This is a genomic window from Mucilaginibacter jinjuensis (assembly GCF_028596025.1).
Taxonomy (GTDB): domain Bacteria; phylum Bacteroidota; class Bacteroidia; order Sphingobacteriales; family Sphingobacteriaceae; genus Mucilaginibacter; species Mucilaginibacter jinjuensis.
Genome location: NZ_CP117167.1, coordinates 2,131,222 through 2,188,892, shown reverse-complemented (window position 1 = coordinate 2,188,892; position 57,671 = coordinate 2,131,222). Strand labels below are relative to the sequence as shown.

Below are 57,671 nucleotides of genomic sequence, written 5' to 3'. Positions count from 1 at the left end.
AACACATCAAAATAACGTAAACCCTCACCAGCCAGTTCAATTCGCCTTTCATGCCTGATAAAATTACGCAAATTGTCCTGCGTAAGTGCCAAACCATTGATCTGGAATGTTTTCGAGATGCCGGGCATTCCTGCTCTGGTGCGGATTTGGTCAAGTACCGCGATAACATCGGCCGATGGCCCTCCTACTTCATTTTGCGCCTCCGCGTAATTCAGCAGCACCTCGCCATACCGGAAAGCTTTCCAATTATTAGTACCTGAACGGACGTAATCATAGCGATCAACATTTTTGCACCACGAGTAGCCGGACCTTGATCCTAAGTCACCGCCTATGCGGTCGCCCTGGTTGTTGAACGGGTCATACTGATTGATATTGGCAAAATATGGATAGGCGTAAATATCGCCGGGGCATAATACGGTTTGCCTCAAACGCGGATCACGGTTACTGTAAGGGTCAGTAGCAACATAAGCCGGATCTTTCGTATAAGGATAATACCCGTTTTTACTTTCGTAATCATTTACAAGCTCAGATGTAGGATCAAGTATATTTCTTCCGTTCATCAATGCCTGCGAGCCCAATATATCCCGCAGACCGTTCTGATGAACGGTAAGCGTATATCCAAACGACCAGATGTCCTCGGAAGAATAATCGCCGTCCTTTTGGAAGAAATCGAAGTAATTCGGATAAAGCGTATAAACGCCAAGATCCATAACAGATTTCGCGGTTGCCGCAGCATTCGTGTAATCCCCGGTATATAAATAAATCCGCGTTTTCAGGGCTAGTGCTGCGCCTTTGGTTGCACGACCCAGGTCGGCCCCGGTGTAGCTGAGGGGTAAATCCGCCGCCGCTTCATCAAGCCATTGAAGTTCATCCTTTACAATAGCTGCTTTGGCTGTTTTAGGGATATCGGCCGCGTTGGGATCCGTAATTAAAGAGTTCACCAGCGGTACGTCACCGTAAAGGGTTGTCATGATAAAATACCGGTATGCAAGTACAAATTTGACTTCGGCGATCAAACGTTTTTTAAGGGCAGGGTCCATGTTGGGCACCTTATCCACGTTAGCAAAAAAACTGTAAGCCTGTCGCATAGGTGCATAGCTCCATTCCTTATCGCTGATCGTCGCGTCCTGTGTACTATTGCCAAACCGGCGGGTGTTAGGGTCATTACTGATGCCGTTATCACTCATGCCTTCATAATAAACGAAGTTATCCTGGGGCATATAAGTATACATACGGGTAGCAAACATAGTGGCGTCATCGGCGGATTGCCAATACGTTTCGTCAGTAATCTGGTTGAGTGGGTGCTGATCAAGCAGATCTTTCTTGCAGCTGCCAAGCGTAAGCGCGGCAACCATAAAACCCACAATAGCCAATATCTTATGTGTATGTTTTTTCATCATCATTATCGCATTAATCGTGGTCATTAAAAAGTGACATTTAAGCCTACACTAAGGTTACGAACCTGCGGGTAGTTGGATCCATCGCCGTAGTTGGCAATTTCCGGGTCAAGGCTTTTAGGGAAATTCTTGCTGGTGATCAGGAAAAGGTTATCTCCGGCAACAAAAAATCTCGCTGCGCTGATTCCAAGTGACTTAACAAGAGAATTGGAAAAGGTATAACCAAGCTGCGCATTTTTGAAACGCATATAAGCGGCTTTGAATAACCACCAGCTGTTAAACTGGGCATTGTTAATTGACTGATCCGTTCGTAGCACCGGATATCTGGCATTCGGATTTGCAGGCGACCAGTAGTCGAGTTGTGACTGCAGGATATTGCCGTCGCCGTTAAAGAAGAATGGCACCTGCGCTCCCCCTGAAACCCGTAGTAAATTGCTCATCACGCCTTGCATTAAAATTGAGACATCAAAATTGTGGTAAGATGCTCCCAAATTAATACCATAGCGATAATGCGGCGTTGCCTGTCCTAATAAGACGCGGTCATCAGGCGTGATTTTGCCGTCACCGTTTACGTCCTTAAATTTAATATCACCGGGAATATTTCTGGGATCCTGTGTTGCATGGCTATTAATATCAGCCTGGGACTGGAACAAGCCTTCGGCCTGCAAACCGTACCAAACCCATCTGGATTGCCCTACGATAAGCGGGTTATCGCCATAGCTCGGTCCTGTACCAAGATCGAGAATTTTGTTTCTGGCGTCAGAAAAGTTAATCGCAGCATGGTAAGATAGCTTACCAATATTGTTCTTATAAGCAACATTGATCTCAAAACCCTGGTTCTGCAGTTTGCCCACGTTTTGTTCCGGCGCGTCTATACCAAATGTAGTGGCTACACTGGGTGAACGCAAAATGCCTGTAGTTCTGTCTCGGAATAAGTCAACATTAACATCCAGATGTTTTAGGAGCGTAATATCCAAGCCAAGGTTAACTGTCGTTTTTACTTCCCAAGTCAGATTTGGATTTGGCGAATTATTATAATAGGTAGTTGTAGAAGCAGCCTTATTAAGGACATATTTGTCCTGACCAATAGTATTGGACCCGGGATAAAGCCCTGACGCAGTCTGATCGCTGAAATCCTGAAAATTTTGGCTACCGGCGTTCTGGTTACCCACCTGCCCTATTGAGCCCCTGAATTTTAAAAAGTTGATTACATTAGATGATTTCAAAAATGATTCTTCTGACGCCACCCACCCTAACGAGACCGATGGGAAAAACCCGTATTTTTTATTGGTAAAAATTGACGTGCCATCATACCTGGCATTTGCTTCTAACAGGTATTTGCCATTATAAGCATAATTGATACGTCCAAAAAATGATCGTAAGCCATATTCTTTGGCAAATCCCGTCGCGTTAGTAAGCGTAGGGTCGCTGGAACCCGCATTGATCTGATCGAGGTCATTGTTTAAAAACCCGTACCTAATAATGCTGTTATAATCGAGCCTTTCGTATTCCTGTGAAAATCCTAATAGTGCTTTAATCTTATGCTGATGAATTGTCGTATTGTAATTCAGGGTAATCAGGCTGGTTGGATGTACGTCTGAATAATTGGTCTTAACGGCCGAGTTCGGATCGTTGTTGTAGACCACGATCTGCTCGTCGTCATTATACAACGGATATTTATTATTGAAGGCCGAAGTAAAGCTGTTAGTGTAGTTATAGCCATAAGTTCCATTTAGTATTAAATTATTTAATATCTTAAATTCAGCCAGGAAATTAGTGTTAATCGTATTCAGGGTTTCATTTTGTACGCCTCCCTTGGTCATTATATCGTTGGGCTGCGAACCGCCGCGATAGCTACGGTCATGCCCCGCTGCAGTATATGGATACTCAGTTACCGGTACAATATAAGACCATTGTAACGCATTACCTATCCCATACGCAGGCTGCTCTTTATCTTCTTTTGTGAGCACCGAATTAATTCCGAGTTTAAGTCGCTTGTTAACCTGCACATTTACATTCGCGCGGGCACTATAACGTTTGTAATCCACATTTTTGATCAAACCACCCTGGTCCAAATAACCGCCTGACACATAATAATCAGTGTTGTTTGATCCACCTGCTATGCTAAGGTTTTGTTGGTTTTGCATAGCTTGGTTATCCAGTATATAAGGAAGCCAGTTTGTGCTGGGTATAGCGCCAGATTTGTACTTCTGAACAAGGTCCGGAGTAAACTTAACTTGTGCGCCTGGATTATCATTTAGCTGCGCCTGGTTATAGAGGTCGACAAACTGAGGTGCGTCAACAAATTTAGGCAGCCTTGCAGGACGTTGAAATCCGAACATGCTGCTATACTGTATAATGGATTTACTATTCAGTTTACCTTTTTTAGTGGTTACCAGCAATACCCCACCTGATGCCCTTGCACCATAAATAGCCGTTGCCGAGGCATCCTTCAAAACACTTATGGATTCAATATCATTCGGGTTCAGGTAGTCGATCCCATTAACAGCCATACCATCTACGATGTACAGTACGGGATTATTGGATAACGTACTATTACCTCTTATATCAACTTGGGTTGATCCATAGCCTGGGTTGCCGTCGGTCTGCTGAATATTAAGACCTGCAGCTTCACCCTGTAATATGTTTAGCACGGAAGGAACTGCCCTGTTTTCGATTTGCTTTGAAGAAACTGTTTCCACTGAGCTGGTGAGGGTTGCCTTTTGTTGCGTGCCATAACCTACAATGACTACTTCACTCAGGCTTGCAGAAAGCGTGTTTAGCACAATAGAAAGGTTTTGATTTTCTGAATTTATGCTGATTGTTTTTTCGAAACGGGAAAAACCAACGCTGGTAGCTACGATGTTGTAACTACCTTCAGGCACACGTTCAATTTTACTTTCTCCATTTTGATCTGTAATAGTGCCCTTCTCATAATTAACTCCTTTAATGCCTATTGTCACACCAAGTACAGATTGTCCCTTCTCATCTTTAACCGTAACATGAAGGTCTACGGTGGATAAGGCAGATTTGATACGATCTAAAAGCGTCACTTCCTTTTTTTGGATCACGATACTTCTTTTCGAAATAATGTAAGTAAGAGGCAGACCCTCAAAAAGTTGCCCTAATGCCGCGTCCAGTGTCGCATTTTTAATATTGACTGACAAATTTATCTCTGACACATCTTTGTCTTCCCAAAAGAAACGATACCCGGTTTCTTTTTGAATTTGCTTAAACATATCTGTTAAAGGCTTATTCCTGGCGCTAATGGAAACAAGTTGCCCGTAACTTTTAGCGGAAACCTGAAGGCAAGCGATGGTTACCAGGATGAAAATAAGTTTCATTACCATCAAAAATTTAAGTACAGCACGCCGTTCTCCAAAGATGCGTGCCGCACACAAGTTTAAATTCATACTTTTGTACGTTTGGGTTAATAGTGAAATACATTGTTGTCTTTAGTGGCTGTTTTTACAGCTGTTAAAGGGATAATCCAGACGGCGTCGGGGATGGGTTCCAAGCACTCCCCGGCGTTTTTTTTATCCCATGTCAATTGAATGATAATTATTTCCTCATAGGCATCACGTTATTTGTTTATATATTGGTTATTGCATAATAATAAGCCGCTTCTGACCTTTTCCGGTTTCAGGCTTTTCTATCCTGAAATGCACACTCCCTAATTCCAGCACCCTCAGGGCCTCCACCAGCGTGTAGCCTCTTTCGATTTCACCAGAAAAATTTCGTGGTTTAAAGTCTCCCTGGTAGACGGCTTCAATGTTATACCATCTGGCGAACTGGCGCATCAAGTCATGAAGTTCTGTATGATTGAAAACGAAAATGCCATTCTTCCAACCCACTGCATCCTCCGGATTAACAGTCCTGATTTTTAGAAACTGGTCATCAAGTTCGGACTGCTGCCCGGGTTTGATGATGACCGTCTTAGCGGTTTCATCGATGGTGGTGACCTGAACCGATCCCTCCAGTAAGGTGGTTTTTTGAACGGTTTCATTAGCGTAGGCGTTTACGTCAAAATGTGTTCCAAGTACCCTGACACTTTGCTTGGCCGTATTCACAAAAAAAGGCTTGTCTTTATTTTTGGCGACCTCAAAGTAAGCCTCGCCGCTAAGGTTCACAGGGCGCACTTTGTCTTTGAACATAACCGGGTAGGTCAACCTGGACATAGCGTTCATCCAGATTTTAGTACCGTCTGCGAGCATGACACGAAATTGTCCACCTGCCGGTACTATGAGTGTATTGATGAATGAATCGGCCTGCGCCGGTTTGCCTTTGGTATGATAAGAGATCAGCCCCGCTGAATCTTTGTTGATGACAAGACCGGGTTGAGTGTATATTGCCCCTACCCTGGCTTTTTGGAGATCTATGACAGATCCGTTGGACAACACTAGACGGGCGATGTTATTACCAGCCTGAACATCATTTTGAATGCCGCTTACTTTTTCAACATGAAATGATCTAACCAGGATAAATATAAAAACTGGTAAGATCGCAGCGCAGAGTGCGTACAAATAATGATTTGATTTCTGCACCCGGGAAATCCCGGTAATCTTTTGCGAGATATCGCGCTCAATGTTTGCAAACATTTTGCGACGGATTTGTGCTGACTCATTTTCAGATAAGCCATCTGTTAAGTTGCGTGAATTTTCGAACGACTGGTACCAGGTATCCAGTTCCGCCAGTTCCTGTGGAGTGGCCGTATTTTTTTGATATCGGTCGAGCAGATAGAGGATCCTGTTTTCTTCGTAATTCATCTACGCCATTTATAGGAAGTCACTTCAAAAGACCGGAGGTGCTATTCAAAAAAAATTATTTTTTATCTTTTTAAAGGAAAAAAGTCAAAATCTTGACCGTGGATATCGTCAAATGCAGAAAAAGGCAAAAAATAACAGCAGATCGTGAAAAAAAATCCGCACACGAAGCAAATTTCCGACACGATATACAGAATAATGGTTATACAAACCGCTAAATAATTTAATTACTTTAGAAAAGGAACTGCCAGAATAATAAAAAGCACAAAAGTTTCCCAATGATCCTCATTGAACTCTGACCTTAAAGCCGCTATAGCTTTGGTCAGGTGTTTTTTTACCGTACTTAATGAAATGCCCATAAGTTCGGCGATCTCCTGCTGACTTAAGTGTTCGAAACGGCTTAGCAAAAACACCTGCCTGCATTTATCCGGAAGCTTGTCGACAGCGATCTTGATCCTGAGTTTAATTTCTTTAAGATTAACTACTTCATCCGGCATCAGGGGTGAGATTTCATTTTGCCGGATGATCTTGCTGAGATGAAGGAGGTGAACCTGTTGAGAACGGTAGATGTTAAAAACTTTATATTTCAACGCCGTTTTCAGCCATGCTTCGAGGCTTGTGGTTATTTCTACTTCCTTCCTTTTGATAAACAGGGTCACAAAAACTTCCTGAACAATTTCCTCCGCGGCTTCCCGGGACTTCAGTCGCTGGTAAGCCGTATTTAATAAGACCTCCCAGTATCTGGAATAAATTTCGGTGAACGCATCGTAATCATCCCGAATTCTGAGAAGGGAAAGCAATTTTTTATCAGTAAAAATAGGGAGCTGATATTTACGCATTGATGATCACCGTAAGAGCAAATCTAAGGTTATTACCATTTATTTTAAATAGAAGTTAAATAAATGTTATCATCAAAATTCGGTGGCAATGAACATCTGTAAGAACCAATAAGAATCATGTTGCCCAAACGGACTTTCTATGGCAGGCTTCGCCGGAAGATTATTAAAACGCTAGGCGCTTAGGCCATATTTAGAATCCGTCACTCCTTTTTAGTTGTTTATCCAGTTCCAACGCTGCACTAATAAGTGCAAGATGCGTGAATGCTTGCGAAAAGTCACCCAAGTGCTGGCCTTTCTTTCCAAGTTCTTCACTGAATACCCCCAGGTGATTGGCATAACCGATCATCTTTTCGAAGCTTTCCACTGCCAGGTCCAGCTCCCCGCTTTTGGCCAATGCCTCAATATACCAGAAAGAACACATATTAAACATTCTTTCTTCCCCGGCGAGCCCATCGGTATTTTCCAATGTATTCCGATAACGATAAATTAGCACATCCAATCCGGGGAATTTTGAAAATAAGGGGGGATTGCTCCCCCTTTTAGAATTAGTTATAAATCAATACATCGCTTACCTGTAATGCAAAATCACGGCAAAGGTTGAATACGGTTTGCGCCCGTTGTTTGGCTGTACCGTCCATAATAGATTTAAAATTTGCTTCATCACTTTTGAAACTGCGCACATTCTGAAAATAACCTGTTACGCTGTTATAAGCACCAACACCGTTCCTTACGGTAATCGTACTTTTTAACAGGTAAAGGAGGTCCTTAACAGTAGAAAGCCTATTCCCGAGCCCTGGTTATTGAACCTGTCTTTTGCTTTTAAGGTGAAATTATTACAAAAATTTGCTCCAGAAACTCCTCCCGGATACCTTTTCCATTATCCGCTATCTCCAGATAATACCCGTCGTCTTCGGAAAATCTATTGTTATGATGCACTCCGTTTTGTAATTGTACCGGATGGCATTGCTGATTAAGTTCATCAGAATCTGTTCAAAGGCAATTATGCAATAATGAATCGTATACCTGCTTTCTGGACCTATAAGTTTCACATCGTCAGGAACCACCAAAAGCCCCAGCACCTTATTTATTAATGTATTCAGATCAAAGTCCCGCTTTTTTTCGAGCAATAAAGTTGGGTTTTTAGAATAAGCCATCATTTCGTCAACGAGCACCAGGAGGTTATCGGTGGCGGTAATATTTAAATTGACCAGTCGTAAACAACTTTCATGTTCGCGGATCTCCGGTCGCATGCGTAAAGCCTGTGAAGTGAGTTTGATACTGCTGAGCGGGTTTTTAATGTCGTGCGCTGCCATAGAAGCAAACTTCTGGATCAGCACATTTGCACTGATCAGTTCCTGATTTGTTTGCTGCAATGTTGACACCTTACGGCGCAGTTCTATCTTGTCAACCACCTGCTTAGCCAGCGCTTTCAGTGCATCAGCCTGTTCGGCGCTAAACTCATGCGATTTTTGGTCAAGGACACCTAGCGTACCTAATGCCAATCCGTCTTCATTGATTAGTGGAACGCATGCATAAAAAGTCACATTGGCTTCAGTTACCACCGGATTCCCGGCAACCCTGTCTCTCCTGCGCAATCAAGTCATCCTTAAATAAAAAACTAACTTGCTGATATAAGGCCATTAGCTCAGGCTCTATAGAAATATCGCCTGCTCGAGAATAGTATCGTGATGCAATTCAAGTTTTGTAAGGTCGAATGGGACGACAAAGTCTGGTTTGAAACCAATGCCTTCATATATTTTTCCGTCAACATATTTAAACTCAGCCGAGGATTCAGTAACATTCATAAAATTCGATACGGCGAACGGCCCACCGTAATATAAATAGCCCGACGCAACCGGTCCCGTAGCTCCCCATGTTTGTTCTCCTATAAAATGCCCATCAGGCAGCTCATGAATAGCCATTACAATAGCTTCAGCCAAAGAAATTGTAAAACTATCTCCTAAAACTATTATAGGGATTGACAATTTGTTTATATTGGACGAAGGTTGAATAATTGCTTCATTCCAAGGTGTATAACCAAGTTTACTCAAACCAGTCTTATATCGGGTATATCCTAATTTTAATGGCTTAGATATCAAATGCCCGATCAAGAAATTCAGATCCTCAATATTACCGCCAGGATTGTTTCTGACATCAATTATGACCTTGCTTACTGACTCGGAATGGTTAGTCAATTGATCGAAAAAGAAATCTATACATGATTTTGCACGATTACCTTTCGATAAATAGGCTTCTTCCAACCCAAATCGGTCGCAATTAAAGTAAAGTATATTTTTATGAATAAATGCGCAGGCCGTAGTCATTCGTAAAGAATCGGATGTAATGTATGTGCCTGTTAGATAACCTGCGTCAAAGTAACTACTATCAATTTTCAAGTAAGGAAATGGACTATGAAAGTCTGACCGCTTGGATTTTCGCACAAGGGCTGGATAAAAATCCGATTGAGAAATTAATGGCGAGTCAAAATGAAGAACAAAATGTGAATCTATCAGCGAGGCTGACATTTCAGCAAAATACTCCTGTGATTTTATAATGTCAGCATCTTTGCTAATATCTAATGCTTTGAACAGCGGCTTATATTTGACATATGTATTGTCCCAATTGGTCGTATCAATATCCCAGTACATATATTTTGTATTCATCTGGCTCCAATAGCTTTCAAAAATTTGCTCAAAATCAGTTGCAGGACCTGCAGCATCCTCTTTGTTTTTTTTGCAGGATGCTAAAAGTATTATTAGGAAAGTAATAAGCATCTTATTTTTCATGAAATTGCTTTTGAAAAGAAAATGATTTGATGATTCCAGATGTGAAATATATCGTTTCATTGACGGACAGATTTTTACCGGCCGCGTCCGATTTTACCTGATTTGTTAAATCCCTGGAAAGCAGAGTCTTAAAAAAGATATTAAACCCAGAATATATCGGATAAGTGCATCCAATTGCACTGATAATTCCGAACTGAAAACGATTTATATTCCGGGTATTCAACGCGATTTTCCCGTCGTACCGGGTTAGTGAGTTATCAGATCCCAAATCATAAATGTCAGGTATTACCCCTTTTATATCAGCAGTCACCCAGTAACCGCCATAAAATCCACCCTCCATTAAACATTTAAGCTTAGAACCAATCCTGTACCCAAGTTTAATGGGTACTTGTATATAATTGTTGTTAAACGATTCGTATAAACCGCTAAACTGGCCGGTTTTATCAAGTGTATAGCTTTTAACGGCGAACTCGGGTTCCGTTAGTAAATACAAATGTTGGTTGAGCTTAACTTCAAGAGGAATGCCAAGTAAGACACCCACATTTGGCCTTATCCGGGCATTATCCGGCAAAATAGTATGGAATTTATTCAATGAACTACCCCCTTCAAAACCAATAGATGTTTGCGCATAGGTTTTGACTATGCTGAAAAAAAATATAAATAAATATGTAAGTCTATACATTAATAATGAGCAGGCTGATTTTATGGCTTAATTTTCGAGTTCGGGACGCAAAATTCATGATAAGTACATGATTATCAATTATTATTACACCAATATTAAAAGTTATATTAATAAGTTTGTCAAACTTAAACACTCATCATGATGAAAAAGCACCTTATGTTGATCGCCACTAGCCTGTTGTTATTGGCCAAAACTGGACAATGTCAAACTAAAGTTGAACGATTCTGCGTTATTCATGCAGAGGATTGGACACCAAATTTTGCCACGCTTAAAAAAGTGACGGTCGATTACGGACAGATTGAAAGTATTCGCCAATTTAAAGACACGACGGAGACAGCCAAACTGGAAACTGTAAAGAAATGTAAAACCGAATCGGGTGTGCTTAATTACATGAACACCATTGGATGGACTTGGGTTAGTACACGCGAACCGGATCATTTGAGCATGATTATTATGGTATTTAAAAAAACCTTTAATGTGGATGAATTGATAGATAGTCATATAAAATAGCCTAAAATTACCTGATAATTGTTACGGAACCTGTTAAAGTAGTGGATTGGTCAGAAGGGTTTAATTCTATTACATAATAGTATGTCCCTACCGGCAATAATGATCCCTTACAGGTTCCGTTCCAATCTGAATAATAACCAGTTGAGAAAAATACTGACTGGCCGTATCTGTTATATATCGTGATTCTACAATTCGGATAAAATAATATTCCTGGTATATGCCAGGTGTCGTTAACACCGTCACTATTGGGGGTAAAGGTATTGGGTATCACAAGTAACGGAGAGGTAACGTTAACTGTCACAGATGCTACTGCTGCACAGCCATCGAGAGACACTACTGTTAATGTATAGACTGTTGTTTTATCGGGACTTGCTAAAGGAGCTTTAACATATGCATTATCTAATCCACTATTAGGTGACCATTGGTAAGTGCTAACGTTGCCGGTTATTACTGGGCTTATAATTACATTTTTTCCTGCTGCTATGCTGAACGAATTAGGGAGACTTATGATGGGTAATTCTGCTACCGTTGCCGTAATTTGATTAGATAGAACTGCGGGAGAGCAACTCTGCGGACTGTCCAGAATACAGTCGACCTTGTCGCCATTTTTTAAAATGGCTGAAAAAGTCTTACCATGGTTACCCGTTTCTGATCCGTTAATTCTCCAGGTTAAAGTCGGCTTTAGCGCATTGTTAAGTACTGCATCGAAACTAATAGGACTTCCTGTACAGACCTGACTGTTAACAGAACTGATTACGATAGACGGAGAAATAACAGAATTTATTTTTACAATATAGTTATTTGAATCGTATGCAAATGGTCCTAAGCAGGGAGAACTACCAAAAATTTTACAAGTTAATATATCGCCATTTTTCAGGCTCGCGCTTTGAAAAACAGAATCTGTAATCGTAGTAATTTTACCGTTTAAAATCCATTTATACGTTACACCCTGGATATTGACAGATAACACCGGTTTATAGCGAAGCAAAATTCCGGGACAGGAAACAGTGTCTATGCTTAAAATTTTAACATCAGGTATTTTATCTGGATATACTTTAATATTGATAATATTAGAACTTACATTTCCCGAGCATGATGTAGGAATAATGTAACTGATCTTATCCCCGTCTTTTAAATCAGAAAGTGTTATATTTTGCTGATATGCATTTTTTATGTCGTTACCGTTCAGTTGCCAGTTTCCATAGGCGTAATCTAAACCCGTTATTGTTTTCGTAAATGTAGCCGTGTTGCCTGAACAAATGGCGGTATCCGTGCTGCTTACTGAAATGATTGGTAACGGTACCGTTTTATCACCTAACGCCTTTACTAATACTGAGTCCTGATTGCCATGTTGATCTTGAGCTCGCAGCATCACAAATATAGTATCGTTTAAATATAAGGTCACTTCAGTTCCAGGGGGTAATGATTGGGTGACAGTTACTTGATCGCCACAACTTGTGTTAACTTTTGCAAATCTTGAAAAATCAGGTAAAAGCCCTACACAATTTCCATAGGTAGGAATTTTAAGTAATCCAACAGGATAAAGTATTTTGAGTTGCTCTTTAACTTTTACCATGATGCTAGTTTCCGCCGAATTTACACCGTCCTGAACCCTAATATCAATTTGTTGAAGCCCTATTTGAGCACAACTTACTGAAGATGGAGTCATTGTGATCGTTGCACTGCCACTTATTCCTGAAATGTGTGCTAAGTCTCCAATTGCTAATACTTTGTTTCCGGTAGAATCCAACGTTATTTCTACATCATTTGAAATAGGCGCAATCACAATTTGGGCTTGCGCATAGCTGATGCAGAACAAACCGCTTATCCAGATGAAAATGATAAATAGATTATAGCATAATTTGGAAATCATTGTCTTTTGAAAAACAGCCTGGGGCTTATATATTGTGCCCCAGGCTACAATTGTTATGGATTGGAAAGTGTTGCTAAAAATGTTTTGACTATTGTAACGGGGGGCGTTGTGGTATTATTCGGTGTAACAGCAACTGTCACCCTAACCAATGCCGTTGCGGCTGTCGCGGCCATTTTACCACCGTCTATGGTTGTATTTTTCACCAAAGTCAGGTTTGATACTGCTTCAGTTGATTCAGTATAATTGTAAAACGAACTGCTTGCATCAAAATTCTCCAACAAGATTTCAGCGTTCTGCACTGTAATGGTTGCTGCGGGAACGGTCGAACTTCCTGCAATAACTGCGGGATTTTTCTGTATGGAACTTAAAAATGTCGGATCTATTGTGAGCCTGTTGACGTAATAAGCATTAGATGGTCCATCCCATGAGCTAGGCGCTGTTGTTTTTGTGCTTGTAATATGTACTACAGGCTTACTTGGAAAATTGAAAACTCCTAATGGAGATTGATATATCGGTGTAGGCGCGCCAACAGTATTGGCAATTGTCTGTCCCGGTACTACGAGATTATTAGGTGTAAGTGGTTGACTGCCGGTTATTGTTCCATTCAATGAAATCGCGGAATTCATTTTAAGGTCAACTTCTTGTGTATTTCCGCTGTTTCCTCCAAATATACCGCTTAACAGCCCAGTTATATTTCCAGCCAATCCCCCTGTGGCGGCGCTGGTCATATTTGCCGACATTGTTCCAAGTAGGCTAAGCCCCGCAGTACCATAAATTTCTGCGGCTCCAATAATTCCATTTACTATGGCGCCAGCCCAATTAAATCCAGACGATTTTTGAGTAATGTTTCCAGATATAGTCCCCTGCTGGGTGCCATTTAAGTTAATTTGAGAAATGCTTACTGTTTTGGAGTGCCAGGTGAAACCGAGACCGGGATATGAAGTTGAAGCAAAATTAGGATCATAGGCAATTTCATACTGCATAGCATACCAGCCGCCCCCGTAGGCAACAGGATTATTGTTGGTTTTTACAAAATCACTAATATTACCGGATGGATCGACGATATCTCCCCCTTCGAAATTCAGCATTTTAGATGTTGTATTAGTATTGGAAGATATGGCCAACCCATGTTCTATATCACTATTATTGGAAATATAAGAAGGCGGAATGTATAAGTAAAAACGAAGCAATCCTCTGTATACATTATAAAGCGCAAAATAAAGACCTCCTGCAGGTTGACCGGAAGCTGTCGGTATCACAGTGGTGTTAAATGTGTCATAAACCAGTTGCCATCCATCACTTTGCTGATAGTCACTAACGATTGAGGCATCAATCGGCGATCCGGATTGACTTTGCCATGGCATTGAAACTGGTGTTGCACTGGCAGAAACGGGCATTGTCGACGCGCTATACCAAGGAAAATTGTAGTTTGGGCTGTCCTTAACTTTAACAATGTTAGGCGCGATTTGTAATTTTTCTTCTTTTTTACATCCTGTGAAAAGGGCTGTGCAAGTCAGAATACTCAAAAATGGTTTTTTGAAATTTTTCATGAATAAGGATTTAGTATAATTAATTATGTGATTTGCTGGATAACCTGGCCATTAGGCCATAACGGTTTTATACGAGCCCAAAGGCTAGTTATATATGCTAAAACTTAGAAGCTTTTTGTTCCCTTTTTAGTATAAAAAATCAGGAAGCAATCCCGTTGAGGAGTGAAAATTAAACGGGGTTCGAAAAAATGTTGTGATCGGGTTCATAGGGGTATTAGGTCTAAAAATGTTTCTGTGATAACTTTTAATTAAACACAATTTAGGATTAATCAATTTAAATTAAAATATTTAATTATTTTTTTTAAAAAAAAGTGAAAATTACTAAAAAAATTATCAGTTTTAAACTAAAACGGAATATTTTAACCTGAAATTTCTGTTATTCTCAAAAGTATGACCTGAAAAAAATAGCTCAACAGACAATTGGACACTAACAGAACAACTTATAAGGCCTGAATAAGCGATAAAGTGTCAGGTTAAATCACAAACAATGTTCTAAAAACTACTGAATTTATTGGCAGGATATTTAACTCAAAACTCAAGCTATCTGAATTACTAAATGAATCTCGACTTTAGGGATCGTTTGCTCGTTATTGACATTGGGTGTTTTGCCGTAGGATGCCAGCGTAGCGGCGATCTGCCCTGGCGTAAATCTCGGAAGGTCCCGGTTGATCGACATCCGTTGCGTGACTTTGCCGCGTGTAAAATAAATATGATCGGTGCGCCATAATACAAGCTGTTCGGTTGCTGCGGAGCCAGCGGGTAAGCTAACCAGTTCTTCTACCAGCAAGGTATCTGCTTTGATATGGATCTGACAAAGCTGGTCGGCGCCCCAGCGGTTAAGGGGTTGCGCTGCGCCGCATAACGAAAGCGAAAATTCAGAAAAAACGGTTCGGCCTTTGAAGGTGGTTGCGTCTTTGGAGCCACAGACCACGAATATATGCTGATGCCCGATACCGAACGTGCCGGCGATGTTTCCATCAGGACAAGAACAAGCCGGTTTTTTGCTTTGCGCTGAAGCGTATACGGCTGCCAACAACAGCGCGCCTGTGAGAAAACGATGTGGTTTCATATTTAAGATAACAGCTGTGCAAGCCTTTGTGTTTTATATTGCGGCGGCGCTATTTTTGGATCAGCGCGCAGTACATATTACCGGACCCGTAGGCGGAGCGGCGTTCACTGACCCTGCTCACACGTTGGTAGCCCAGCAACGCGAAAAGCAATTTCAGTTTGTCAAAAGGGATGGGATAAGGTACCCAGGGATTACGCCGGTCCGTGTCGTATTCGATGATAATAAAACAAGGCTGAGCGCTAAACTGGGGTTCAAGCCGGGTGATCAAAGCGGCTTTATCCGCCACATAATGCAAGGCATTGGCGATCAAAATGCCGTCGAGTTCCTCGAGCTGAAGATTGTCCTTTACAAAGTCCGCCCGGACAAAATTAACTCTGTCGATATCCAGGCGCTGTCTTTCCCGGTCAACCGCGGTGATAGGGCTCCCCTCCGGCAATAATTCCGCTAAGGCCCGCGTAAAAGTGCCGTTGCCGCAGCCCAGGTCGGCCCAGTATTGCAGCTGGTTGCCTTTAACAGCATTTTTGATGAATGAAACAGCTTCCTCGTGGGTCATTGAACCGAAGATACCGAATACTTTTCTTTTGCCTTTACAAAATATCCAGGTCGCGCGCCACGTAATAACTGGGCACCAATAACCGGAAACCTGTCCCGCGTAATTTAGAAATATCAGTAATACCTTCAAAGGGGTCAGCCAGCGGCGCTTCCGGGACCTCAAAAGTATCCGCAGCCTTCCCCACGGAATCGGCCAGTTCATACAAGGTGATCGGCGCATCATCTGCGATATTGAAGATCTCCCCGTTCAAACCGTCGCGTTCCAGCAGCATGATCAAAGCCTGGGCCACATCCAAATGGTGCACCATGTGCATGCGCGAGCCGGAGTGGCGTTTCATCTTTTTGAGCAGCGGAATGATCTCTTCGATATGCGGGTCTTTATCCCCATAAACAAAGCCTAAACGCAGGACGCGCACATCCATTGCTGCCTTTAACAGCTCCTGCTCGGCCGCGATCTTGCTGGAAGCGTACGGCCTCGGGTCATTGCTATTCACCGGATCGTCCTCCCTTGCCGGGTGCCCGTAGCCGGAACCATACACATTGCTGGTACTGACAAACACAAAACGTTTGACACCCGCGGCCACTGCCGCATCGCCCAGCGCGATGGATCCTTCATGGTTGGTCCTGATAATCCCTTCGTTATCGGTAAACGTGCGGAACAATGCCGCCAAATGGATTACCGCGTCTACGTCTGCTAAAGCGGGCGTTAAACTGGCTGCATCAAAAAGGTCTCCGGTCACGACCTCGGCGCCAATTTCCGCTAATGCAACTGCCTTAGACGCGTCACGAACCAAAATACGCACGTCATAACCTTTGGCTAATAAACGCGGAACGAAGCGACTGCCGACCTTGCCGGTAGCCCCGGTAACTAAAATCTTCATAACCCAAAGATCGGGTTAATGCAGGCGCTGTTTAAACGATAATCAAACCAAATATTATGATTATCAAACCTTGCGCAGGGATTTAGGCGTAAGGCCCGTTAGCCGCTTGAAAAAGTTGTTGAAGTAAGTAGGGTAAGCAAAACCCAGCGCATAAGCAATATCCGCAACGCTCCAGTCGGTATGCTGTAAAAGCGCCTTAGCCTCGGCCACGATGCGCTCCGCGATATGTATCGAGGTGGGTTTGCCGGTAACCGTTTTCACAGCCCGGTTGAGGTAATTGATATGCACCGCCAGCTTTGCCGCAAAGTCCTGGGCCGTCCGCAGCCGGAGCGGTTCGGCGGTATGCTCGATGGGGAACTGTCTTTCCAGCAAGTCCATAAATAAATGCGTCATCCGCGCAGCACCGTTGAACGGTTGCTGCACAGGGGGCTGTATCGACAAAGCCTCATGAATGATCAGTTCGATACAGCTTTTGATCAAGTCGCCCTTATAGGCATAGTCGCCGTCCCGCGCGGCCAGCATCTTTTGGAAAATGCCCGTCATAAAAGCAGCCTGTTCGCTATTTAACCGGATAAGCGGGTTCTGCCCGGCGTTAAACAAGGGCGACTTCTTGACGATGGCCGGCATAAAAGCATCGGTGAAAATACAGGCGTAGCCTGCGGTTGACCGAGAACGGCGCAGCAGCGAACGGGGCACACGGGGGTTAACAAAAAATAATACGGTATCCCGCAGTTCTAATACTTCATCGCCATAACCGATGGTCATTTCGCCGGTGATCAGGCCCATTTTATAAAAATCCCGGCGGCCATGCACTGCCGGTACATCGACGTAAGCTGGTAGTGTATGTACTTTGAAGCCCTGCAGCCGAAGATCGGCCATATTGACGCCCGGTATTTCATCTATCATCCGCCAAAGTTACGCAAATCAAACTTTATTGATGGAATCAGCTCACACGCCGCTTTCCTTGCGCATCATGCTTAAGAACGCCGGCGTGATGCCCAAATAACAGGCGATCTGTTTTTGGGCGATGCGTTGCTCCAAGTCCGGGTAACGCTTACGGAACTCAAGGTAGCGTTCCTCGGCGGTTTTGTAGAGTTGAGAGGTAATGCGACGCTCGTACAGCTCGAAGCCATTTTGGCTGAGGATACGGAAAAAGCGCTCGAACTTCGGGATGGTTTCGAATAATTCTTCCAGGCTGGGAAGCGAGATATAGTACACCTCGCTGTCTTCCAGCGCCTGAATGGCGTTTGCTGAGGGTCTTGCATTAAAAAAGCTCACAATATCGCAGACCCACCAGTTTTCCGGGTAAAACCGATGATGTGGCCTTCACCGCTCTTATCTGTATAAAACATGCGCAGGCAGCCGCGCTTTACAAAGTAGATGTAGCGGTCGGTTTCTCCCGCCTGCAGCAGCCAGCTGCGCTTTTTCACTTCTTTGAGTTGAAAGAAGGCAAGCGCCTGCTCCTGTTCTTCAAGGGCAAGCGCTATGTGCATGGCAAAATTGTTCAGGATCAGCTGGTGCATAGGCTAAAGTAAGAAATTACAAGTCAAACCGCCGCGTCATGTACAGTTTGAGCTTGGCGGTAGCAGCCAACCGCAGCGGTTCGGCTATTTCATGGTAAGCCTCGCTTCGCGCCACGGTCAGAAATGTTTCGGCGCTGGCATACTCTACGATGGCAATGGCGTCCCATTCCTCACCTTCATCCGCTACGACGCTGGCTAATGCGTTGGTCGCGAGGTTTACTTTGGCTTCCAGCCCCAACGTTTTCACCACTTGGTTAAATGCCGGGAGGTATTCTTCCAGGTACAAGCGACGGTCCGCAAATTTAAGCATGTTCACCATCAGTACCGGTCCTGTGCCTGGCACGGTTTCCGGGATCTTTACCACTGTCTTTCTATTTTCCATAACACAAAGGTCGCCCCGCCGGGTAACAAAAAAGTTCAACTAGTTGAAGGTTTTAAAAAAGTATTTCCAAACGAATGACGTATATCTTTCGATCAGTGAGGTACGTTTCCTGACCAACAGGGACGCGATTTGGCAGGCCGGCTTAATTAAACGAATGGCGGAATTCCAACGGTGAGACGCTGGTCTTGGTCTTGAACAGTTTACTGAAAGATTGCAGGTGCTCAAAACCCAGCTCATAGGCGATCTCGCTGACCGACAGGTTCGTTGTCGAGAGTTTTTCCTTGGCCAGTTCGATCAGTTTATCATGCAAGTGCTGCTGGGTGCTTTGACCGGTCAGTGATTTGAGTAAGCCGCTTAAATACCCCGGCGAGATATGTAATGTTTCGGCAATATAGGTAACACTGGGTAAACCCTGTTTAGCTAAAGCACCGCTGTTGAAGTAGCCGGTTAATACATCCTCCAGGCGCGTCAAAAGTTCATGACTGGCGATCTTCCGGGTAATGAACTGGCGCTGGTAAAAACGCTCCGAATACGTCAGCAGGAGTTCCAGCTGCGCGATGATCACGCTGCCGCTGAACCGATCGATATTGGCCTGGTATTCCTGCTCGATGTTTTGCGCAATACTGTTCAGCATGCCTTCCTCCTTATCGGCTAAGAAAAGCGCTTCGTGGACCGAATAGGAAAAAAACTCGTATTGCCGGATGGTTTTGGCCAGTGGCGTATTCCATAAGAAGTCCGGGTGGATCAGGATCATCCAGCCTTCGGGCCGGTGAACCGCGCCCTTTTCCAGCTCAACGCCAAAAACCTGGCCGGGGGCCATAAAGAACAAAACACCTTCATCGAAATCGCTGGCCTGCTGGCCGTATTTGAACTTTACGCCCGGCATTCTTTTCATCGCGATCGAATAGAAATCATAAATGATGCTATAAGGCCCTTCGATGAGCGGCTTCTTCATGTCCTCCATATGAACGACACTGATCAGCGGGTGCGCCGGCTTGGGCAGGCCCGCAGCCCGGTGGTATTCCGTGATCGTTTTAAACTTGAAAAGCTGCGGGTTGCTCATAACGCTAAATTTACGTTTATTTTTTATTGGGTATACATGCCGTTCTCAATATCAGCCAGCAAGGTCGGATGCGTTGGTTGCCAGTTCAGGGTTTGCCGGGTCCACTCACTTGATGAAGGGCAGTCGATGCCCGCCATATGCGCGAACCAGCCAAAATGCTCGGCGGCTGCTTCCGGGTTAATCGACCTTACCGGCAGGCCCAGTTGTTTACCGATGGCTTCGGCAATAGCTTTCACCGTGATCGCCTCTTCCGCCGAAGCATGATAACGCATGCCGGGTTCCGCATTCTCTAAAGCCAAACGAAATAGCCTGGCCGCATCTAAACGGTGCACCGCATTCCAGCGGTTTTGGCCTTCGCCGATATAAGCCGAAAAGCCTTTCTCGCGGGCGGTCTTCACCAGGATCGGCACGAAGCCATGATGATCCCCCTCACCATGCACCGAAGGCGACAAGCGTACCGAGGCTGCACCAACAGCATCACCTGTTTGCTCCGAAGCCCGCGGCCAGGCCGGGTTGACCGGCGGTTTGATATCCTCCGTCGCCAGTTGTCCCGGGCTGACCAATGCCGTACCTGAAGTAACGATAAAGGGGCGGCCCGAACCTGCCAATACCGCGCCAATGGTTTGGATGGCTACCTTGTCTACTTCGCAGACTTCCGCGAAACGGTTAAAATCATGGATAAAACCGGCATGGATCACGCCGTCTGCCTGTGCGGCGCCGGTACGTAAACTTTCCAGGTCTTCCAGGTCGCCGCGCAGCACTTCTGCACCTGCATCAATTAGTTTTTGGGCTGATGCTTCCGAGCGCGCCAGCCCAAGCACCTCGTGCCCTGCACTTAATAATTCCTGCACGATGGCAGTTCCGATGAAGCCAGTGGCTCCGGTAACAAATACTTTCATAAGTCTTCTGTTTTGATGAACAAAGATGACCCGTTTTGGCTTGCGGGATTTAGCCAAATCTGCTTTTGATTTAGCCGGATCCGTATAAAAGATCCCCGCGTAACTGATCAATTATCCTAATGAATAGCAATTAAGATCAATGGTACCTGTGGGATTACCCTTATCCTCACGTGTGTATTTGAAAACAACTAAACTCATAACGGAAATATGGTCGGTTACTTGCGGGCACCTTCGTGCTGAACAAATAATCATAAAACGATGAAAACGATTTTTATATCAGGCTAAAGGCTGGAAGGCCAATGCTACCGTGCGTGATCTGGATAACGCCCCCGGCTAAACCGCCGATGATATTTTTTGAAGAGTTTCATAGTGCTTATTTAAAGACGGTTTGTGCTTTTTTGAGTGTTTTTTCCAGATCGATGCCTTCGCCTAGTACGCCGTGGAACAAGTCTCCCGTCTCTTTGAGGCGGCCAAGGGCGTTGTGAATGTTGAAATGCTGGGTGGTTAAACCAGGCTTCACTTCGTCCCAACTCAGCGGCATGGACACGGTCGCGCCGGGTTTGGGGCGCAGCGAATATGGCCCGGCAATCGTGGCACCGGGGCGGTTCTGTAGAAAGTCCAGGTACATTTTACCATTTCGAGCGGCAATGCTGCGCTCCAGGCTGGTATAGTCGGGTATTTGTCTGTGCACCAGCTTGACAATGATATTGGCAAAGAGCTGTGATTGCTGGTAAGTATATTTTGCTTCCAGCGGAATGTAAATGTGCATGCCCGTAGAGCCGGAAGTTTTGGGATAGCTGGGGACATCAATGGCGTCCAGTATATCTTTGGTTATCCTTGCGGCTTCGACGACCTGATCATAAGTGTGTTTATCCGGGTCAAGATCGATCACGCAGTAATCGGGATTATCCGGTGTTTCAGCCCGGCTGAACCAGGGATTGATCTCGATGCAGCCTAATGAATTCATCCAGAGCAGGCTGGCCTCATCTGTACCTACTAAATATTTGGTCACTTTGCCTTCATCGGTCACATGATCACATCTCCTATGATATAATTTATCACACAATTCAAATTACTTACAGCGCTTTCGGTTTGAAATACGCATGTTTCAAACAATTACTAATTGATTTTAAAGTAATTAAAATCCATCCTACTCTTGAAATAAAAAAGTTCATTATCAATTCCAGGTATAAGAAACTCTTTGATAAGACGATATTACCTGAAATAAAAAAAAGGAAAATAGGCGTTGAAGAATTAAAAACTTCGTTAGAGCAACAGCAACTATTTGGTGAGGAGGCGGAAAGATTTGTTTTGAAATTTGAACATGAACGATTAAATGGTAATAAACCAATAGATTGGTAGCAGAATATTCAGTAGCAGAGGGTTATGATATCGCGTCCTTTAACACAGAGGAATCAATAAGTAATGATCGATTCATAGAAGTTAAATCTTTCAATGGTCAACCATATTTTTTTTGGTCAAGAAATGAAATTGATATTGCGCGAATTAAAAAGCACGATTATTACCTGTATTTAGTTGATCGTTTAAAAATCAATGATATAGATTATATTCCCACGATAATTCAAAATCCCCATTCTGAAGTTCTTATGAAAGAAGAAGTATGGGATCAAAGAATTGAAAAGATTAGGTTTAGTTTAAAGTGATTTTTTTTAACTGTGGTTCCAAGAAAGAATAATTTGCTCTAAGTCTTCAGCCACTACTTTTAAATCCCCTTTGGCGATAGCAATTTGGGGAGTAAATTGCGGAGCGTTACTGTTGCGTTGTAAATCTTTGAGGTTAACCACATAGATACTGTCTTCCAGATCGTACAATTTTGGATCTTCCGAAATTATGTAAACGTCTTCTGCGTTCTCATCGTCCAAAGGCATTATTATCTTACATATTTGTCCAACGTTGGTTGGAGTTATGATTACTTCTTGCATATTCAAATTTATTTATTTTTTCAGTTCTATTCCGTTGACTATAAGTGTCAATGCTTTCATTTTTTTAAGGTAAAAGATATTAACCGCTAAATGATTTAACTTCATTTAGCGGTCTTTATCAGTACAAAGTAGATTAATGTCCTAACCGTTCTTGAAGGTTTCGCATATCTTCTTTTAATTTCCTTTCTACAACTCTCGCATATATTTGAGTAGTTGTAATTTTAGTATGGCCCAAAATCTTACTCACGGTTTCAATCGGTACACCATTTGAAAGTGTAACAGTAGTTGCAAACGTGTGCCTGGCAATATGAAAGGTCACCTTTTTGGTGATATTGCATAAGTCGGCTATCTCCTTTAAATAACTATTGACCTTTTGATTAGATACTGTAGGAAATACCCGGCCATCCGAAAGTGATCTTATGTTATCCTCGTATTTATCCAAAATATTTAGTGCTGGTGGAAGTAGCGGTACATTAACAGGTATTAGTGTCTTTTCACGGCAAGTCCTAATCCATCGTTCGCCGTCGCTACCGGCAATGATGTGAGCCGGCGTTAAGTTGATCATATCTACATAGGACAAACCCGTATAGCAACAAAAGACAAACATATCCCGTACCATATCCAGCCTGGCAATTGACAGCTTTTTCTTTTCCATGTCCGCCAATTCCTTTTCAGATAATTGTTCACGGTTAACTTTTAAAATCTTCAATTTGTATGTGGCAAAGGGATCGTTGTTAATCCATTGTAAGTTCAATGCCAGATTAGTCATTTTCTTGAGCCTGATTATATGCTTCATTACACCATTATTATTTAGTGGCTGCTGGTGGTCTTTAGGTTTATGGGTGCGGAGAAACACCTCAAAATCTTTTACAAACTTATAGTCTAACTGATGTAAGTAAATATCCGTAGCATTAAATTGAGCTTCCAGAAACTTCACCAAATACCGTTGGGTGACATAATAATGTTTAAGTGTGCTCCACTTTAAGTCTTCAGTAGAAGTTTCGTTATGGTACGTTATAAGACGGCTCAAAGAATAAACCTGGGCTTCTTCCCCAAGGTATAGGTCTTTTACTGCCTTTGCTGATAACATTTTCCTTTTGATCTGAAGTTCTTTGTAGCTATTGCCAATGGCAAGCCTTACTTCCTCCAGGTAATTGTTAATGGATTTGACTTCCTCCTTATTCCCTTTGGCGGCACCTTTACCGCCATCCCAATTTTTAGGGTCAACATTTTGCTTCAAAGCGATGTAAGCGCGTTGACGGTTTACCGTCACGCAGGCATAAATTGGTTCTTTTCCGTCTTTGGCTTTGTCTGGACGGGTGGTAAAATGAATGCCGAACGACTGTGATGTTTGCATAAAATTTAATTTTTAAGTTTTAAATGTTTCATACTTCATCCCGTTTTTAGGTAACACAATAGGTAACACAAATGCAACATAAGCCATTTAGAAAAGCAACTTTTATCGCTGTAACAAACTGTAATTCAATTTATTGAATGGGTTTGTGTTACCTAAGTTAAAAACAAAAAACAGGTAGTCGGATAGGTAACGAGAACTTAGGCTTTACAAAGGGTTGGTAAGGGGATAATTAATGAAAAAACCCCTTAAATCAATGATTTAAGGGGTTCTACCGCCTCGCCAGAGTCGGATTTGTGCGCCCACCTGGGCTCGAACCAGGGACCAAAAGATTATGAGTCTTCTACTCTAACCGACTGAGCTATAGGCGCCGGAATTTTGTTGTGTTTTTCCGGGTGCAATTTTACATATTTGCGCTCAATTAGCCAAATCAAATATGCAAAACATCAAAAATATCATCTTCGACTACGGTAACGTTATATTTAGTATTGATTTTAAACGTGTACAAGCTTCATTCAAAACATTGGGTATTAATAACGTAGATGAGTTTTTCGGTCACCTGCAGCAAGACCCTATTTTTGATCTTTTCGACCGCGGGCAGATCACTTCAGCAGAGTTCAGGGATCGTGTTCGTGAAAAAATCGGCAACCCTAACCTTACCGATCAGCAGATTGATGATGCATGGAACAGTATTTTGGTTGGCGTTGCCGATGGTAATCACGATTTATTATTGAAGCTGAAAGACAAATACCGCACTTTCCTGCTCAGTAATATTAACGATATCCACTACAATTTTATCATGAAATACCTGAAACGTGATTTCGGGTTCGATAATAACAATCACTTATTTGAGAAAGCGTATTACTCACACTTAACAGGCAAACGCAAACCTGAATTAGCGATATTTAAACAAGTACTCGAAGAGAACAACCTGAAGCCCGAGGAAACGCTATTTATTGATGATAGTCCGCAGCATTTGGCAGCTGCACAACAGTTAGGTATCAATACCTTTTTAATGACTGCACCTGATACCATCCAGGCTTATTTTAAACGAAACGGGTTATTAGATTAATCCTAAAATAAAAAAGCCGGTTAAATCAATGATCTAACCGGCTTTTTCATATCGTTCTGCAATTATTTCGCCTCTGTGTAGGTATCTACCATTTGTATAGAACCGTCTGCGTTGTGATGCAACTCGGTAACCTTCACATTCCGTAAATGGGTTTTGCCGGATAGTTCGGTATCATGGTAAAATATATACCATTTACCTTTAAATTCTACTATCGAGTGGTGAGTTGTCCAGCCTTGTACGGGTTTCATAAACACACCTTTATAAACAAACGGCCCCCAGGGGTTATTGCCTATAGCGTATGCCAACAAATGTGTGTCACCAGTTGAATAGGTGAAATAATATTTGCCTTTATACTTATGCATCCATGATCCTTCAAAGAAACGGCGATCATGGTCTTTAGTTAATAGAGGTTTGCCTGCGGCATCAACAATTACCACATCTTTTACCTTGCCGTCAAACTCCAGCATGTTGCCTTTTAATTTGGCTACCTTGCAGGTTAGGGCAGGTTCATCATCGTGCATTAAATCTGTTTTAGAGCCGTTGGCATCATATTTACCGGTAGCCCATCTCTGTAGCTGGCCGCCCCAGATCCCACCAAAGTACATATAGGTGCTGCCATCTGTATCAGTAAATACAGCAGGGTCAATACTAAAGCTACCCGGAATTGGCTTGGGTTGTGCTTTAAACGGGCCAGCAGGATTCTTAGACGTAGCTACCCCTATCCTGAAAATGTCATTCTTATCCTTTACAGGGAAGTACAGATAATAGGTACCGTTTTTATAAGCAGCATCGGGCGCCCAAAGCTGACGACCGGCCCAGGGAATATCCTTAATATCCAACGCTACACCATGATCGGTAACAGGCCCACCTATCCTATCGAGCGACAAAATATGGTAATCACGCATGGCGAAGTGGTCACCGTTATCATTTTCGGCTATACCTGCATCAATATCATGCGATGGATAAATGTAAATCTTTCCGTTAAAAACATGTGCCGATGGGTCGGCTGTATAAATAGATTTGATTAGGGGTTCCGAAAGGTATTTTACTTTCGGCTTGTTTTGCGCCTGCAATTTACCTGCACCTAAGGCAAATACAGCGCAGAGCAATACTGCTGATGATCTTCTTTTCATAATTAGGAATAATATCGGTTTATTAATAATTGAGGCTATGCAATCGATTGTAAATATAGAAATATTTATTGCCTGTCAAATGCATTTTATATCAATGATCTTTTAATCCCCATCTCCAATCCGCGTAACTCTGCCAGGCCTTTTAAACGGCCAATTACCGAATAACCGGGATAAGTATCATAATTATAATCGTCCAATATTTTATGGCCGTGATCAGGGCGCATAGGGATGGCAATATCACTTCTACCCTGTTCTTTCCTTTTCAATTGTTCAGTTACAATCGCCTTCATCACGGCGTACATATCGGTACTTCCATTTAAGTGATCAGCTTCATAGAAACTACCTGAAACCTCCCTTTTCACATTACGGAGATGTAAAAAGTGGATATGCTCGCCTAAACGGGAAATGATGCCAGGAATATCATTGTCACCCCTGGCACCCAGTGAGCCTGTACAAAGCGTAATACCATTACTTGTTGACGGGCAGGCTTCTACAATAGCTTTTAAATCCGTCTCTGTTGATGCCACTCTCGGCAAACCCAGAATCGGAAATGGTGGGTCGTCTGGGTGGATGCACATCTTAATACCCAATTTCTCGGCATGCGGAATAATGGCTCTTAAAAAATAAAACAGATTTTGTTGCAAGGCAGCGCTATCTGTTTCGCTGTATTTTTTCAGATATTCTTTAAATTCCGGAATGGTAAACACCTCATCTGTACCGGGCAAGCCTGCTAAAATAGTATTGGTTAACAGTTCTTTTTCTTCTGCTGTTAAGCCATCCAGATAACTTTTGGCTTCTAATTGTTGTTGCGGGGTAAACTCGTTGAAAGCTTCCGGTCGTTCTAATATATATAGGTCGAATGCAACTACAGCAGCAGCTTCATATCGCAAGGCTGATGCATTATTAGGCAGTCTGTAATCGAGATGGGTACGCGTCCAATCCAGCACGGGCATAAAATTGTAGCAAACAGTGTCTATACCAGCTTCTGCCAGGTTTTGTAAGGTAACAATGTAGTTCTCAATATACTGTTCGCGCTCTGCACGGCCGAGTTTTATACTTTCATGTATATTAACGCTTTCAACCACTCTCCATCTAAAGCCTGCATTTTCAATTATGGCTTTACGGGTGTTAATTTCTTCTATCGTCCACACATCACCGCATGGAATATGGTGTAAGGCTGATACTATGCCGGTTGCACCGGTTTGCCTAATAGCCTGTAAACTAACCGGATCTGAAGGCCCGAACCAGCGGAAAGTTTGCTCTAAATCTGGGATTATCATCAATTTATAATATTGGTTTAAACAAATGTATAAATTTGCGCAATCGATTGTATTATTTTATAAATTAGTAGCACAATTATATCCCTTTTCAGCAAGGCCAAATTAAATGAAAGTAAGCATCTCTTCTATCCTGCTATTTTGTACTTTGTTTTGTAATGCACAAAGCAAAATAGTGAATCCTATACTGGCAGGTTTTTATCCCGATCCCAGCATTTGCTTTGATGGTAAAAGTTATTACCTCATTAATTCAACCTTCGCTTTCTTCCCCGGCATTCCTGTTTTTAAAAGTGATGATCTGGTCAACTGGAAACAAATAGGAAACGTAATCAGTAAGCCATCGCAAATGGATTTTATGGACGAGCGTTTAACACGCGGCCTGTTTGCCCCTGCCATTAATTACCATAACGGGCTTTATTATGTTACCTGTACCGATATTGATCATCTTGGCAACTTTGTAGTTACGGCTAAAAATCCCGCAGGACCCTGGAGTAATCCCGTTGCGTTGCCCGATGCAAAAGGTATTGATCCATCTTTATTTTTTGATGATAACAAAGCTTATATCGTTTACAACAGCGATGCACCCGACAATAAACCCTTATATGAGGGCCACCGTACTATCAGGATGTATGAATTTGATCCTGTAAATCTTAAAACTTTAGGTGCTGAAATCCAACTGGTAAACGGCGGGGTTGATATTACTAAGAAACCTGTTTGGATTGAAGGCCCGCATATCTATAAACACAATGGGTATTATTATTTGATGGCTGCCGAAGGCGGCACATCAGTTAACCATTCTGAAGTTATTTTCAGAAGCAAATCGGTTACAGGGCCTTATATACCTTACGAGCATAACCCCATTTTAACCCAACGCGATTTAGACCCCAACAGGAAAAATCCGGTCACATCAACCGGGCATGCAGATTTAGTACAAGGCCCCGATGGCAATACCTATGCTATATTTTTAGGTGTACGCCCTTATGAAGGCGATTATTACAATACCGGCCGCGAAACCTTTATGGCACCTGTAAAATGGCAGAACGACTGGCCAATTATTAATCCCGGCTTTGCCGAAGTGCAGCATACTTACGCAGTGCCATTTGCGGGCAAAAAACCATTAGGCAATGGCCCTTTTTTACATGGCAATTTTGCAGAAAGAATAGATTTCAAAACAGGTATCCCACAATCGCTATTATTTCTGCGGACGCTTGATACTACCTGGTACAAAACAGGAAAGGATGGTTTAACTATCAATCTTAAACCTGAGACTTGCATGGAAAACGGTAACCCTGCTTTCATCGGTCGCAGGCAGCAACATTTAATCTGTTCGGCCAGTACCGAGATAGCATTTAACGCCACGGCCGAAAATGAGAAAGCCGGCCTAATTATTTTGGCTAATGAATTTCACTTCTATTATATCTGCAAATCTGTCAATAGTAAGCATGAGCCGGTTATCCAGCTCTTTAAAGGAGATCAGCAGAATAAGAATATGGTATTGGTTACAGAAGAACGCACATTAGTTAGCAACAAACCTGTTTCGTTCCGCATTAATGCCAAAAACGATCAGTACACTTTCGAATATGCTATCGAGCAAAATCAATGGAAAGCATTGGGTACACAGATGGATGGTAAATTTTTAAGCACTAAGGAAGCAGGTGGCTTTACAGGCTCCTTATTTGGCTTGTACACTACGTCATCTGGTAAGATCTCAACCAACAAAGCATTATTTAAATGGCTCGATTATAAGGGGAATGATACAGTATACAAACAATAACAGGATTCAACAATCGATTATTAACGTTTAAATTTAGCTCTTAATTAATTTTATATTTATCTGATACACCAAAAACAGATCATGATGGGTGGAGAAAAAGAAACAACGATTTATGACATAGCCGACAAGCTGAATATTTCTGCAGCTACGGTGAGCCGCGCCCTGAAAGATCATCCACGGGTTAATAAAAACACCAAAAAGTTGATCATTAAAACGGCTGCCGAAATGGGCTACCGCTCCAACTCGTTCGCCAGTAATTTGCGTAAAAAAAGTAGCAATATCATCGGGCTTATTGTGCCGAGACTGAACAGTAATTTCATGTCTGATGTTATTGCCGGTATCGAGAAGGTTTTGAATAATAACGGCTACAATCTCTTCATCAGCCAATCGCTCGAAACCATGACCAAGGAAATATCAAATGCTAATGCGATGCTGGTTAACCGGGTTGATGGGTTGATGGTTTCGCTGGCTTATGATACCACCAATATCGATCACTTCGAACCTTTTATTAAACGCAATATCCCGATCATATTTTTCGACCGGGTTTTTGAACAGGATGCTTGTCCGCAAATCTATATTGATAATTATAAGGCAGGTTACGAAATAACCTCGCACCTTATTAAACAGGGATCTAAGCGCATTGTACATATTACGGCCAGCCAGTTACGTAAGGTTTATGCCGATCGTTTAGCAGGTTACAGAAAGGCACTGGAAGATAACGGCATTGAGTTTAACGACGACCTGGTGATCATTAACAACCTGAGCAGCGAGGCCGGGCACGAGGCAGCCAACCATATCTTACAAATGGATCCCCTACCCGATGGCGTATTTTCTGCCAATGATATTTGTGCTGTAAGCTGTATGCAAACACTAAAAAAGAACGGCATTAGCTTACCTGCTGATATGGCTTTCGCAGGTTTTAACAACGACCCGCTTACCTGTGTAATAGAACCCAACTTGACTACCATTAATTACAAGGGCTACGAAATGGGCGAAGTGGCCGCCAAACAAATGATTAGTCGCTTGATGAGCAAAGATGAGCTTGAGCCTGCCCATAGCTTAATACTTAAATACGAACTGATTGTGCGCGAATCATCGCTCCGCGGCAATCATAATTCCCCTAATAATACTTTAAATGAACCTCAAAGCTAAAACAGCAATAATAACCGGTGGCGCCTCTGGCTTAGGCCTGGCAACCACCAAAAAATTCACTGAAGCAGGTATTAAAACCATTATAGTTGGCCGCGATGAAAGCAAGTTACAGGCAGCTGCCAAAGCCTTCGGCGAACTTTGTGTTTATAAAGTCTGCGACCTGAGCCAGATCGAATCTATACCGAACCTTGTTAATGAAATTATTGCCGAACATGGCGTGCCTGATATACTGGTAAACAACGCGGGCATCAACATGAAAAAACCTTTTGCTGAGGTAAGTAACGACGATTTTCAAGGCATTATACAAACCAATCTTACTTCGGTGTTTGTGTTAAGCCGCGAAATTGTAAAGCAAATGACCATTGTTGGCAGCGGTTCTATCGTCAATATCAGCTCCATGGCATCGCAATACGGCATCCCTTATGTAATTGCTTACACGGCCACTAAATCGGCCATTGAGGGGATGACACGCGCTATGGCTACCGAACTTTCACCGCAGGGCATCCGGGTTAACTGTGTAGCACCCGGTTTTATTGCTACAGATATGTCGGCCAAGGCATTGGATAATGATCCTGCACGCAAACAAAAAGTATTATCACGCACCCCAATGGGTAAACTGGGTGTGCCCGAAGATATTGCCGATGCGGTGTTATTCCTGGCATCAGACGCGGCCAAATACATTACTGGTGTGGTGTTACCGGTAGATGGTGGAAACTCGGTGGGGTTTTAATTCGGCAATTTGTTAATAAATGGCTTGTCACACTGAGCTCCGTCGAAGTGTCGCGCGCAGAGGCCTGCCCACCATGCTTCGACGGAGCTCAGCATGACACCCATTTTCTTATAAATTAAAAAGGCGTCCATTAGGACGCCTTTTTAATTTAGTACTCTCTTCATTGACGGCAAATCAACAAATAAACTCATCAACAAATCGATTCTTCTCATTAGCTAATTGACAAATCGACAAATTAACTAATTGACCCTCTACCAAAAGATAGAGTATAATGCCACAATAATTCCGCATAAAATTAAAGCTCCGGCGGTAAATGCCCTGTTAGTTTTAAACATGCTGCTATCTATTTCTAAGCCATTGGCTTTAACGCCGCGGGCATTTTCTATCATCGAAATGATATACATACCCACAACGCAGATCAGGAATACAAAACCCATACGGTCAAGGAATGGGATTTCATAAATACCTGCGTCACTCTTTTTAGAGAAACCCGTTGGTGCCAGGAAAGCAAGATTAGCAAACGTTGGTAAAAACTTAAAGAATACCGACAGGATGAAACCACCAACCGCGCTGAACACTGCAGCAGATGATGTAGTTTTTTTCCAGAAGAAGCCCAGGATAAACATGGCAAATATACCCGGCGATACAAAACCTGTATACTCTTGTATGTACTGGAAACCACCTTTTTTATCGATACCTAAAAAAGGCGAAATGATGATACCCAGTACCATGGCAACAACCACGGCAATTTTACCTGTTGTTACCAAACTTTTATCGGTAGCGGCAGGGTTAATTGCTTTCTTATAAACATCAAGCGTAAAAATGGTAGCAATACTATTGGCTTTACCCGCTAATGAAGCTACTACCGCTGCTGTTAAAGCTGCAAATGATAAACCTTTTAAACCGGCAGGTAACAGGTTTAATAATACAGGATACGCCCTATCCGGGTTAACCTCGCCGCCTTGGATCAAGTCTGCGTGGAACAAATCTTGCTTGTAAAGCACATAAGCCGCAATACCCGGCAATACCACAATAACAGGCATCAGTAATTTTAAACAGGCAGCAAAGAGGATACCTCCACGTGCAGTTTTTAAGTTAGCGCCCAATGCACGTTGGGTAATGTACTGGTTACAACCCCAATAGTTAAGGTTCACAATCCACATACCGCCTAACAGTACAGTGAGGCCCGGCAAGTCCATATAACTTGGGTTATCCTTCTTCAATATCATGTGGAAGTGATCGTTCGCCTTATTCATCATCAAACTAAAGCCGTTAAGCACACCGGTTTGGCCAAAGTGTGTAGCTACCTGGTTCAAAGCGATATAGGTAGTTACCAAACCACCCAGTATCAGGAAGAAAACCTGGATAACATCGGTAAAACCGATCACTTTCATACCGCCCAGTGTAATGATGATAGCGAAAATGGCCAGTCCCCATAAACAAACCTGGAAATTAATACCGGATATAGAATTTACGGCCAAAGCACCTAAGTATAAAATTGAGGTAAGGTTAACAACAATATACAACAGCAGCCAAAAGATAGCCATAATCATAGCAACGGTGCCATTATACCTTTGCGAAAGGAATTGCGGCATGGTAAAAATTTTATTCTTGAGGTAAACAGGAATAAAAAATACGGCTACGATAATGAGGGTAATAGCGGCCATCCACTCATAAGTTGCTATGGCCAAGCCCATCTTAAAACCAGAACCACTCATACCGATCATTTGCTCGGCCGAAATATTGGAGGCAATAAGCGAAGCGCCGATAGCCCACCAGGTGAGTGACCCTTCGGCCAAAAAGTAATCCTTAGAGGTGGCATCGGCATTGTGTTTGCGCTTGTACACCCAAAAACCGTAGCTGGCTACGATAATAAAATACACGAAAAATACGACGTAATCGCTGTTGGATAGTCTATTCATTTTTTATACTTAGGTTTAATTGTCTGGTTAGGACTTGGTTTAAATTTGTCTGGTTGACAATTATAATTATATAAACCGATTAATCAAATTTTCAAGGTATTCTTGTTTTCCACTAATTGTGGCAGGTTCACCATTTTCTGCTGCGAAGTTGCGCAGGTCTTCCAATGTCAGTTTACCTTCTTCAAATTCTTTACCTTTTCCACCATCAAATGAAGCGTATCTTTCGGTACGGATCTTTTTGTAATCAGATTTTTGCAGGATGTTATCGGCAATAGTCAGTGCACGTGCAAAAATGTCGATACCACCAATGTGTGCATAAAATAAATCCTGAGGATCGGTTGAGTTACGACGGATCTTGGCATCGAAATTAATACCACCACCTTGTAAACCACCGGCTTCCAGAATAATCAGCATTGATTCTGTGATCTCGTTAATGTCATTAGGGAACTGATCTGTATCCCAGCCATTCTGGTTATCGCCGCGGTTAGCATCGATAGAACCCAATAAACCGGCATCAGCAGCAACCTGTAACTCGTGCTGGAAAGTATGGCCTGCCAGTGTAGCGTGGTTAACTTCCAGGTTCAGTTTAAAGTCGTTCAACAGATCATATTTCTGCAGGAAACCCAGTACGGTAGCCGCATCATAATCATATTGGTGTTTAGTTGGCTCGCAAGGTTTTGGTTCGATAAAGAAAGTACCTTTAAAGCCTTGTTTGCGGGCATAGTCTTTAGCTGTGTGCAAAAATTTAGCAAAATGCTCCTGCTCGCGTTTCATGTTGGTATTTAGCAACGACATATAACCTTCACGGCCACCCCAGAATACGTAGTTTTCGCCACCCAGAGCAATTGTAGCATCCAATGCAGCTTTAACCTGTGCACCACCATGAGCCAATACATGAAAATCTGGATTGGTTGAAGCACCATTCATATAACGGCGGTGAGAGAACAGGTTGGCAGTACCCCAAAGTAATTTAACACCACTGGCGGCTTGTTTTTCTTTAGCATACTCAACCAGCGCGTTTAAACGACGCTCGTTTTCTTTAATATCATTGGTATAATCAACCACATCTACATCATGGAAACAGTAGTATTTAAGGCCCAGTTTGGTAATAAATTCAAACGCTGCATCCATTTTATCTTTAGCGCGTTCAACCGCATCAGCTTTAGCATCCCAAGGGTGGATGTGTGTTGGCTCGCCAAACGGATCACCGCCGTTACCTACAAACGAGTGCCAGTAAGCCACTGCAAAACGCAGGTGATCTTGCATGGTTTTGCCTGCAATAACCTTGTTGGCATCGTACCATCTAAAGGCAAATGGGTTATCACTTTGTGGCCCCTCGTAAGCTATCGCGCCTATACCTTTAAAAAATTCTTTTTCTCCTGTAATAATATTTGACATGTTGTAAAAAAATTGGATTCGTTGTAAATAATATGTTTTTTATAAGATCTCGAGTTGTCGTTCTAGCAGCGTTTTCCACTCCTGGTAAATGGTTTCCATGTTTTCGCCGTTAGGTTGTATCAGCTGAATTGGCTTCATATTGGCAAAAGCTTCAGCCTCTGTTTTATAAGTTCTGGCCCCTATGCCTGCACCTAATGCCGCCCCAACGCTGCCATCGTTTTTATAAAGTTCTACAGGTACGCCCGTAACATTTACAAAGCTTTGGGCGAAAACATCGCTTAAAAATAGGTTGGCTTTACCCGCCCTGATGATAGATGGCGACATGCCGTTCTCACGCATAATGTCCAACCCGTAACGGAAAGCAAAAGCTATCCCCTCCTGCACCGCACGGAAAATATGTGCCTGTGTATGCAGATTAAGATCGATGTTATGAAAATGCACACCTACCAGTTTGTTATTGAGCATCCGCTCTGCACCATTACCAAAAGGCAAAATGCGCAGTCCATCGCTGCCAACCGGGATACTTTGTGCCAGATCATTCATTTCCTTGTAGCTGATGGCCGAGCCAAACAAGTTTTTAGCCCAGCGGTTTAAGCTGCCCGTACCGTTGATGCAAAGCAGTACGCCTAAACGTTTCTGCTCTTCGGCATAATTAACGTGGGCGAAGGTGTTTACACGCGATTGCTGATCGTAAGTCAGTTCATCACTCACACCATAAATAACACCGGATGTACCTGCTGTAGCAGCCACCTCGCCAGGTTGCAATACATTTAACGATAAGGCATTATTAGGCTGATCGCCTGCTTTATAAGTAAGCGGAATGCCTGCTTTTAAACCCAATAATTGTGCAACTTTTTCCGTAACATAGCCATGTTCTGAAAACACAGGTAGTATCTCAGGGAACAGATCTTTACTGAACCCGAAATAATTGATGATATCTTCGGAAAGCGTTCCGTTTACAAAATCGTAGAAAACGCCTTCTGATAGTGATGATACCGAACTGGTGATACTACCGGTTAATTTCATACCGATAAAATCGCCGGGCAGCATAAACTTGGCTATTTGTGCATAAACCTCAGGCTCATTTTCTTTAACCCAGGCCAGTTTTGATGCTGTGAAGTTTCCTGGCGAATTAAGCAGGTGTGCGAGGCAATGCTCCTCACCTATGGTTTCAAATGCTTTATTGCCTATCTCAACCGCGCGACTATCGCACCAGATAATACTGTCGCGCAAAACATTTTGATCTTTATCAACCAGTACCAAACCATGCATTTGGTAGGCAATACCAATAGCGCCAATATCCTGCGGATTATAGCTGCCGCTTTGATTGGCAATTTGGATGGCTTTTTGAGTTTGATCCCACCACATCGACGGCGATTGCTCTGCCCAGCCCGACTGCAGCGACTTTATCGGCGATTCTGTATCGGGGTATTGTGCCGTAGCCACTGCTTGCTGCGTAGCTGCGTCAACAACAGAAACCTTAACAGACGAAGTTCCGATATCGATTCCTAACAATAACATATTTTTGGTTTATAACAGGTTTAAAACTGCATTAGTAATCAACGAAATTAAATTAATTTTTGAATATGCAATCGATTGTTGAAATTTATTTTTTGCATTTTTACTTTTTGATATATGAAACCTAAAAAGAGAACAACAATTTATGACATTGCCCAAAAACTCAATGTCACCCCATCATCTGTATCGCGTGCGCTTAACAACAGCAACTATGTTAATGAAGCCACCAAGAAGCTGATCTTAAAAACAGCAGAAGAGCTTAATTATAAGCGCAATACGATGGCATCTAACCTGCGCAAGGGTCAATCTAAAACCATTGGTGTTGTTGTTCCGCGTATAAATCAGAACTACTTTGCCAACATTATCGCCGGCATTGAGGATGCAACTTATAAGCAAGGTTATAACCTGATTATCTGCCAGTCGAACGAATCGTATGAAAAAGAAGTGCAATCAATCAATACATTGATCAATCAGCATGTGGATTGTATCGTGATCTCGGTTTCTATCGAGAGCAATAACCACAAACATTTACAAAATGTGTTGGATCAAAATATTCAGCTCATCCAGTTCGACCGTGTGGCCGATGAACTGGAAACCCTTAAAGTAATTAACGATAACGAACAAGCCTCTTTTGAAGCAGTAGACCACATGATTGAGCAGGGTTACAAACGCATTGCCTTGCTGGAAGGCCCGCAGAACGTTGATATATTCCGCCAGCGTAAGAAGGGGTATCTGCAGGCACTGGCCAAGCACAACATACCGGTAATTGACGAGTTAATTGTAGAAAACACCTGGACTAAAGAGCTCGGTGCCAAAGGAACCCGCCAACTACTAAGTTTACCAGAACCACCTGATGCCATATTCGCCTCAGTTTCCGATTTCTCGGCACTTGGTGTATTGGAAGTTGCTACAGATATGAACTTTAAAGTACCGTCACAACTGGGCATTTGCGGCTATTCTAATGAGGATTTTACGGAGATTACCAGTCCATCTATTACCACCATAGATCAGTTTAGCTTTTATATGGGTAAAACGATAGCTAACCTTTACTTCCAGGAGATGGAGAATAACGATACTGTTGTGGTGCCGAAAATTATCAGCATTAAGCCTAAGTTGATTATCAGGTCTTCGACGATGAAGAAGAAAGGGAAATAAAAATGCTCGTCATTGCGAGGAACGAAGCAATCCCCGACCTATTAGCAGTAACCTTAATAGCTTAGAAACTACGATGCAAGTGTTGTGCTTTAATGAATGTCAGTCCCGCTCAATCGCCGCGGGTTGGGCTGTTACTTTTGGCTTGATCCAAAAGTAACCAAAAGATCAAGACGCAAAAAAGCTCCACCGCACATTCCACTACACGGCCACGCTTTTGCGTCTAGGCCACCGCTCGCATGGTTAGATTTGCACGACGTTGCTGTCGCAAGTTATGCTCTCATAAGTGAAACCTTACTGAAGTATTATCGCAAGTCTTCAACTTGCGGTAGCGAGTATTTTTTTAATTCCTTAAAAAAATATTAATTTCAACTCGTTAATTTATAAGCCGATACATTCATGGATAATCAACCAACACTAAACACCCCACTTCAGAATCACCACAAAAAGGAGTGGAAAAAGCCAACAATAGAAATCATCAACGAATATAATATCGAAAGCGGAAACATCAATTTTGGACCAGAAGGTGTACAATTTCCAGGTACAACCAATACACACTTTAGATGGCAGCAGAGCCACAGCTAATTATCTATTACTATTTCCTCAGCAACATATTCATATTCTCCGGCGGGCCCAGGTAACTTGGTTTAAGGCCTCCAGTATCTATTACCAAACGTTGTAAAACCACTGCGGGGTCAACCATCCAATATTTAAGGGTATGTACGCCAGCTTTGCTGATATGATGTTTGGTAGTCAATTTTCTAATATTATCGCTTACGGCCATCCCCCACTCCGGGCTGTCTACTTTGGTAGCGATATTCACTATTTGCGGTTCTTCGTTATCTATAGAAACAGCGTAGTACAAGCCATCTTTATTTCTAAAATCTAAAGAGGGCGAGATATAAGCAGTAACGACTATAGTATCTGTATCTTTTAAACTGATGTTGTATTCGAGGTGTGGACTATTTCCCGTCGGTTTTACCCTTGCTGCTGTTACAGGCCACGGCGTAATGCCGGATAAGGTATTACCGTAATGAGGTATTATTTTCCATGTAATACCCTGCCCCGGTATTGCTTTATTATAATGTTCGCCTTCGACTGCTATAAAGCCATTGTATTGTGAGGTAGAAAGTACAGGATCGGGCTGGTTAGTTTTAGCACTATCCGGGTTAATCTCCGCAACCTCGGGCATTTTATCAACGTTGGGCTGCTGCCAATAGGTATAGCCAATATGCGTTTGATCCATCATGTGGCTCCATTTACCGTTGGCGAGGGTATCATTGTAATAGCGCGAAATTGCTTTGTCTTTGGCAAAAAGTTCCCTTACACGGGCGGCAGCAGCATTTGCAGCTGCATTTTTTTGCTTCAGGTAATACCTGTTTTTTGCCACCTCGAAATAAAGCTCATTTAAATTAGCACATGCCTGTACGGGATGCAATACTAATTCGTAGAAGGAGTCTTTGCACTTCGAATCAAGAACTGTGGCCAGTTTTTCGGCTTCATCTCTCAACTTATTGTAATCCCCTACCACTGTCGTAAATTCGTTATAGTTGGTTAAGCTATAGGTGTTCTCATCCAATAGCTCTGGCTTTCGTCGGCTATTATATTTCGTATATAAAGTCAATATTTTGGCAATTTCTTTGGCATGCGCTGCGCCGAATTGCTGCGTTGCCCATTCTTCGCTGTACTGCTGTAGTTTTTCAGCAGGCCATTTATCTGGGTTCCAGGCATAATCTAAAAAGAAACTGATGGGGAATTCCATTGGTTTCAGGTCGCCTACATTTACAACCCAAATCTGGCGGGCATTGTACTCATAAGCCAGGTGCATTTGCTCCCATGTTTTAGAAATAGGGTTTGTGTTGAGCCATTTGTAATTACGTGGGCCACCTACATAATCAAAGTGGTAGTAAATGCCATAGCCACCTTTGCGGGGCTTCTCTGTCAGGCTTGGCAATTTGCGAATATTGCCCCAGTTGTCATCGCACAACAACAAAGTAACATCATCGGGCACACGCATGCCTTTATCATAGTAGGACTGCACTTCTTTATATAATGCCCACATCTGTGGGGTTTGCGAAGCATCTTTCCCGGTAACATCAGTAATAATTTTACGCTGATCTTTTACAATGTTTTCCAGCAGGGCAATGTTGCTGCCCTCAGTCATGGGCATATCGCCATCGCCGCGCATACCAACGGTTACTATGGTTTCTTTGGTGCCCATGTTTTCGATTCCCTTTCGCCAAAAATCTTGTAATATCTCTTTGTTTTTCTCGTAGTTCCACTCCCCTTTGCCGTAGCGTTTCCATTCCTGTTGGGCGCGGTCCATGGGTTCGTGGTGAGAGGTTCCCATAACTACGCCATATTCGTCGGCCAGTACGGGATTTAATTTATCATCATCGTTAAAAGCGTTACCCCACATAGCAGGCCACAGGTAATTACCCTTAAGTCGCAGAATAAGCTCAAACATTTTCTCATACATCTTGTGATTCACACCACCGAATTTCTCTTTAGTCCAGCCCGAAAAAGCAGGTGCTTCATCATTAATAAAAATACCGCGATATTTTACAGCCGGTGTACCATCAGTATGCCTGCCGGGTAGTATGTATAAGTTTTTTTGTTCTTTAACCGGCACATCTGCCCACCAGTACCATGGCGAAATACCGATTTGGGCTGATACATCATATATACCGAAGATCGTCCCCCGCTTATCACTCCCGGTAATAACCAGTGCCTGATCTACACCGGGGAACGGTTTCTGTACTACTTGGATCAAATAGGTTTCCCATTTACCTGCGATATCAGTAACATTCAGCTTATTCTCTTTTACCAGTTGATCTATCTTAGGGTTTTTACCCAACGTACCGATCAATACAATCTGCTTCAATCCTTTTGTTTCGGTTACCAAGGCCGGGGCTGACCTGGTAACCGAACGCACATCGCCCATCAAACTGTTTATTGCCCGCTTTACACCGGGGTATTCATCATCCCCGGTATAAATCGGCGCCGCCTTATCATTGGCCGATAATGCAAAATACCCAATACCATTTTTATTCGCGACGTAAGATTGATGGCCCGGTGCCTGTGCATTAACCTGTAATGAACCGGCGACGGCAATGGCCAAAAGGAAAAAGATTTTAGTAAGCTTCATGCTTGTATAATTTAAAACGACACTACGCTTTGATAAGCTTTTTTAGGTTGAAGATTTTGGTCGAACAATAGCGGATAATTCTTTCTGCCCTTTACCGGGTATTCATCCAGCCAGGTATGTTTATCGGAGATATTCCAGAAGGTAACGCCCGAGATGACACTTTTATACTGGCGGAATACTTTGAACACCATTGCATATTGATCGGCTTGTTTTTCCTCTGCTTCGGGAGTATAAGTATCAGATTCACCCTCTCTTTTATCACGTCTGTTTTTCTCCCAGGGGTAAACGGACATATCCAGTTCTGTGATTTGTACTTTCAGACCGAGCGAGGAAAAACGTTCAATGGTAGCAATCAGATCTTTCTGTGTAGGTTCATCAAGCGACCAGTGTGCCTGCAAACCGACTGCATTTATTGGCACTTTGGCATCCACCAGTTTCTTTAACAATTTATAAACCCGTTCGCGCTTCTCAGGGCGCTCGGTATTGTAATCATTGTAAAATAAAACCGCTTTGGGATCAGCTTCATGTGCGTATTGAAAAGCTTTGAAGATGAAATCCTCGCCACAGATCTTGTACCATAGCGAGTTCCGAAGAAACTTTGTGCTGTCGTCATCAATGGCTTCGTTCACTACATCCCAGGCGTAAATTTTGCCTTTGTAGCGGTTAACTACGGTATAGATGTGATCCTTTAATCTCTTCAGCAATACTTCTTTTGTAACGAGATTTCCCTGCTGATCATAAAATAACCACTTCGGTGTTTGCTCGTGCCAGCATAAATTATGGCCACGAACACGTATGTTATGGGCCTGTGCAAAAGCTACGATCGAATCGGCATCTCTCCAGTTATAGCGGTTCTCTTCGGGATGGATCGGCCCCATTTTCATGGCATTCTCAGGTGTGATGCTGTTAAATTCTTTCAGGATCAAAGCTGATTCCTTCGGGTCTTTAATGTTATAAGGCGATACAGCTACCCCTATCGGGAAATATTTACTGTAATAATCCTTTAATCCTTTGGTGGGATTTGCTTGTTGCGCAACAGCATTAAATCCTACTGGCAACAGAATAATGAATAAAAGCCCTTTTAATGTTTTCATCAACAAAATTTTAATACCATATAAATGCCCGGCTAACGCCGGGCATTTAAAACTAATCAATTAATTTCCCCAAAACATCAGGGAACTATATCCGAAGACTTTTTAAATTATTGTTAGAAACCAGGATTTTGTGCAATTGGGGTTCCCTGCGTAACCAGGTTAATCTCTGTTTGCGGTATTGGCCTTAATGTCATAAAATCCTGAATATTTGGACCGGCTTCTGCATTATATTGTTTTACACGGCGCACTAATGATTGTGTACGGGTTAAATCCCACCATCTTAACGATTCGCCATATAGTTCGCGCACACGCTCATCCAGTATAAAATCAATATTGATCTGTGCCGGTGTAACCTGCATGTTAGTAACGGCATTGGCAGGCATGTTGGTAGTTCTGTAAGCAGCACGGGTTCTTAACACATTGATCATAGTTGCTGCAGTATTATTATCGTTCATCTTAAATGCAGCTTCGGCAGCAATCAGATAAATTTCAGAAAAACGTAACAGCACCACCGGGCGGGATGAAGGATCGTTCACACTCGGGCGGTTAGGATCGTCGAACTTTTTAACCGCAGGGAAAAATGTATTGGTTGTTGGCGCAGCATTGGTTCCTGTAGCGGTGGCAGCAATGCTTGGCGGCAACATAATAATACCTTTAAATGCTGCCCTTTTAGCTGCTCCCGGATCATAAGGCGGCATCCATATCGCTGTATCTGCAGCTACTGTTAGTGTACCTCTCGGCGTGGTAACGTTTGCTGTATTGGCAATCCAGGTTGTTTGGAAAGTGTTCCAGTAACGGAAATCATTAGTTTTATCAGCAAAAGCCACATTGTTCACATAATCAACATTAGGGCGTACGCGGAAAAACGGACGGCCATTTGGTATATCACGCGTCATCACACTGGCACCGCCTGTAGCTGGGTAATTAGCGTTTACAGTAGGATAATTTGGTCTGAAGAAATACGCCCAGCCGTTAATTTTACCTCCTGATGCTCCGGCTGTAAAATCGCCATATTTGGTATCGGTGCTGTGCTCAATGGCAAACAGGTCTTCTTTATTGGTTGCATCATTAGTAGGGTTATAGGCATCGGCATAATTCGCATACAGATCTACCCCATAAGTAGCCTTGTTAGCAATAAGCGTTTGGGCCGTAGTTAGCGCGTTCTGAAAATCTGTTGGCTGCGCAGCGCTTGACCAGCCACGTGTTAAGTATGCTTTTGAAAGCAGGAATAAAGCACTTGCCTTTGTAGCAGCATGGCCGGTAAACGGCGAACTGTTATCGCCCGGTTTGTTTTGAAGCTCTGTTGAAGCCTCAGTCAAATCTTTAATAATTTGTGCGTAAACATCGGCAATCGGCGCACGTGAATCAGTCAGCGTGGCCGAATTGATAAACGTGGTGTGCAATGGTACTGCCCCAAAAGTTTCTACCAGGTGAAAGTAGTAGAAGGCCCTTAAAAACTTGGCCTGGGCCAAATAAGCCGTACGTGTAGGCACATCAGAAAAGGCGGCCGGGCCGTATTGCAATACGCCGTTCAGGGTGTTAATATCCTGGTAAGCGATGCTGAATACACCACCCAATGCATTGTATACATCTGATATATTATTGGTGTAGTTTTTATAAGTGGCAAAATCAACCCCGCTGGCTGATGCACCACCACCTGCCAATGTTTCGTCTACCCCTAAATTGGTATAGTACAGAAAACCTTCTGTACCCCAGAGGTTACGTAAATCCGAATATACCCCTGTAATACCACCTATTACACCACCGGTAGATGCAAGCAAATCGGGCGTAATATTTGATTTGGGCTGCTGATCTAATACCTTTTTACAGCTGGATACACTTAGCGTGCCCAGCGCTGTAAACAGAATAGCTATTTTTTTATATGATTTCATGTCTCTTCTATCTTAATTATTGATGACTAAAACTTTGCATTTACACCTATTTGGAAAGTGCGGGCAGGCGGGTTGCTTAAGCCCACGGTAACTGCACGGCCCAAAGCATCTGTCGAGAAGCTTGAAGCACCTGCCAATTGGTTACCATAACCGTTTCCTTCCGGATCGATGCCAAGGTGATCTTTAACCAACGGCGAGTAAATGATGAACGGATTGGCGCAGGTTGCATAAATATGCAATGAGCTAAAGCCTGCCTTTTTGATTATTCTGCCTGGTACGGTATAACCAAAGTTGATGCTGCGCATTTTAATAAATGAACCATCGCGGTATTGTAAAGTAGAGGCATACATAGGCCCGCTTAAATTAGCATCAGGGCGAGGGAAATCATTAGTTGGGTTAGCTGGTGTCCAGTAGTTTACCTTAACCTGGTTTACACGGCCCTGGTTAAAGAATGGGTAACCGGCAGAGCCTGCATCAGCACCAAGGTAGGTAACTGCCACTTTTTGCCCCATACGTGCAAATGCTACGAAAGACAGGTCGAAGTTTTTATAGGTAAATTTATTGGTGAAGCCCGCAGTATACTTAGGCGCATAGTTGCCCAGTATTTGCAAATCACTTGAGTTAATTTTACCATCACCATTTACGTCCTGCACTTTAACCTGGCCTGGTTTCTCGCCATAAACAGCCGCTTGCGCTGCTTCATTGGTTTGCCAGATACCTATTTTCTTATAGTCATAAATTACGTTAAATGGCTGCCCAACAAACCAACCGTTAGTTACGTCGGCTTGCAAGTTATCATGTAATGATACGATCGAGCTTCTGGCAAATGCAATGTTGAAATCACTTGTCCAGCCAAAACCACCTGCGTTTCTGATGTTGATACTGCTTAACGAAATTTCTAAGCCCTGGCCTTTTGAGTTACCGGCGTTAACCGTTGTAGAACCGGCACCATTACTTGGCGGCAATGATTCTACCTGTAAAATATCGTATGTTTTTTGTTTGTAAACATCAACTGAACCGGTCAATCGGCTGTTAAACAAACCGAAATCAACACCCAGGTTATAGTTATTGGTATGTTCAAATTTTAATGAACTGGCCAGGTTAGTTACCAGGTAGCCGTTTTGGCCGGTTGAGCCAAAGTTGTAAGCATTGCTGCTCAGGTTACCCAAAATTTGATAAGGGGCAACGTTCTGATCGGCAGTTACACCATAACCTGCTCTTAATTTCAAGGAGTTTACGAAGGTTAAGCTCTTCATAAATTTTTCCTGGTCGATGTTCCATCCCAGAGCAAACGCCGGATAGGTGTAATACTGATGTTTAGGGTCTAACACTGATGAACCATCACTGCGCACAGTAGCTGTTAGCAGGTATTTACCTTCAAATGCATAGTTTACACGTGCCATATAAGAGATTAAACCTCTGTCGGCATAAGTTGGCTGGTTGGTAGATGAAAAGTTAACCTGGTTAGCCAGGAAAAGGTTATAACTCTGGATATAATCGGCCGGCGAACCTGTTCCGTAAACCTGTAAACCCTGGCTATGATCCTTTTCTGTACTGTATAAACCGGTAAAGGTAATGTGGTGTTTCTGACCGAATGTTTTATCGTAAGTCAGGATGTTTTCAAGCAACCAGGTATAGTTTTCAGAATTGGCAACACTCTCAGAGGTTTGTGTTGGCGAAGTTGCTGTATTATACAAAGTACTTACCGGCAAATAGTTATTGCCCTGGTTTTGGCCATACGTTAAAGCCGCATTAAAACGGTATTTTAAACCATCAATAATTTTAACCTCACCATATATGGTGTTAAAAGAGTATAATTTTCTGTTGAGGTTCTGGATATATTGATTGCGGATAGTTAAAGGGTTAATACGGTTTGGCTGATCAACCGAACCCGTCATCGGGAACACATTAATTGAGCCATCGGCATTATACGGAGATGTTAGCGGGCTTATAGCTACCGTATTATATAATGGAGATAAATTTGCACCATTAGTATGTGTTAGCGTTTGGAAAGTGGTTACACCAACTTTAATACGATCACTAATAGTGTGGTCAATTGCAGCACGTAATGACCCGCGGTCGAAATCCTGACCATATTGGATACCCTCTTCTTTATGATACCCTGTGCTGATTGCAAATTGAGTTGACTCATTACCACCAGATATATTTAGTTGATGATCTGTAGTAAAACCGGTTCTGTAAATCAGTTTTTGCCAGTCTGTACTGGTACCGTTTGCAATACCTGCAAGTTCGGCAGTGGTAAACGGATAAGCTGTACTATTAGGTGAGCTTCCGGTGTTACCGGCAATAGATTGATTTTTAAAGTCGGTGTATTGCGCACCATTCATAACAGGATACTCATCAGTAATATGGCTTACTCCGTAATAACCGTCATAGCTTACTACTGCTTTACCTGTACGGCCTCGTTTAGTGGTGATGATAATTACACCACCTGATGCCCTTGAACCATAAATGGCCGCAGCTGATGCATCTTTTAAAACATCGATGCTGGCAATATCATCCTGATTAATATCGTTTAAAGTACCGCCAATAAACGGGATACCATCTACAACAAACAATGGTCCGTTTTGGTTATTGGCATTGCTGTTAGATGTTGCAAACGAACGCTCGCCACGTAAACGTATCTGGCTTACTGCACCCGGTGCGCTGCTGGTACTGGTAATATCCAAACCTGCAATACGCCCTTTAAGCTGATCGCCTACGTTTGACGCAGGCACCTCCTGTAAACTTGCAGAATTGATAGAAGCTACCGAACCGGTAACATCTTTTTTGCGTTGGGTACCATATCCAACAACCACTACATCATTTAAGCTGCGGCTGCTTTGCGATAATTTAACCTGCAAATTGGCGCTCTGGCCATTAACCGGCACCTCCTGATCTACATAACCTATATAGGTTATTAATAAGGCTGTTTCTGTATTAGGAACATTGATAGAGAATTTACCGTTGGCATCTGTACTGGTAGTAAGCCTACCCGACTTCAATTTTACAGTAGAACCAATAAGCGGGTTGTTTTTCTCGTCCAATACCGTCCCGGTTATTTTCCTGGACTGGGCATAGAGTGATAATGAAAACAAACTCATACTTATCAGTATAAGCATTGCTTTCAAGCAGTTTTTGAGTAATTGTCTTTTCATAATTTATAGTTTGGGTTTAGAGGCGTTATTTTTTCATCATTTGGTGGGGGCCAAATAGCAGACCATGCAAACAATCCTTGTTTTAGGCATGGGGTACTATCTATCAAGTAACTTTTTTCATGAGCTCTTCAATTTAGTTTCGGTATTACCCGGTTTATAAGGATGCCGAAATAGCTTCGGGCAAATAATTGGTATTCTGTGTAATTGGTTAATGTAAAACTATCATAAAATACAATCGATTGCATAAACAAAATACGATTTATGAATAATTCTTATAAATCGCATTTTAGGTCGATATAATTTTATTTATATCAAGATTTTATTTGATTATTATTAATAAAATGAATTATAAATGAAAATATACCAACAAAAATACCATCATAAAAACAGTCATTTTAACTAATACAAGGAGTGTATATGCTAAGTTTTGGTATTTCCATTACACAAGCATGTTTACATTAACTTAGCGTAATAAATACACTTATCGAACTCTGAGAAAGGGAGTTATAATTGTCAGAAAAACACTAATATTTTCTCATTATTCAAGCAGTTCAAAGGCAAACCACTGCTCAAATACAGGTACGGTTATGCACTTATGGTGCATAGCCGTACAATATTTAAGAAAGTAATATTATTTTACTGAGCTGGTGACGTTTGGGTTTGATGTTGCCGGATATAAGTAGCAGCATCAACCATGGTAGTAACCCAAATGTCTTTTTGATTTTGCTTGAGGAAATGCAGCAGTTTGCTGTGGTCGCTTAAACCAACATTAAGGTTATGCCCTCCGCCAACGCCATGAAAAAGGAATACCAGTAGCGTATGTGTATTCATGGCTTTTTTCACCAGATCAATCATATAATCAGCATTTTGGCCGTTGATCGCGTAGCATTGCACGTTATCAAGATTTACTTCGTTTATCTTTTGTAAGCCAGGCATCACACCCCGTGCAGCCACAAAATCTTTCTTTAAGTAATTATAGAAAAGTGTATCCCCTATTTTTGTATCACCGCATGGGTAGGCAAAAGTTCTTTTATCCTTGCCATCAATAGCTTTTAATAAAGTGTTGTTGATCCGCGCCTCACTTACAGCACGTGCAACGGTATATTTACTCAAATCTGTAGCCGGGGTAACAAATCCTCGACCGGGTAAACTGCCATCGCATGGATGATACAGGGTATGGTTGCCTAACTCGTGCCCGTGTTTGGCTGCCAATCGCCAATCCTCTATTCTGTTATTTACTACTGGTGATGAACCGATTAAGTAGAAAGTACCTTTAAACTTCATCGAATCTAATGCTGGTACCACATTATCAAGGTCGATATCGATTGCATCATCATACGTTAGTACTACTGCGCATTGCTTATTATTCCAGGTATTGGCATTCTGCGCCTTTACAGTTATAACACTAAATACAATTAATAACGATAACAGGTACTTACAATTCATTTTGTTGATGGTTAAAAAAACTAAGATAATTAATGTGCCGAAGAAGCATTATGGTTAATCAATTGATCGGACCATTGAATAAAATATTTCATATTTGGGGCATCGGTATGGCCGCCATCGTGCTGCCGCCAGGCCAATTCGCCGCCTATTGGGCCAACATTAATAGCCGGCATTTTTTCTGTATAATAATCACTTGATACACCCAGGTCCCTTGCACCCAGCAATTTAAAAACCGGACCAGCTGCAACGGCGGCCATATAACTCCCCTGCTGATCCAGCCATTTGGCATCACCCTGTGCCGGGTCGCCGTAGCTGATGAAGGTTAATCGCGGCGCACATAAAGCAATGAGCTCATGTGCATCAACCGGCAGATCTTTAGCCGTTTTGCTACCAAATGTAGCTTCAGCCGCGCCATATTTCATAAAGTTACCGGCCATCCAGTAGTATTCGCCGCCGGTAAGGCTCTCAACAGCCTCGCCAAAATTACGGCGGTGAAGCTTGGCACCGCCTTCGCCCGATGAACCGATTAAGCCCATGGCAAACCTCGACTCAAAAGCTAAAGTCACTAAAGCGGCTTTACCATAACGCGAAACACCTTCTATACCAACATGTTTGCTATCTACACTGGGGTCAGTTTCTAAATAATCCAGGCCACGCGCTGCTCCCCAGGCCCAGGCACGTAATGCACCCCAATCATCAGGTTTGCGGGGCTGGCCTTTGTTTACTAAACCAATAATTCCCCGTGTTAAACCAGCTCCATTGTCAGCCTGGATACTTGCCGGGTCTATCATTACATAGCCCCAACCATCGGCAATTAGTTGTTGTGTTGATGGCGGATCGCCGGCTGGCCTCGGTGCACCAAATACCGGTACTTGTGAAGCAATAGGTTGATAAGCAGGATATTGTTCGAAGATAGACTTCAATTCGGGATCAGTCTGAATCAATAGCTTCTTCATGGCATTATTGATCTTCTCTAAATCCTCGGGACTGGGTTGTGCTGGTGTAGGTAATACATTACGGCCAAACATCATGAGCACAGGAACCGGCCCTTTAGCATTGGCAGGTAGTACCAGCGTCATTTTAATATCTACATCAATAAGCGGACAGGCTGAATTATCTACGTGACCGATTAACTGTTTGGCGATAACCGGGGTAAAGCCAACATATTCTTTATCAACTACCTTAACCGTCCAGGTTACTTTAGGTACATTTTTAGGGATGCGGCCGTAAACCTCGCGCTCCATATCTTCCACAATTTCGGGACGTCGCTGTTTCCACCACATTTCGGGTGTGGTTACTTTTTTGCCGTTTTTCAATGTTAATACTTCCGGCAATTCAGGGTAAGGGTTTGCTAAAGCTTCATCATAATTAGCATGGTTTGGGGCGGTATTATCACCGCTCGGCCCCGGCCTCAGGGATTTAATACCCAACTGGTTCATCATATTCTGATGATCCTGTTCGGCAGTAAAAGTAACCGGCGACGGGTTTTGCGCCACAGTTTGCAGCGCTAATCCTGATAAAACGAGTGTAAATAAATACCTCATAAATTATAAATCTTATTGAATATCAGTTGTAAACGGCGATGCAGGCAGGCCTTCTTTATTGTATAAGTTAGCACCTTCGGGATTATCGGCCCAGGCATATCTTACATATAGCGGATCAATTACATCGTCATTCCATACCACTACGGTATTGCCTTCGATACGGGCTCTTGCCCAAACGTACTTTTTATCTTTTCCGGCAATGGCAAAATATTGAAGTTCATCACCATCTTTTGCAACTAAACCGCTGCCGATATTATTGAAAGTGAGCAAAATTTTATTACCATCAATTTTTGCTGATTGATAAATGGGACCTGAGGAAACTATGTTCTGATCATGATAAGCCAGTTTTTCGGCAGCCAATGCCAGCCTTTCTCCGACCGGCTTTTTGCTGAGCGGGTGAATATCATTCCACTCCCCCGCATCGATAGCCACAGCCATCCCCGTATTGGGCACCGAAAGTGCTTTGAGCTGACTCTCACGCAACTCTGCCCACTGGCTTTCTGAAGGCGAATATTGCACTTCCATAAAATTGGGCAGCTGCGCATAAATAAACGGCAGGTTAGGATTATCCCATTTGCTGCGCCAGTTATTAATTAGGGCCGGCAGCAGATATTGATATGTCCCGGGCTTACCGGCGTTAGATTCGCCCTGGTACCACACAAAACCTTTAACGTTATAATTAATTACAGGCGCCACCATGGTGTTATACAAACCTGTGGGTTCATTTTGCGCAGAGAAATTATTGTTCGAGCCATCCCATACCTGTGGTGTAAAAACTTCACCAACTTTGTATTGCCAGTCACCACGCAAGTCGATCTTTTGATCACCAACTACCAGGTTATAAGGCTTATCAGGAACAAAACCACCTTTACCTACCGTATTAACAACCTTTACAACAATAATATTCTTACCCGCTTTAAGCAAACCTTGCGGCACCTCGTACCGGCGTGGCGGGTATTGATAGGTGATTTGCCCTACCATAACACCATTCACATAAGTCTGATCGGCATCTACAATACGGCCCATGAATAATTTGGCTGATTTACCTACCATTGAAGCAGGTAGATCAATTTCTTTACGGAACCAAACTGTACCATTCAACCCTTTAACACCCTGGTCAGCCCAATATCCCGGCAGCCAGAACTGATGCCAGCCCTGCGGAACATAAGTGGTATCGAACCAGGTTTTAGACCCGGTTAAGCCTTTATCTGTTTCTGCTTTCTTTGCCGGGGCAGGTTTCTTAGCAAGCAATTTGCTTATATAAGCCGTATCCTTAAAACTGGCAAGCTTAGACTGATACTCGGGAAATTGCTTTAACCCTTCTTCACTTATCCAAGCCTCAATTGGCGTACCGCCTACACTTGAGTTAATGATGCCAATAGGTACATGATATTTTAAATAGATCTGCCGGGCGAAGAAATAAGAAGCAGCTCCAAAGTCGAGAACATTAGTCGGAGTAGCTACCTTCCATTCGCTTGGAGGTAAGTCGTCATGTAGTTTCGTAACATCAGAAACAGTAGGGATAAAAAAGTTCCTGATCTCAGGATAATTGGCACTGGCAATATCATCAGGATACTTCTCTTTAACACGCTCCATCGGGATCACCATATTTGACTGGCCTGCGCAAAACCAAACATCGCCAATTAAAATATTATTGATAGAGAGATGGTTCGCGGCTGATATTTCCATCGTATATGGACCACCGGCCTTCATAGCCGGAAATATGATAGTCCATTTGCCCTCATTCCCCGTAACGGTCTTCCCTGTTTTATGATTGAATTTTATTTCGACCTTCTCACCCACGTTTGCCCAGCCCCAGAGCTTAATTCTGGCATCGCGCTGCAATACCATATTATCGCTTACCAGTTTGGGCAGGCGCACATCTGCATAAACAAATGGCATGCTGAGCAGAAAAATCACCAGAACAACTGCGTAGAACCTGAAATAAAATTTCATGAAGAATAATTAATAATTGGTTGCGGACATTAAGGCCAGCCCGTTGAAACAAATATGAATTAAATTTCAATAAAAAGCAATCGATTGCACAAATAGTAATGGATATTTTACGTATGCAAAATACCATCTAAATTTAACTGGATTTTGTGGCTATGAGATTACCCCTGCTGAGACAGAGATTTACCTAAATTCTACCCCTTATTAACGCCATTGCAAGTTGCACAGACAGTAGTGTTCCCCTAAATTAGGGGAAGGCAATGACAGTGCTACTACATCTAACTTTAATAAGGGGGTAGACTTTCGCCTCAGCGGGGTCTCTCGGAGAGGACCCTGCGTATGAGGACAGGTCTACGACAGTAAATAAATACCATAAAGCAGAACGCAGGGTCCTCTCCGAGAAACCCTGCTGAGACAGAGATTTACCTAAATTCTACCCCTTATTAACGCCATTGCGAGTTGCACAGACAGTGGTGTTCCCCTAAATTAGGGGAAGGCAGTGACAGTGCTACTACATCTAACTTTAATAAGGGGTAGACAGAAGTGCTTAGACTCCCTAATAAGATGTAATACTACCTCACAGTACGATCAAGGATATTCATGACCAATTCCTTGTAACTACGGCCAATGGGTAATTGCTTAGCCCCTATCTCCATTGTGGTACTGGTAAAGGCATCAATCTTCTCTTTGGCCACCAGGAACGAACGATGAATACGCAGAAAATCAGCTTTGGGGAGCTGTTCTTCTATTTGGCCCAGCTGGAATTTGGTGGTTACCGTTTTATCGGGTGTAAAAATGCGCACGTATTCTTTCAGGCTTTCGATATACAGAATATCATTGAAGTAGATCTTCACCTTCTTTTTCCCGGTGTTTACAAACATGTAATTGGTATCACTCGGGATAAAAACCGGAGAAACCGCAGCCTTTGCCGAGGTTAACATCTTCAATTTATTAATGGCCCGCAGAAAACGACTAAATTCGATGGGTTTAAGCAGATAATCTACAATATTAAGATCGTAGCCCTGCAAGGCATACTCATGATAAGCGGTAGTGATAATAATATGCGGCGGATTTTTTAGCGTTTGGATAAACTCCAGTCCTTTTAGTTTGGGCAGGTTAATATCGAGGAAGATCAGATCCACATCGTTCGACCTCAGGTCGTCTAATGCACTCAGGGCATCGCCATACGTTTTTTTGAGTGTCAGGAATGGGATATCAGCAATATAGTCCTGCAGTATTTCGGCTGCAAGGGGTTCATCCTCAATAATGATACAATTATATTGTTGCATGGCTGTTTAGGTTTACCTCCAGGTTTACATTAAAACTATCCGACAAGTTATCCAGTTTCAGCGAGAAATCATGGTACATTAATTCTAATTGGCGGCGTACGTTGCTGAGCCCTATTTTCTCTGTTATTTCGTTTTCGCCTTTATAATCCTGCGTGTTGTATACGGCAAAATTTAAACGGCCGGCTTTAAGGCCCAGCTTAATTTCTATAAAGGTGTTGCCTGTAGTTTCGTTAAGGCCATGTTTAAAAGCATTTTCTACAAACGGCAACAGAATGAGCGGCGTAATGCGCTGTTCTTTATCATCAATCTCCCTGCCAAATGAAATTTTGAGGCGGTTATTATATCTTATCCTTTCCAGTTCAACATAATCTTCCAGTATGCGTATTTCTTCGGCAATGGTAATCCACTCCTTGCCCGATTCGTACAGCATAAAGCGAAGCAGTTTCGAAAGCTTCATAACCACATCAGGCGTTTGGTCTGATTTTTTACGGGCGAGGCCATAAATGTTATTCAGCGTATTGAACAAAAAGTGCGGGTTGATCTGATTTTTCAGAAACTTAAGCTCAGTCTCCAGCTTATCCTTCACCAGATGCTTCTCTGTTCTGAGGTGACCGATCTGCATCCTCAGCAATGTTAAGGATACTGCCAGTGCAGCCACGTAGCCAATATCAATCAAAGCCGACAACCAAAGCGTAATGCCAAAATTATCAGAAAAAACATACTTTGTAGTTGGGTACAACAGCGGGTTAACGATATAATAGCGCCCCAGGCGATAAATAAATATGGAAATAATAACTGCTAAAATAACCTTGACAGCAACCTTAACAGTACTCTCCCTCTTTCTAAGCAGATCGTTGATCGAATACTGCATCACATAATAAGATAGGGTCATTTTTGCCGGCAGTACGGCAAGGCTGAATATAATTGCCAACTTCCAAACGTGCCACATTTTATTGGCCGCAAACATGTCGTGGATCCATGCGTACTCAAACCAGGCACCCTGCATACAGCAGACAAACCAAAACAATAAATGCCTGTAAAACTTACTCTTCACTATTTAAAGGTCGCTATTATTTGGCCAAAAAATCAATATTGCCATCAAAGGTGCTTTAAAGTATACCAATGGCGCTTTAACGTGTACGATTGTTAAACGCATTTAGTTATCGGCCGTACGTAGCTCACAGCGGTACCTATATAGGTTTAATTATAATATGGCTGTGTTAGCATTAATATTTGCCTGTCACAATTTTTCATTTAGCGATGAATTAGTTGAGTCATTAAGTCAGATAATCCATACAGGTTTCGCGAGGGAGCCTGTATGGGTAATTAAATCAACCTCAAAAAATCTAACACAACAATTTAATATGGATATCCAAACTCATTATCAATTTGCAGAAAGAATAAATAATAATAAAGGCTTTATACTGGTGGTTATCGTAAGCTGGCTTATTGCAGGTACATTAGATGCCCTGGCAGCCACATTTATACTGGGTAAAGGCAACTGGGCTGGTGTGTTTAAATTTGTAGCAAGCGCACTGTATGGTAAAGATGCTTTTACCGGCGGCACTACAATAGCCGTACAGGGCTTAATTATGCATTATATAATAGCCTTATCATTTACCCTGGTTTACTTTTTCAGCTACCCTTACATTAGTTTCCTGCACAAAAGCGTGGCCTTAAATGCAGTTATATATGGTACCTTTGTATTTATTATCATGACCTTTTGCGTGGTGCCGTTAAGTAAAATAGGCTGGAGACCTTTTCAACCTGTGCCTGCGCTTGTAAACCTCATTATCCTTATCATTTGTATTGCCTTGCCAATAACCTATATTGCTTCGAAGTACTATGCTAAGCCAACGGTATACGAAAACCAATTGTAATGAAAAAGATAATCATCCTTCTGTTTTTGCTGTGCGAAACAGCAGGCGCAAGCTCCCGGGAACAGAAAGCTATTAAGAACGCCATTAGCAATGACAACGGCTTTGTTGTGTGCGAACTCTTTACTTCAGAGGGATGCTCAAGCTGTCCATCAGCAGAGGCGCTGCTCAAGAAGCTTGATCAGGAATATGCGGGCACCAATGTTTACCTGCTCGAATTTCATGTAGACTACTGGGATAAGTTAGGGTGGAAAGATAAATACAGCAGCCCGGCGTTCAGTAAAAGGCAGTATGCCTATAATACAGCTTTAAAGGTACAAGCCTATACCCCGCAAATGGTTATCAATGGTAAACAGGAGATGATTGGGTCTGAAGCTGATAAAATACATACAGCTATAAACCAAGCCACTAAGAACAGCAAAAGAAAAACCAACATCGAATACACCGTATCCGCCAAAAACGGTGAAGCCGAATTGACATACAAAGCCATTTCTTTCGACAAAAAAGATGTAATTAATGTGGCCCTTGTGCAGAAAGAAGAAGTGAGCGAGATAAAGGCGGGCGAAAACAAGGGCCGCACTTTACAACATATAGATATTGTACGGCAGTTTGTTACTGCGCCTATCAGCAACTCATCGGGCAAAATTAATATGGAGATACCTGCCGATTTAAGGAACAAGGCCCTGAAACTGATTGTTTACACCCAGAATGCTAAAAATCTAAATATCACCTCGGCCACCGCATTAAACATTGGCGAAACCATGTAAACACACATCCCACATATAATTACACCAAAGCCCTGCCGGTATAAACCGGCGGGGCTTTAAATTTTTCAGATCAGTCTTTCCAATGCAATCCCCATTGTTGTAATTGTTTGATAATTTGCAGTAAAGCACGGCTTTTAGTAGTTAAAGAATAACTAACCTGTACAGGTACAACATCGCCCACTACTTGTTTTTCAATAAATTTTTCGGCCTCCAGCTCACGCAGGCGCTGGGTAAGCATGTGATCTGATGCCGTTGGGAATGCGGCCTTTATTTTATTAACCTGGTTTACCCCCTGCGAAATATCATAGAGGATCATCATTTTCCAGCGGGTGCTTATGGTACGCAGCACATCGTTTACTTCGGTGGTATTTTCCAGTACCCTCAGATGGTTATTGGTTACATTGTTCTTTAAAATGGTAGCCATCGGTATAATATTAATTAGTGTTTCTGAATTTTATTAATCTCTACAGTATGCTTACAAGTTTGATTAGCATAAATTCTACCCCTTATCATCGTTTCTTGCAAAAGGCAAAAACTGTGGTCTTCCCCTAAATTTAGGGGAATGCAGTGACAGTACTACACCACCAGCTTTAATAAGGTGTAAACCGCTGTATATGCTTGTCCATACTATTAATTTGAGGTATGGAGGCGGATTCGAACCGCCGTAAAAGGTTTTGCAGACCCCCGCCTAACCACTCGGCCACCCTACCCTATAATGAAATGCTATACCATAATTTTTTGCATAGCATTCCCCTCAATAGCTATTTTCTGCTTTAGCTGCTGTCCCGGTGCTCTTTGTATGGAGCTTTGGCAGATAAACTGCTATCGGAAATAATAGATTATTTTATGCCGATCGTTTATTAGATAAATACTTGTTCGACTGATAAACTGCCTCTGTAATATAATTCAGCGGCAAGCCTGTTAATATATCCTCGTTAGCATGCGCAAACGCCACCTGGCGCAAACTATCTAAAACATAAACCGATGGCAACGGCACGTTTTGATCTACCCCTGCATAACGGTTCCATGCAGGGCTGCTATCGGCATAAATACCTAACAGCTCAGATAGTTCATATTTTGAGTCGATATAATACTGAAGCGATAAGCTGTGGTCCCACAGGGCTTGTTTTATATCATCCTCGTTATCTGTAACCACCAGCAGGTTACCGTAATGATATTGAATTTGCTGCAATTGGGTATTTAATTGTTTTAAATGCGCAATGCTGCTTGCGCCCCACTGGCTCGAATAAAAATAGAGCACCAGTGGCTTTTTGGTATAAGAAAATGCAATGCCCGATTGATTATAAACGTTTTCATCAAAGTACGGGTGCAGCTTATTCTTGGTTTGGCTTAAGCCATTGATAAAATCGCCGGGTTTTGCAGGCTTTAATTTGGTATAGGTTTGCATGTTGTATTCAAGCTCGGTGATAAGTTCAAGCGTATCAAATGCCGGGAATTTCAGATTATTATTAAGCATAATTTTAAGATTTAAATGTTATTGAATGTTTTAAGAATTGATAAGGTAGGTTCTTAGCAACAACAATAACTTAAACCGTAAACAGCTTTATAATAAATGGACTGAATGAATAGATATACCTGTTTAAACGAAGACATTGGATTGTGATATAAATGATTGCGTAAATGAACTGCGGGCGCTGGTGGCCTCTTCTCCTATCTAATTAACAACAACACATACAACAGCTACAGGTAAAGCTGCTTAATGATTTTTGGTATGTTGTGCTAATTAATTTCATCATTTTATCTGGTGATCACTACCGGCTGCCTGACATCCAATATGGTGATCTTTTCTTTGTATGAAACAAAATTAAAAATAATCTACCAAATTAGTAGTCTTTTTTTGAAAATATTTTCAGACCCTCTTATCGCGTTTAATGCAATGACTTTTAGGTTAGAAAATAAATACTTTTAGGTCTGCAAAAGTGGAACGGACACATGTTTAAACATCATTTTAATTAACTCATATTCAGATAATTAAGAATAATATTTTTGAATTTAATGACTTTTAGGTTTGTAACATAGAACAGGTGGAAAGTTCCACCCCCATTCCATGACAAGCCAGGGTGCAGCAACAAAAAAGCCGGAAGATTATCTTCCGGCTTTCATGGCTAAATAGCCTGCTTTAGTAAGTTTTGCTGGATCATTTCTGATACTTCGAAGAAAGTGACGAGCTTTTCATGCTCAATGCCAAACTCCGCTACTTCGTTTATTTTCTCCACGCTGCGTTCAATGTGCGGGATTGATGATACCGCATCGGGCGATAAATGAATGTAATGTTCGCGCCTGTCGGC

50 protein-coding genes and 2 tRNA genes (2 of these 52 only partly in view) are annotated in these 57,671 nt (G+C 42.5%); 10 read left to right on the top strand and 42 right to left on the bottom strand.

The window, feature by feature from the left end:
* From PQO05_RS09940 to PQO05_RS09900, 9 genes are all read right to left on the bottom strand, one after another.
* A protein-coding gene (locus PQO05_RS09940; RefSeq protein WP_273632622.1) for a RagB/SusD family nutrient uptake outer membrane protein crosses the window boundary here: on the bottom strand, window positions 1-1,424 show its 5' portion. The gene continues 226 nt to the left of window position 1, outside the view; 1,424 of the gene's 1,650 nt are visible here — the first part of the coding sequence; the start codon lies at window positions 1,422-1,424; its stop codon lies off the left edge, out of view.
* Window positions 1,424-4,741, bottom strand: coding sequence for a TonB-dependent receptor (locus PQO05_RS09935; protein ID WP_273632620.1), 3,318 nt, complete (start codon window positions 4,739-4,741; stop codon window positions 1,424-1,426). Before PQO05_RS09935 ends, PQO05_RS09940 begins: the two co-directional genes overlap by 1 nt.
* 258 nt (window positions 4,742-4,999) lie before the next feature.
* Window positions 5,000-6,163, bottom strand: a complete 1,164-nt coding sequence (locus tag PQO05_RS09930; protein ID WP_273632619.1) for a FecR family protein — start codon at window positions 6,161-6,163, stop codon at window positions 5,000-5,002.
* Window positions 6,164-6,387: 224 nt separating this feature from the next.
* Window positions 6,388-6,999 carry an RNA polymerase sigma factor gene (locus PQO05_RS09925; RefSeq protein ID WP_273632618.1) on the bottom strand — a complete coding sequence of 204 codons (612 nt, stop codon included), beginning with the start codon at window positions 6,997-6,999 and terminating at the stop codon, window positions 6,388-6,390.
* Window positions 7,000-7,189: 190 nt separating this feature from the next.
* The gene (locus tag PQO05_RS09920) at window positions 7,190-7,465 is read right to left on the bottom strand and encodes a hypothetical protein (RefSeq protein ID WP_273632616.1); all 276 of its coding nucleotides are present in this window, start codon (window positions 7,463-7,465) and stop codon (window positions 7,190-7,192) included.
* 79 nt (window positions 7,466-7,544) lie between these two features.
* A complete protein-coding gene (locus PQO05_RS09915; protein WP_273632614.1) occupies window positions 7,545-7,679 on the bottom strand; it encodes a hypothetical protein in 135 nt (44 codons plus the stop codon).
* A 204-nt stretch (window positions 7,680-7,883) separates the two neighbouring features.
* Window positions 7,884-8,594, bottom strand: coding sequence for a GAF domain-containing sensor histidine kinase (locus tag PQO05_RS09910; RefSeq protein ID WP_273632612.1), 711 nt, complete (start codon window positions 8,592-8,594; stop codon window positions 7,884-7,886).
* Window positions 8,595-8,651: 57 nt separating this feature from the next.
* Window positions 8,652-9,785, bottom strand: a complete 1,134-nt coding sequence (locus PQO05_RS09905; protein ID WP_273632610.1) for a S41 family peptidase — start codon at window positions 9,783-9,785, stop codon at window positions 8,652-8,654.
* On the bottom strand, window positions 9,775-10,467 hold the full coding sequence (locus PQO05_RS09900) for an outer membrane beta-barrel protein (protein WP_273632608.1): 693 nt from the start codon (window positions 10,465-10,467) through the stop codon (window positions 9,775-9,777). Before PQO05_RS09900 ends, PQO05_RS09905 begins: the two co-directional genes overlap by 11 nt.
* 138 nt (window positions 10,468-10,605) lie before the next feature.
* Between PQO05_RS09900 and PQO05_RS09895 the strand changes: the two genes are divergently transcribed.
* Window positions 10,606-10,977, top strand: a complete 372-nt coding sequence (locus tag PQO05_RS09895; protein ID WP_273632607.1) for a hypothetical protein — start codon at window positions 10,606-10,608, stop codon at window positions 10,975-10,977.
* Window positions 10,978-10,984: 7 nt separating this feature from the next.
* On the opposite strand, the gene PQO05_RS09890 is transcribed toward PQO05_RS09895, so the two are convergent.
* From PQO05_RS09890 to PQO05_RS09835, 12 genes are all read right to left on the bottom strand, one after another.
* Window positions 10,985-12,850: a T9SS type B sorting domain-containing protein gene (locus PQO05_RS09890; protein WP_273632604.1), complete on the bottom strand. Its 1,866-nt coding sequence runs from the start codon at window positions 12,848-12,850 to the stop codon at window positions 10,985-10,987.
* Between the two features lie 53 nt (window positions 12,851-12,903).
* Entirely contained in the window at window positions 12,904-14,400 is a 1,497-nt protein-coding gene (locus PQO05_RS09885; RefSeq protein ID WP_273632602.1) for a hypothetical protein, read from the bottom strand.
* Between the two features lie 535 nt (window positions 14,401-14,935).
* The gene (locus PQO05_RS09880; protein WP_273632600.1) at window positions 14,936-15,469 is read right to left on the bottom strand and encodes a hypothetical protein; all 534 of its coding nucleotides are present in this window, start codon (window positions 15,467-15,469) and stop codon (window positions 14,936-14,938) included.
* Between the two features lie 49 nt (window positions 15,470-15,518).
* On the bottom strand, window positions 15,519-16,022 hold the full coding sequence (locus tag PQO05_RS09875; RefSeq protein ID WP_273632598.1) for a class I SAM-dependent methyltransferase: 504 nt from the start codon (window positions 16,020-16,022) through the stop codon (window positions 15,519-15,521).
* Window positions 16,023-16,056: 34 nt separating this feature from the next.
* The gene (locus PQO05_RS09870) at window positions 16,057-16,902 is read right to left on the bottom strand and encodes an NAD-dependent epimerase/dehydratase family protein (RefSeq protein ID WP_273632596.1); all 846 of its coding nucleotides are present in this window, start codon (window positions 16,900-16,902) and stop codon (window positions 16,057-16,059) included.
* Window positions 16,903-16,965: 63 nt separating this feature from the next.
* Window positions 16,966-17,808 carry a helix-turn-helix domain-containing protein gene (locus PQO05_RS09865; protein WP_273632594.1) on the bottom strand — a complete coding sequence of 281 codons (843 nt, stop codon included), beginning with the start codon at window positions 17,806-17,808 and terminating at the stop codon, window positions 16,966-16,968.
* Between the two features lie 42 nt (window positions 17,809-17,850).
* On the bottom strand, window positions 17,851-18,180 hold the full coding sequence (locus PQO05_RS09860; protein WP_273632592.1) for a Crp/Fnr family transcriptional regulator: 330 nt from the start codon (window positions 18,178-18,180) through the stop codon (window positions 17,851-17,853).
* Window positions 18,177-18,425: a cyclic nucleotide-binding domain-containing protein gene (locus PQO05_RS09855; RefSeq protein WP_273632589.1), complete on the bottom strand. Its 249-nt coding sequence runs from the start codon at window positions 18,423-18,425 to the stop codon at window positions 18,177-18,179. Before PQO05_RS09855 ends, PQO05_RS09860 begins: the two co-directional genes overlap by 4 nt.
* Before the next feature lie 16 nt (window positions 18,426-18,441).
* Window positions 18,442-18,807 carry a DUF1330 domain-containing protein gene (locus PQO05_RS09850; RefSeq protein WP_273632587.1) on the bottom strand — a complete coding sequence of 122 codons (366 nt, stop codon included), beginning with the start codon at window positions 18,805-18,807 and terminating at the stop codon, window positions 18,442-18,444.
* Between the two features lie 142 nt (window positions 18,808-18,949).
* Entirely contained in the window at window positions 18,950-19,870 is a 921-nt protein-coding gene (locus PQO05_RS09845) for a helix-turn-helix domain-containing protein (protein WP_273632585.1), read from the bottom strand.
* A gap of 23 nt (window positions 19,871-19,893) precedes the next feature.
* The gene (locus PQO05_RS09840) at window positions 19,894-20,880 is read right to left on the bottom strand and encodes an SDR family oxidoreductase (RefSeq protein ID WP_273632583.1); all 987 of its coding nucleotides are present in this window, start codon (window positions 20,878-20,880) and stop codon (window positions 19,894-19,896) included.
* A gap of 262 nt (window positions 20,881-21,142) precedes the next feature.
* Window positions 21,143-21,799 (bottom strand): DNA polymerase domain-containing protein, encoded by a 657-nt coding sequence (locus tag PQO05_RS09835; protein WP_337943084.1) that lies wholly within the window; start codon window positions 21,797-21,799, stop codon window positions 21,143-21,145.
* Window positions 21,800-22,124: 325 nt separating this feature from the next.
* Here PQO05_RS09835 and PQO05_RS09830 point away from each other — a divergent pair, with 325 nt between their 5' ends.
* A complete protein-coding gene (locus tag PQO05_RS09830) occupies window positions 22,125-22,433 on the top strand; it encodes a protein NO VEIN domain-containing protein (RefSeq protein ID WP_273632581.1) in 309 nt (102 codons plus the stop codon).
* A gap of 6 nt (window positions 22,434-22,439) precedes the next feature.
* Here PQO05_RS09830 and PQO05_RS09825 read toward each other — a convergent pair whose 3' ends face one another.
* The 3 genes from PQO05_RS09825 to PQO05_RS09815 form a co-directional block, all read right to left on the bottom strand.
* A complete protein-coding gene (locus PQO05_RS09825; protein ID WP_273632579.1) occupies window positions 22,440-22,712 on the bottom strand; it encodes a hypothetical protein in 273 nt (90 codons plus the stop codon).
* Between the two features lie 133 nt (window positions 22,713-22,845).
* Window positions 22,846-24,069, bottom strand: a complete 1,224-nt coding sequence (locus PQO05_RS09820; protein ID WP_273632577.1) for a site-specific integrase — start codon at window positions 24,067-24,069, stop codon at window positions 22,846-22,848.
* A gap of 294 nt (window positions 24,070-24,363) precedes the next feature.
* A tRNA-Ile gene (locus PQO05_RS09815) sits at window positions 24,364-24,437 on the bottom strand.
* Window positions 24,438-24,502: 65 nt separating this feature from the next.
* Between PQO05_RS09815 and PQO05_RS09810 the strand changes: the two genes are divergently transcribed.
* Entirely contained in the window at window positions 24,503-25,138 is a 636-nt protein-coding gene (locus tag PQO05_RS09810) for an HAD family hydrolase (RefSeq protein WP_273632575.1), read from the top strand.
* A gap of 62 nt (window positions 25,139-25,200) precedes the next feature.
* Here the strand turns inward: PQO05_RS09810 and PQO05_RS09805 are convergent, their stop codons facing one another.
* Both PQO05_RS09805 and uxuA read right to left on the bottom strand, forming a co-directional pair.
* A complete protein-coding gene (locus PQO05_RS09805; protein WP_273632573.1) occupies window positions 25,201-26,271 on the bottom strand; it encodes a glycoside hydrolase family 43 protein in 1,071 nt (356 codons plus the stop codon).
* 86 nt (window positions 26,272-26,357) lie between these two features.
* Window positions 26,358-27,551 (bottom strand): mannonate dehydratase, encoded by a 1,194-nt coding sequence (gene uxuA, locus PQO05_RS09800; protein ID WP_273632571.1) that lies wholly within the window; start codon window positions 27,549-27,551, stop codon window positions 26,358-26,360.
* 106 nt (window positions 27,552-27,657) lie between these two features.
* On the opposite strand from uxuA, the gene PQO05_RS09795 reads away from it, so the two are divergent.
* The 3 genes from PQO05_RS09795 to PQO05_RS09785 all read left to right on the top strand — a co-directional run bounded on the left by PQO05_RS09795 (window position 27,658) and on the right by PQO05_RS09785 (window position 31,204).
* Window positions 27,658-29,322 (top strand): glycoside hydrolase family 43 protein, encoded by a 1,665-nt coding sequence (locus tag PQO05_RS09795; protein ID WP_273632570.1) that lies wholly within the window; start codon window positions 27,658-27,660, stop codon window positions 29,320-29,322.
* An 81-nt stretch (window positions 29,323-29,403) separates the two neighbouring features.
* Window positions 29,404-30,474, top strand: a complete 1,071-nt coding sequence (locus PQO05_RS09790; RefSeq protein WP_273632568.1) for a LacI family DNA-binding transcriptional regulator — start codon at window positions 29,404-29,406, stop codon at window positions 30,472-30,474.
* A complete protein-coding gene (locus PQO05_RS09785; protein ID WP_273632566.1) occupies window positions 30,458-31,204 on the top strand; it encodes an SDR family NAD(P)-dependent oxidoreductase in 747 nt (248 codons plus the stop codon). Before PQO05_RS09790 ends, PQO05_RS09785 begins: the two co-directional genes overlap by 17 nt.
* A 251-nt stretch (window positions 31,205-31,455) precedes the next feature.
* Here PQO05_RS09785 and PQO05_RS09780 read toward each other — a convergent pair whose 3' ends face one another.
* The 3 genes from PQO05_RS09780 to PQO05_RS09770 form a co-directional block, all read right to left on the bottom strand.
* Entirely contained in the window at window positions 31,456-33,126 is a 1,671-nt protein-coding gene (locus PQO05_RS09780; protein ID WP_273632564.1) for a sodium/sugar symporter, read from the bottom strand.
* Between the two features lie 66 nt (window positions 33,127-33,192).
* A complete protein-coding gene (xylA, locus tag PQO05_RS09775; RefSeq protein WP_273632562.1) occupies window positions 33,193-34,524 on the bottom strand; it encodes a xylose isomerase in 1,332 nt (443 codons plus the stop codon).
* A 39-nt stretch (window positions 34,525-34,563) separates the two neighbouring features.
* On the bottom strand, window positions 34,564-36,045 hold the full coding sequence (locus PQO05_RS09770) for a xylulokinase (protein ID WP_273632560.1): 1,482 nt from the start codon (window positions 36,043-36,045) through the stop codon (window positions 34,564-34,566).
* Window positions 36,046-36,159: 114 nt separating this feature from the next.
* On the opposite strand from PQO05_RS09770, the gene PQO05_RS09765 reads away from it, so the two are divergent.
* Together PQO05_RS09765 and PQO05_RS09760 are read left to right on the top strand one after the other, a co-directional pair.
* Window positions 36,160-37,197 carry a LacI family DNA-binding transcriptional regulator gene (locus tag PQO05_RS09765; RefSeq protein WP_273632558.1) on the top strand — a complete coding sequence of 346 codons (1,038 nt, stop codon included), beginning with the start codon at window positions 36,160-36,162 and terminating at the stop codon, window positions 37,195-37,197.
* Window positions 37,198-37,593: 396 nt separating this feature from the next.
* The gene (locus PQO05_RS09760; RefSeq protein ID WP_273632556.1) at window positions 37,594-37,779 is read left to right on the top strand and encodes a hypothetical protein; all 186 of its coding nucleotides are present in this window, start codon (window positions 37,594-37,596) and stop codon (window positions 37,777-37,779) included.
* A 10-nt stretch (window positions 37,780-37,789) separates the two neighbouring features.
* Here the strand turns inward: PQO05_RS09760 and PQO05_RS09755 are convergent, their stop codons facing one another.
* From PQO05_RS09755 to PQO05_RS09715, 9 genes are all read right to left on the bottom strand, one after another.
* Window positions 37,790-40,342: a glycosyl hydrolase 115 family protein gene (locus tag PQO05_RS09755; protein ID WP_273632553.1), complete on the bottom strand. Its 2,553-nt coding sequence runs from the start codon at window positions 40,340-40,342 to the stop codon at window positions 37,790-37,792.
* 11 nt (window positions 40,343-40,353) lie between these two features.
* Entirely contained in the window at window positions 40,354-41,436 is a 1,083-nt protein-coding gene (locus tag PQO05_RS09750; protein ID WP_273632551.1) for an endo-1,4-beta-xylanase, read from the bottom strand.
* A 113-nt stretch (window positions 41,437-41,549) separates the two neighbouring features.
* Window positions 41,550-43,328, bottom strand: a complete 1,779-nt coding sequence (locus tag PQO05_RS09745; RefSeq protein WP_273632550.1) for a RagB/SusD family nutrient uptake outer membrane protein — start codon at window positions 43,326-43,328, stop codon at window positions 41,550-41,552.
* Between the two features lie 26 nt (window positions 43,329-43,354).
* Window positions 43,355-46,486, bottom strand: coding sequence for a SusC/RagA family TonB-linked outer membrane protein (locus PQO05_RS09740; protein WP_273632548.1), 3,132 nt, complete (start codon window positions 46,484-46,486; stop codon window positions 43,355-43,357).
* Between the two features lie 636 nt (window positions 46,487-47,122).
* Complete coding sequence (locus PQO05_RS09735; RefSeq protein WP_273632547.1) at window positions 47,123-47,932, bottom strand: polysaccharide deacetylase family protein; 810 nt, start codon at window positions 47,930-47,932, stop codon at window positions 47,123-47,125.
* Window positions 47,933-47,961: 29 nt separating this feature from the next.
* Window positions 47,962-49,476 (bottom strand): glucuronyl esterase domain-containing protein, encoded by a 1,515-nt coding sequence (locus PQO05_RS09730; protein ID WP_273632545.1) that lies wholly within the window; start codon window positions 49,474-49,476, stop codon window positions 47,962-47,964.
* A 12-nt stretch (window positions 49,477-49,488) separates the two neighbouring features.
* The gene (locus tag PQO05_RS09725; protein WP_273632544.1) at window positions 49,489-51,432 is read right to left on the bottom strand and encodes a sialate O-acetylesterase; all 1,944 of its coding nucleotides are present in this window, start codon (window positions 51,430-51,432) and stop codon (window positions 49,489-49,491) included.
* A gap of 569 nt (window positions 51,433-52,001) precedes the next feature.
* Window positions 52,002-52,718, bottom strand: coding sequence for a LytR/AlgR family response regulator transcription factor (locus PQO05_RS09720; protein WP_273632543.1), 717 nt, complete (start codon window positions 52,716-52,718; stop codon window positions 52,002-52,004).
* Window positions 52,705-53,772, bottom strand: a complete 1,068-nt coding sequence (locus tag PQO05_RS09715; protein ID WP_273632542.1) for a sensor histidine kinase — start codon at window positions 53,770-53,772, stop codon at window positions 52,705-52,707. Before PQO05_RS09715 ends, PQO05_RS09720 begins: the two co-directional genes overlap by 14 nt.
* A 310-nt stretch (window positions 53,773-54,082) precedes the next feature.
* Here PQO05_RS09715 and PQO05_RS09710 point away from each other — a divergent pair, with 310 nt between their 5' ends.
* On the top strand, window positions 54,083-54,598 hold the full coding sequence (locus PQO05_RS09710) for a hypothetical protein (RefSeq protein ID WP_273632541.1): 516 nt from the start codon (window positions 54,083-54,085) through the stop codon (window positions 54,596-54,598).
* A complete protein-coding gene (locus PQO05_RS09705; RefSeq protein ID WP_273632540.1) occupies window positions 54,598-55,362 on the top strand; it encodes a DUF1223 domain-containing protein in 765 nt (254 codons plus the stop codon). Before PQO05_RS09710 ends, PQO05_RS09705 begins: the two co-directional genes overlap by 1 nt.
* 70 nt (window positions 55,363-55,432) lie before the next feature.
* Here the strand turns inward: PQO05_RS09705 and PQO05_RS09700 are convergent, their stop codons facing one another.
* From PQO05_RS09700 to PQO05_RS09685, 4 genes are all read right to left on the bottom strand, one after another.
* Window positions 55,433-55,786, bottom strand: a complete 354-nt coding sequence (locus PQO05_RS09700) for a winged helix-turn-helix transcriptional regulator (RefSeq protein ID WP_273632539.1) — start codon at window positions 55,784-55,786, stop codon at window positions 55,433-55,435.
* Between the two features lie 214 nt (window positions 55,787-56,000).
* Window positions 56,001-56,072 (bottom strand) — tRNA-Cys (locus PQO05_RS09695).
* A gap of 134 nt (window positions 56,073-56,206) precedes the next feature.
* Window positions 56,207-56,839 (bottom strand): TlpA family protein disulfide reductase, encoded by a 633-nt coding sequence (locus PQO05_RS09690; RefSeq protein ID WP_273632538.1) that lies wholly within the window; start codon window positions 56,837-56,839, stop codon window positions 56,207-56,209.
* Between the two features lie 649 nt (window positions 56,840-57,488).
* A protein-coding gene (locus PQO05_RS09685) for a MarR family winged helix-turn-helix transcriptional regulator (RefSeq protein ID WP_273632537.1) crosses the window boundary here: on the bottom strand, window positions 57,489-57,671 show its final stretch. 249 nt of this gene lie beyond the right edge of the window; the window shows 183 of its 432 coding nt (coding positions 250-432); the start codon falls outside the window, past its right edge; its stop codon occupies window positions 57,489-57,491.

Coding starts and splice junctions, on each gene's coding strand:
- PQO05_RS09935 (WP_273632620.1), bottom strand. CDS start 4,741: ATGAAACTTATTTTCATCCTGGTAACCATCGCTTGCCTTCAGGTTTCC.
- PQO05_RS09930 (WP_273632619.1), bottom strand. CDS start 6,163: ATGAATTACGAAGAAAACAGGATCCTCTATCTGCTCGACCGATATCAA.
- PQO05_RS09925 (WP_273632618.1), bottom strand. CDS start 6,999: ATGCGTAAATATCAGCTCCCTATTTTTACTGATAAAAAATTGCTTTCC.
- PQO05_RS09905 (WP_273632610.1), bottom strand. CDS start 9,785: ATGAAAAATAAGATGCTTATTACTTTCCTAATAATACTTTTAGCATCC.
- PQO05_RS09900 (WP_273632608.1), bottom strand. CDS start 10,467: ATGTATAGACTTACATATTTATTTATATTTTTTTTCAGCATAGTCAAA.
- PQO05_RS09895 (WP_273632607.1), top strand. CDS start 10,606: ATGATGAAAAAGCACCTTATGTTGATCGCCACTAGCCTGTTGTTATTG.
- PQO05_RS09890 (WP_273632604.1), bottom strand. CDS start 12,850: ATGATTTCCAAATTATGCTATAATCTATTTATCATTTTCATCTGGATA.
- PQO05_RS09885 (WP_273632602.1), bottom strand. CDS start 14,400: ATGAAAAATTTCAAAAAACCATTTTTGAGTATTCTGACTTGCACAGCC.
- PQO05_RS09880 (WP_273632600.1), bottom strand. CDS start 15,469: ATGAAACCACATCGTTTTCTCACAGGCGCGCTGTTGTTGGCAGCCGTA.
- PQO05_RS09875 (WP_273632598.1), bottom strand. CDS start 16,022: ATGACCCACGAGGAAGCTGTTTCATTCATCAAAAATGCTGTTAAAGGC.
- PQO05_RS09870 (WP_273632596.1), bottom strand. CDS start 16,902: ATGAAGATTTTAGTTACCGGGGCTACCGGCAAGGTCGGCAGTCGCTTC.
- PQO05_RS09865 (WP_273632594.1), bottom strand. CDS start 17,808: ATGATAGATGAAATACCGGGCGTCAATATGGCCGATCTTCGGCTGCAG.
- PQO05_RS09855 (WP_273632589.1), bottom strand. CDS start 18,425: ATGCACCAGCTGATCCTGAACAATTTTGCCATGCACATAGCGCTTGCC.
- PQO05_RS09850 (WP_273632587.1), bottom strand. CDS start 18,807: ATGGAAAATAGAAAGACAGTGGTAAAGATCCCGGAAACCGTGCCAGGC.
- PQO05_RS09845 (WP_273632585.1), bottom strand. CDS start 19,870: ATGAGCAACCCGCAGCTTTTCAAGTTTAAAACGATCACGGAATACCAC.
- PQO05_RS09825 (WP_273632579.1), bottom strand. CDS start 22,712: ATGCAAGAAGTAATCATAACTCCAACCAACGTTGGACAAATATGTAAG.
- PQO05_RS09820 (WP_273632577.1), bottom strand. CDS start 24,069: ATGCAAACATCACAGTCGTTCGGCATTCATTTTACCACCCGTCCAGAC.
- PQO05_RS09810 (WP_273632575.1), top strand. CDS start 24,503: ATGCAAAACATCAAAAATATCATCTTCGACTACGGTAACGTTATATTT.
- PQO05_RS09805 (WP_273632573.1), bottom strand. CDS start 26,271: ATGAAAAGAAGATCATCAGCAGTATTGCTCTGCGCTGTATTTGCCTTA.
- uxuA (WP_273632571.1), bottom strand. CDS start 27,551: ATGATAATCCCAGATTTAGAGCAAACTTTCCGCTGGTTCGGGCCTTCA.
- PQO05_RS09795 (WP_273632570.1), top strand. CDS start 27,658: ATGAAAGTAAGCATCTCTTCTATCCTGCTATTTTGTACTTTGTTTTGT.
- PQO05_RS09790 (WP_273632568.1), top strand. CDS start 29,404: ATGATGGGTGGAGAAAAAGAAACAACGATTTATGACATAGCCGACAAG.
- PQO05_RS09785 (WP_273632566.1), top strand. CDS start 30,458: ATGAACCTCAAAGCTAAAACAGCAATAATAACCGGTGGCGCCTCTGGC.
- PQO05_RS09780 (WP_273632564.1), bottom strand. CDS start 33,126: ATGAATAGACTATCCAACAGCGATTACGTCGTATTTTTCGTGTATTTT.
- xylA (WP_273632562.1), bottom strand. CDS start 34,524: ATGTCAAATATTATTACAGGAGAAAAAGAATTTTTTAAAGGTATAGGC.
- PQO05_RS09770 (WP_273632560.1), bottom strand. CDS start 36,045: ATGTTATTGTTAGGAATCGATATCGGAACTTCGTCTGTTAAGGTTTCT.
- PQO05_RS09765 (WP_273632558.1), top strand. CDS start 36,160: ATGAAACCTAAAAAGAGAACAACAATTTATGACATTGCCCAAAAACTC.
- PQO05_RS09760 (WP_273632556.1), top strand. CDS start 37,594: ATGGATAATCAACCAACACTAAACACCCCACTTCAGAATCACCACAAA.
- PQO05_RS09755 (WP_273632553.1), bottom strand. CDS start 40,342: ATGAAGCTTACTAAAATCTTTTTCCTTTTGGCCATTGCCGTCGCCGGT.
- PQO05_RS09750 (WP_273632551.1), bottom strand. CDS start 41,436: ATGAAAACATTAAAAGGGCTTTTATTCATTATTCTGTTGCCAGTAGGA.
- PQO05_RS09745 (WP_273632550.1), bottom strand. CDS start 43,328: ATGAAATCATATAAAAAAATAGCTATTCTGTTTACAGCGCTGGGCACG.
- PQO05_RS09740 (WP_273632548.1), bottom strand. CDS start 46,486: ATGAAAAGACAATTACTCAAAAACTGCTTGAAAGCAATGCTTATACTG.
- PQO05_RS09735 (WP_273632547.1), bottom strand. CDS start 47,932: ATGAATTGTAAGTACCTGTTATCGTTATTAATTGTATTTAGTGTTATA.
- PQO05_RS09730 (WP_273632545.1), bottom strand. CDS start 49,476: ATGAGGTATTTATTTACACTCGTTTTATCAGGATTAGCGCTGCAAACT.
- PQO05_RS09725 (WP_273632544.1), bottom strand. CDS start 51,432: ATGAAATTTTATTTCAGGTTCTACGCAGTTGTTCTGGTGATTTTTCTG.
- PQO05_RS09720 (WP_273632543.1), bottom strand. CDS start 52,718: ATGCAACAATATAATTGTATCATTATTGAGGATGAACCCCTTGCAGCC.
- PQO05_RS09710 (WP_273632541.1), top strand. CDS start 54,083: ATGGATATCCAAACTCATTATCAATTTGCAGAAAGAATAAATAATAAT.
- PQO05_RS09705 (WP_273632540.1), top strand. CDS start 54,598: ATGAAAAAGATAATCATCCTTCTGTTTTTGCTGTGCGAAACAGCAGGC.
- PQO05_RS09700 (WP_273632539.1), bottom strand. CDS start 55,786: ATGGCTACCATTTTAAAGAACAATGTAACCAATAACCATCTGAGGGTA.
- PQO05_RS09690 (WP_273632538.1), bottom strand. CDS start 56,839: ATGCTTAATAATAATCTGAAATTCCCGGCATTTGATACGCTTGAACTT.